Source organism: Flavobacterium sp. UBA6135 (assembly GCF_002428305.1).
GTDB lineage: Bacteria > Bacteroidota > Bacteroidia > Flavobacteriales > Flavobacteriaceae > Flavobacterium.
Map to the genome: position 1 here is coordinate 1 of NZ_DIVJ01000049.1, position 57,671 is coordinate 57,671.

A 57,671-nucleotide genomic window follows, 5' to 3' on the forward strand; every position below is an offset into this window, starting at 1 on the left:
CTCTAAAAGTAACTGTTGCTGAACCTGTAGCTCCACAATCATCACTTAAACCATCAAAGTTAGAACTCCAATTTACAACACCACAATTATCAGTAGCTGTTGCTCCCCCATTAGAACTTAACCATGCCGCTAATGCTGCTTGATTTCCATCACCATCACATTCAACAGTTTGATTGGAAGCTGATGTCCCAATGGTAGGGTTCTCTGTATCTGCTACTTGAATTTCTCTACTACATGAAGAAGTACATCCCGTTTGATTAGTTAAGGTTAAACTTAAAACAAACGAACCTCCACAATCACCTGTAGTAACTGTTACATTTTGAGATGAAGTACTTCCTACAATAGAAGCATCACCTGAAATTGACCAAGAATAGCTACCGTTTTCCGGTGCTGAAAAAGTTACTTCCGTATTCGGACAAACAGAATCGCTACCAAAAATTTCACAAGTTGGCACTATTCCTAAAGGACCTAAAGCGATATCTTCTAATGCTGCTGTTAAAGAAGTTGAATTTCTTGTTTCAACCAAGAAAGTACCTAAACAAGCATCTAATTCTGTGTTTAATAAGGCCAAATCAATTTTTCCCTCAAAGAAGGTTCTTGCAGGATACGGATCTCCAATGGATCCTCCTTTAGGACGATAGTTCCAAGAAGCAGGTGAAGGTACCGAAGCATTATTTACAACAGCAGCTAAACCTGCGGTTGGAACTGGGGTTGGAGTAGTGTTTAAAGCACCATTCTGCCATAAATAAGCATTTATAGTTGCTACTGAACCTCCGTTTGAAAATTCACTAATTAATAAAATATCACCGTTTTGATGAACTCCGTTAAATCCTCCTCCGTTGATTCCGCTTTTGCTTACGGGACTTTGCAGAATCCAGATTCCAAGAGCTGCTGTACCATTATTGGCAAATCGATCCGCAAAAAAATACAATACTGTACCGTCCAGATAAAAACCAATATTTGAAATGTTGTTTTTATCATTGGCACCACCTTTGGTCCAAACCCATTGGTTGATTTGCTGAATGTCCTTTGAACCACCAGTCCAGATATCATCTGTTCTGTCTGTTGGGTCACTAATTTTTCCTGCTATATTTGCAGGATTACTTAAAACTGCAGGCCAATCATTTGGATTACCATCTAAGGTAATTGTTTGTCCTGAAACAAAAAAAGTTGACATAAAAACCAAAGCCAGCATTAAATAATTTGCTTTGCTTTTCAGATTTTCAATTTTGTCAAAATTTTTGTTTAAAATTCTTTGGATACCGTTGGCAAAATTATTTTGCCAACAAAAAGTATCACTTTCTTTTTTTGATGTACTTTTTTTCATATTACGTTATTTGGTTAAACATTATCTAACTCGATTATAAGTAGATGGGTTAATAAAAGCATGCACATATTGCATAACTTTCAGCAAACAAAGTAAAGTCACCAATCCAAAAAAAATTTACAAATTAGTTGAACTAGTAAAAAAAGTCGTTGAAAAACACTGCCGATTCATTTAATCGTTAAAAAAAGCAGTTTAACGAGTGACATTTAAACGTATTATTATTAAAAAAGCAGTTTTTTATTCATTTAAATGAATATTTTATTGCAAATTAATTAAATTCAACCCGTTGGGTGTAATTATTTAATTCAAGATTATTTTGTTTTTTTACCACGAATTCTCGAATTATAAATTAATCAAACGCAATAATTTGTTCATCTTCGATGAAAATTCGAAATAAATCGAATAATTATTATAAAAAATTAGTGAATTAGTGGCAAATTTATTTCCAAAATTTAATTACACCCAACGGGTTAAATTCAGGTATTCTTTAATAAATCTGAAATTATCGTATATAAGACCTCTTTATCCAAAGGTTTTGAAATGTATTTATTCATTCCTATCTCAGAAACCTTTACTTTTGTGCTTTCCATCACATCTGCGGTTACTGCAACTATTGGAATGTCTTTTTTAGATTCACCGGCTGCTCCGGCTCTAATTGCTATTGTTGCTTCATAACCATCCATAACAGGCATTTGTAAATCCATTAAGATGATATCAAAATGACCTTCCTGCAACGCCACCAAACATTCCTCCCCGTTATTGGTAAAAACAACTTCAGTGTTTTGCCATTTTTTTAGAATCATTTTTAATACCATTTGATTCATGGCATTATCCTCAGCAACCAAAATTCGTTTTCCATTCAAATCATAGGTTTCCGGTTGTTGTACAACATCTTTTGATTCTGCAAGTGGTATAACTTCAAAATGCAATATCACTTTGCTCACCGTGCCCTCATTTACTTTACTTTGAATAGCTATAGAACCTTGGTGTAAATCAGCTAGATGTTTCACAATAAACAACCCCAATCCCAAACCACCATATTTTCGCTTGTCAGTGATATTTTCTTGTGAAAAAGAATCATAAACTGCCAACAACTTTTTAGCATCAATCCCAACTCCACTATCTGCAACGGATATCTCCAAAGCAATTTGGTTGCCTTTCACCGCTTTGCAGGAAACGGTCAACGTAATAAATCCTTCAGCCGTAAACTTAAAAGCATTACTCAATAAATTATAGATAATTTGCGTCAAACGAAACTTATCACCCAACAATTGAGCCGGCAAATCCGTAGCTAAAAGTGCTTCTAACTTTAAATCCTGATCTTTTGCTCTATTGTGCATAGTACCAATCATATGCTCCAAAAGGGGTCGCAACAAAAACGGCTCTTTATCCAACTGTAACTCCCCTTTTTCTATCTTCGAAAAATCCAAAATATCGTTTACTGAGCTCAAAAGATTATAGGAAGAGTCTTTGATCATCATGGCATTTTTCTGCACAATAGGTTCTGTGGTTTCTTTCATCAAAATTTTAGACAAATTCAAAATAGCATTCAAAGGAGTTCGCAATTCATGACTGATGTTGGAAAGAAAATAGGTCTTCATATCATTCATTTCTTCTGCTTTTTGAAGGGCTATGCCTTGCATTTCCTCCCGTTCATCACGTAATTTTCTTATTAAGTTTGCCATGGATAACGATAAGAAAACAACCTCCAAACCGGTGCCCAATTTCGAACCGTTTTCCGTCCAAAAAGTAACCGGCAACACACTGAAATTTTTTAATATAAAAACCACAAATCCAGCAATTAAAAAGAAAATACCTATAGCAAAAAAATAATCAACTTTTCGGGTCTTTACATAAATTACTACTACAGACGAAATAATTAACAACAGCAATAGCAACCCAAACAAGTTAGCCAGCGGATAAGAATAAGCCAAAGCACCAGGATGAACAAACAACGAAATCAATAACAAGAAGTCCAAAACATAAACCACATAAAATGCACTATTCAAAAAGGAACTATATTCTTTTACTTTCAAAAAAACCTGAGCATACCTCCCTAAAAAGAAATTGGCGATACAAGCAGAAAGAATTACCGCATTTAATGACAGCCAGCCCGAACTTGGGGTTATAAATTGAAAAAACAATCCATCTAATGAAAATTGTAGCAAGCCAATAAAAACAACATACAAACTGTAGTATAAAAAACTGCGTTGTCCAAGAGCAAAAAAGAAAAACAAGTAAATAATAGCCGCAATACCTAAAATCCCATAAAAAACGCCAAAAACCAATTGCTCAAACATACTGGTTTCCATCAAGTTCTCATAAGACCGCAACACCAATCCGGCATTAATTGCCTCGCCATCACTCTTCAAATGAAGGTAATATTGGTTAGTTGTATTAGGTGCAATCGCCACTTTAAAAATGGTTTTCCTGTTTTTAAAATCGCGTTGCGAAAAAGGAATAGCATCACCGCTTACTTGTTTGGTTATAACACCGTTTGCATCGATAGTATACAATTCAGCTACATCAACAATAGGCCGACACGCCTCTAAAAAATAGATTTTAGTAGTAGTTAATTCATTGCGTATCGAAAAACGCAACCAATAATGGTCAGAAGTAAATCCTAAATCAGTTGTGCTGTTGGGCAAGGTTGCAAACCAATTGGCATCCAGTTGCAATACAGCATCAAGTGAAATCGATTCAGCACCCAATCGGGCAAGTGTAGCATAAGGATGCAGCGACACTTGTTCAAAAGTGCTCTCCGGTTTAATTATAAATTGACTTCTAACAGAACTACTTAATAAAATAAAAAGTAGCAGTACACAGTGATGGAATTTACAAAACGTAGCGGTATAATTTGGTTTCAAAAAGAGGTAAATTTGTGGTATTAGTCTGTTAAAAATAAAGAAATCAATCGAATAAATTCAACACCATTACTTTTTTTAACAATTGTTCTATTTTAACTTGGAAGAAATAGCAATTGGTTTTGCCCATAAATCAACAAATCCTTGAAAAATTTAGATAAGGATAAGTAGCAAAAAAAAACAGCCTCTGGCAGATTTCATATATGCTGGTAGCATTCTGAAAGATTATGTACAGACAGATTATGTACGGACAGGTCGCGACCTGTCCACTCCCATCAACACCAAAAAAACCCTATTTATTTGATTTTTAGTATCTTGTATTAATTTTAAGAAAATTTTTATGCTAAAAAGAACACTATTAATCGAAAACAAAGCCTCACTTTCCACTAAAAACCTACAACTCGTAATCAAAACAGAAACAAGGGAAACTACCGTGCCTGTTGAAGATATCGGGTTTTTAGTAATTGACAATGTCGAAACATACATTAGCATTCCGGCAATGAATCTGATGATTGAAAACAATACAGCCATTATAATCTGCAACACCAATCACCTTCCTAATGGAATGTTCCTTAACCTCAACAGCCATCACATCCAACAAGAAATATTTCGCAACCAAATAGAAGCAAGCTTGCCATTAAAAAAACAACTTTGGCAACAAACAATAAATGAAAAAATTAAAAACCAAGGAATACTACTGCAGAAGATTACCAAAAAAAAGAACCACTTTGATTACCTCGCTTCAAAAGTTCAAAGTGGTGACACCACAAACATGGAGGGCGTTGCAGCCAGTCAATATTGGAAAACTTTTTTTGACCCAAACGACACCGAACTAGTGAACCAAATTAACTTCAAACGAGAACGTTTTGGAGACTACCCTAACAACTTTTTAAATTATGGCTATGCCATTCTTAGAGCGGCAACTGCCAGAGCATTATCTGGTAGTGGATTACTCAATACTCTTGGCATACATCACAAAAGCAAATACAATGCTTTTGCTTTGGCAGATGACATTATGGAACCCTTTCGTCCTATAGTAGATGAAAAGGTATATGAGTTAATGAACAACTACAAAGAGCAAGAACTAAACACACAGCTCAAATCTGAAATGCTGCAAATTCTAACGCGAACGGTCTATTTTAAAGAAGAGAAAAGTCCGCTGATGGTAGCATTACAAAAAACAGCAAGTTCGTTGCAACAATGCTATTCAGGAGATAGAAAAAAAATAAAATATCCAAAATTATGGAGCTAAACGGATACAGAATTATGTGGCTATTTGTATTTTTCGACTTACCAACAGAAACTAAGAAAGACCGACGAAATGCGTCAGGCTTTAGAAAGAACCTCTTAAAGGATGGTTTCAGTATGATGCAATATTCCGTATATGTGCGTCACTGTGCAAGTAGCGAAAGTGCAGACGTACATGAAAAACGAATAAACAAACTATTGCCACCTTTAGGTAAAGTAAGTGTTTTAAGAATAACCGACAAACAATTCGGAAATATTCTCAACTTCTGGGGAAAATGTGAAGTGCCTAAAGAACCGCAACCCACACAATTAGAGTTGTTTTAAACCTTTTTAAAAAAAACATCATCATCCCATCTCTCGGGATTGTTAGAAATATAATTGAATATATTCAAATAAGAAAATTCATTTCTAATGATATGATCATGAAAAGAGCGATGCCATTCAAATTCCTGAAAGCCTGCTTCATGAATTAATTTAGAAGTAGTTGTTTTCAAAGCCCCCATTAAACTCGACAACGATTTAATTTTGATCTCTTTATCTTTTACTTTTTGGCTATCTATTTCAAGAATAAGATGAAAATGATTAGGCATAATCACATAATTATGAATGTCAACATATGCATACTGACTCATCAACCAATTGATTCTTTCTTCTACCAATAAACCAAATTGATTTAATTCAACAACATGATTAATTTCGAAATCTTGATTTTGGGAATCTTGATTTTGGGAATCCTGTACGGACAGGTCGCGACCTGTCCCTACGCGTACTGTCCCAACGCGTCCTGTACCAACAATGATAACACGCCCCAAACAACACACATTATCTTTCACACAATTTGTAACGAAATACAAATTATTACTGGAATAATCGAATCCTTTCATTCGATTTCTTTTGCGATTTTTCATGGCTTGTACTATTTTATTGGCTTATATTATTTCAAAAATAAAGATAATAACACAACAAACAAAATATTTATAAAAATCCAAACAACAAGTTTTGTACGGACAGGTCGTGTACGGATAGGTCGTGTACGGATAGGTCGTGTACGGACAGGTCGTGTACGGACAGGTCGTGTACGGACAGGTCGTGTACGGACAGGTCGCGACCTGTCCTATTCAAATTCCATCACCCCATGAGGGACAGGTCGCGACCTGTCCCCACCCCTACAAACAAAAAAATGCCTCAATCACAGCTTATCATTCTGTAAAAGAGGCATTTTTTATCACGATATAACACTATATTCTCTTGAGTAGTAGAAGGTAACAGGCCAACTAATATCGTGTTTTCTAATCTNNATCTTTAATCAAACCACAACTGTTGAGTTGGGTACTTGTCAAGGTAGAAAAATATCGTGTTTTCTAATCTTTAATCAAACCACAACACCCGTTAGGTAGTGATAAAAGTATTTCCAATATCGTGTTTTCTAATCTTTAATCAAACCACAACAGCTCATTAGGCGACGCAATAGGTAATGCTAATATCGTGTTTTCTAATCTTTAATCAAACCACAACAGCAAACGCTAATTGATTTTTATATTAAGGAATATCGTGTTTTCTAATCTTTAATCAAACCACAACCGCCTGTTGTATTTACAGCTTCTTACCGTGAATATCGTGTTTTCTAATCTTTAATCAAACCACAACAAGCTTGGACATTCCTTAATCCGTTCGAACAATATCGTGTTTTCTAATCTTTAATCAAACCACAACGTAAAGTAATCCAGTCCCCACCTTGAAAATAATATCGTGTTTTCTAATCTTTAATCAAACCACAACACTTGTCCGATAGCAATAAAGTTGAATAGGAATATCGTGTTTTCTAATCTTTAATCAAACCACAACTGTAAATTGCTGGGCTTGTGACTCTGTCAAAATATCGTGTTTTCTAATCTTTAATCAAACCACAACTGAACTGCCTTTGCTTTATTTTCCGCAATAAATATCGTGTTTTCTAATCTTTAATCAAACCACAACGAACGTAAGGAGCAAATGGAAGCAACTTTAAATATCGTGTTTTCTAATCTTTAATCAAACCACAACATCATATTAAATTATAATTACTAAGATATAAATATCGTGTTTTCTAATCTTTAATCAAACCACAACCCCTTCTAATCTTTCAAATTTAATCAATTCAATATCGTGTTTTCTAATCTTTAATCAAACCACAACAAACTCCTTTCTGTTTGTAATAATTAATTTAATATCGTGTTTTCTAATCTTTAATCAAACCACAACGCATCAGGGAGTCGCAACCTAACTCAAACAAATATCGTGTTTTCTAATCTTTAATCAAACCACAACTGTTCTTTATAACTTTGAAGGATTAGCGAAAATATCGTGTTTTCTAATCTTTAATCAAACCACAACTTGTTGTAGAAGTTTTAATGAAATTCAAGAAATATCGTGTTTTCTAATCTTTAATCAAACCACAACCCGTTAACAACTCGGAATTGATTATGAAAAATATCGTGTTTTCTAATCTTTAATCAAACCACAACAAACTGTTTAACGTTAGTAATATTTTCCGAAATATCGTGTTTTCTAATCTTTAATCAAACCACAACTACAAGCCTTAGCGAGTGGCGATGCAATTGAATATCGTGTTTTCTAATCTTTAATCAAACCACAACACCCAACAAGAGGCAGGATTTACAACGTCTAATATCGTGTTTTCTAATCTTTAATCAAACCACAACGGGAGATTCCAGCTTTCATACATGATTGGAAATATCGTGTTTTCTAATCTTTAATCAAACCACAACGGAGCCAACACTTCTTATACAGAGGCGAAAATATCGTGTTTTCTAATCTTTAATCAAACCACAACCTTGATTCTGATTGTGAGTTGTTTCTTTTCAATATCGTGTTTTCTAATCTTTAATCAAACCACAACGTCAACACAGATCAAAGTATTAGAACACGGAACATCGTGTTTTCTAATCTTTAATCAAACCACAACTCAACTGCCTTTGCTTTATTTTCCGCAATAAATATCGTGTTTTCTAATCTTTAATCAAACCACAACTATCCGGATATGCTTTTGATTACGACATGAAATATCGTGTTTTCTAATCTTTAATCAAACCACAACTACTTTTATAACCTGAAAGTTCAAGAGCCAAATATCGTGTTTTCTAATCTTTAATCAAACCACAACTGCGGAATAACATACTCTGATTTATGTACTAATATCGTGTTTTCTAATCTTTAATCAAACCACAACATCATATCCATTTCCTTTTTGATTTTCAGAAATATCGTGTTTTCTAATCTTTAATCAAACCACAACGTTTCTTCAACTTGCTTTTGCGACACCTCAATATCGTGTTTTCTAATCTTTAATCAAACCACAACTCAAGTTCAACTATCTGATAACGAACCCCAATATCGTGTTTTCTAATCTTTAATCAAACCACAACTGAAATAAGTTAGCAATGAAATTGACTGCAAATATCGTGTTTTCTAATCTTTAATCAAACCACAACTGCGTACCACGAGCATTATAATTACCAATAATATCGTGTTTTCTAATCTTTAATCAAACCACAACTGGTTTCAGAGCGTTCCATACCGGTGTTATAATATCGTGTTTTCTAATCTTTAATCAAACCACAACTAAACACCCTCCAAACAAATGAGAGGCAAAATATCGTGTTTTCTAATCTTTAATCAAACCACAACAACGGAGTGAAACTTTACAAAACCATATTGAATATCGTGTTTTCTAATCTTTAATCAAACCACAACTTGTTTCAGAGCGTTCCATACCGGTGTTACAATAACGTGTTTTCTAATCTTTAATCAAACCACAACGTTGCTCTGGCATTGAAACATTTGGAAACCAATATCGTGTTTTCTAATCTTTAATCAAACCACAACCGATAACAATGTTTGGCCCGAAATAGCAAGAATATCGTGTTTTCTAATCTTTAATCAAACCACAACTGCTCAGCAACAATATTTGTCACGAATTTCAATATCGTGTTTTCTAATCTTTAATCAAACCACAACTATCAAAAAGATACACCTCTCCGGTAACAAACATCGTGTTTTCTAATCTTTAATCAAACCACAACACAGGTGGTTTGGCTAATGAGAATGGGGGTGAATATCGTGTTTTCTAATCTTTAATCAAACCACAACGCATCACGAGTTACAACATTTTCTTCACGAAATATCGTGTTTTCTAATCTTTAATCAAACCACAACAAATCTACATCGATACATTCTAAAAAGTCAAATATCGTGTTTTCTAATCTTTAATCAAACCACAACCTCTGTGTTGACAAAAGTACGCAAAAATCTAATATCGTGTTTTCTAATCTTTAATCAAACCACAACGGGAATGGAGCAACAAAAAAGGGTTAGTGAAATATCGTGTTTTCTAATCTTTAATCAAACCACAACAGCAAGGAAAGCCATTGTGAAGTCTTGCTTAATATCGTGTTTTCTAATCTTTAATCAAACCACAACACGTAATGTCTTAGAATCTTGGTATAATTCAATATCGTGTTTTCTAATCTTTAATCAAACCACAACGGACTTGCAAAGATGGTCCGCAACAAATTAAATATCGTGTTTTCTAATCTTTAATCAAACCACAACTGGGTCCTTGTTATATGCATCAATAACCAAAATATCGTGTTTTCTAATCTTTAATCAAACCACAACCGTTCGGGCGGTATTTTGAAAACGAATTTGAATATCGTGTTTTCTAATCTTTAATCAAACCACAACATAGCAACCGCTTTGAATTGCGTTTCTGAAAATATCGTGTTTTCTAATCTTTAATCAAACCACAACAAATCAATGGTAGTTTCAAGATCCGCAATAAATATCGTGTTTTCTAATCTTTAATCAAACCACAACCCACTGACGATTCAGAATCTCTAGTCACGGAATATCGTGTTTTCTAATCTTTAATCAAACCACAACAGCAAGGAAAGCCATTGTGAAGTCTTGCTTAATATCGTGTTTTCTAATCTTTAATCAAACCACAACACGTTTACCATTGCGGCTGCACCACCTTGAATATCGTGTTTTCTAATCTTTAATCAAACCACAACAGATGTAGCCAGTTTACGCATCAATTTAATAATATCGTGTTTTCTAATCTTTAATCAAACCACAACCCGTTGTTTGAAGATAAAAACCCTACAAAAATATCGTGTTTTCTAATCTTTAATCAAACCACAACCTGGCTTTGGTGAATACTTCTTTCATTTAAATATCGTGTTTTCTAATCTTTAATCAAACCACAACGGTTCTCCTGGTTTGGGTTTTAGTGTCTTGAATATCGTGTTTTCTAATCTTTAATCAAACCACAACGATATTCCACTGTATCTGAAGTTCCATCGCAATATCGTGTTTTCTAATCTTTAATCAAACCACAACTCCATTCAACAAAGTCAAACCTTCAGAAAAAATATCGTGTTTTCTAATCTTTAATCAAACCACAACGAACCGTGACATCTCAAAAATCATGGATGGAATATCGTGTTTTCTAATCTTTAATCAAACCACAACAACATTTTGAACGACCGATTGAGCATTTAAAATATCGTGTTTTCTAATCTTTAATCAAACCACAACATTGTTGGTCTAATGAAAACATATGATTTAAATATCGTGTTTTCTAATCTTTAATCAAACCACAACTCGTTGCCTTTGTACTCTATCTCAATATAGAATATCGTGTTTTCTAATCTTTAATCAAACCACAACACTACAACGTTACAAAGCTACTAATTACTAAATATCGTGTTTTCTAATCTTTAATCAAACCACAACTACAAGCGATGAAAAAATAAACATCACTTTAATATCGTGTTTTCTAATCTTTAATCAAACCACAACGGAGAGGAGTTTGTTTTTTTCCTTATACAAAATATCGTGTTTTCTAATCTTTAATCAAACCACAACTAAAGTAGCCGTATGATATGCCCATCACTTAATATCGTGTTTTCTAATCTTTAATCAAACCACAACGTCTGATTGGCAAACATTAAAATCAAAATTAATATCGTGTTTTCTAATCTTTAATCAAACCACAACTAATATAGCATCTATTAAATCAGTAGGTTCAATATCGTGTTTTCTAATCTTTAATCAAACCACAACACTGTATTGTCAATATTAATTTATTGGAAAATATCGTGTTTTCTAATCTTTAATCAAACCACAACATAACTTTGGTTTAAAAAGCCTCAGCGAACAATATCGTGTTTTCTAATCTTTAATCAAACCACAACGGACAATCAATTCAAGTAGGGAAAGAGGTAAATATCGTGTTTTCTAATCTTTAATCAAACCACAACCTTTTTACGGTGCATTGAAAGCTGCTGCATAATATCGTGTTTTCTAATCTTTAATCAAACCACAACTAAAAGTGCTGTTAAACGCATTTTTGGTTAAATATCGTGTTTTCTAATCTTTAATCAAACCACAACGTTCGTGTCTTACCTCTGTCATTGATTTGGAATATCGTGTTTTCTAATCTTTAATCAAACCACAACTTAGGTGCAGTGCTTCTCACAAACTTGATAAATATCGTGTTTTCTAATCTTTAATCAAACCACAACTGAGGTAACCATTTTTGGAACTATTTCATAAATATCGTGTTTTCTAATCTTTAATCAAACCACAACTATAATTTTGCAGATGATTTAGCAAGTACAAATATCGTGTTTTCTAATCTTTAATCAAACCACAACTGTTGCTCTGGCATTGAAACATTGGGAAACAATATCGTGTTTTCTAATCTTTAATCAAACCACAACGAAACAAAGCTACTCATGTGAAGTTGTAAAATATCGTGTTTTCTAATCTTTAATCAAACCACAACTGTCTGTTGAGAAAGACTCCACTCTCTTGAATATCGTGTTTTCTAATCTTTAATCAAACCACAACAGAATTATGGATGTTTGTTCCTTGCGATGAAATATCGTGTTTTCTAATCTTTAATCAAACCACAACTTCTTGATATTTTTTAATATCTACTTTTTTAATATCGTGTTTTCTAATCTTTAATCAAACCACAACAAAAGCATCTCTCTATCGGTTAGTTTTTCAATATCGTGTTTTCTAATCTTTAATCAAACCACAACACATCAACTGTTACTTCTTGTCCTACTTTGAATATCGTGTTTTCTAATCTTTAATCAAACCACAACGGTGTGAGCTATCGCCGAAACTCCGTTGTGGTTTGGTTGCTTAAGATTATAAAAATCTTATGTCAAAGAACTTTAATTAAGTTAAACTTTTTGAATTTTTCCTGAAACTGAAATTTTTACTTTAATTGGATTTAACTCAATCCATTTTTTAAAACTTTGAATCGAAATTTCTTGGCTTTTATTATCTAATGATGATGCTATACCTAATCTAAAATTAAACTCAAATGATTTTTCTTTTTTTGAAGTTTTTTGTACTCTGTATAAATGATGATTTATCAAATTAAAATCAATTAATTCCCAGTTTATTTCATCCTCATTCAATCCTATTATGAACATATCATTTGTATGTAATGAAGTAATTATTTCTTTTCCATTAATTGGCAATTGATAAATTGATTGTCCTGTACGTTTTCGTTCTACAACTGTCCAAAAAGTAACCACATCTTCTTTTAAGTTTCCATGTTCATCTTTATATATTAATACATGATGATTATTTCTAGGATTTACCCATTGATTTACATTAGCTTTTAATTGTTCTGCTCTTCCAACACTTTCTTTTACTCTTACTTTTAAAACGGGAATAGGTTGACCATTTTTATTTGGTAAAAATAGTTGTGGTTGCTTAATTCCTTTTTCATCAACAATGAAAAAAGTATTGGCTGGAACTTTATCTTTTACAAAACCACCCAATTCATTAACTCGTTTTAAAATTAACTGTTTAATAGTTTCATCAACAACTTTTTCAATTTGTTTAGCTGTTTCTAAACTATCTATAGATTTTCTAACATGATATGCCTCTTCTCCATTAAACGTCCGTTTTCCAAATACGGTTTCTTTATGCAATTGTCCCCTAGCGGCGACTCCAACATTTTTATATTTGATGCCATTTTTCTCTGTAATGTGGGTTCTAACAGTAATGTCATTAGAAACTTTCTTGTGAGAAATTAAAATTTTCTCTACAGCTTTTTCAGCATCAAATCGGAAGGTCTCCCATGGTAATGGAAAATTTTTCAATTCAGAATTTCTATTATATCGATTCCATTTTGCTAATTCTTGAACATAGGATACTTTTGTACAAGCCATAACTAAAGCGTCAACTGCGTGGTGTCTATGATCATCTCTGGTTTTCTCATTTTCATCGCTCAATATATTATTCATTCCCCATTTTTGTCTCAAATTAGAAGTAGCTTGCCCAGGAGAAACAATGACGTTTTTACAAATTCTTGATAAATAATTTTTTGCTTCTTTACTAATATATCTAGTATCGTTTAATTGTCGAGACGAAAAATCATCATCAAATTTAACCTGAACAAAACGTTTGAATTTTTGATAAGCATTCGGATATTCTTTTGTGTCAGAAAACAACTTTAAAGCTCTTTCTTTAATTGCTGACCAATTAGTTTCATCACTTCCATAAAATTCAAATGGCGTTAGATTCCCTTTTTTTCTATTTTCGTCAGCATAACATAGTGTTTTATTACTGAAACTGTCATTTAGTGAACGACTCCAAGGATGAATGTGTTCTATTTGAACTTCCCCAGAAAACAATTGAGTAACAGAAATTGGTTTACCGGTATAAGGACATGTTTTTTTACATTCTTCCCATAACTTATAAAGCAAAATATTGTCATGAGTAATGCGAATGTTATTTTCAACTAACCGATCTTTTACTCTGTCATTTTCTCTTTCTAATCTTTTTTGTTCTCTTCGAATTTTATTACGTTGTGATTTAGATATTTTTAAATCTCTTGCCATTTCAACTTTTATTTCATCAAGTTTTCCATGTTCATCAATTAATTCGTTAACCAACTTTCGTAATTCAAACAGAGCAGTAATAACAATTGGATTTCTAATAGCTTGGATTTCTTTATCAGCTTCTTTACCTACAGGTAGTTTATCTAGCAACTCAACCGCATCAATAGTCGCAGAGTGATGATAAAGTTTTCGCAGTTGGTTATCTGAAATAGAATAGTCGTTTCTTAAAATACCTTTAATAACATCAATAAAACCTCCTTTAATTTTTGAACGAACAATTCCCTCAACATTATCAATCAAATAATTTCTCTTTTCCTCAGATAATTTTTCCCATTCTGAACCAAAAACATTTTTAATTCCACCCAAAACTACAGAAACATCATAAGTAAAACCTAGTTTTAAAAAAGGTAGAATATTTGAAATTGCTTTTCTGCTCAAACTGGAATAACCATCTTTCACATTAAACTTTGAAACATCACTTGCCTGTGCTTCGTTAAAATTCCAATGCTTAATTGCATAATCTTTCAAATTAGATTTACTATCAAAAAAATATAAAACATGCCAAATATCTTCTTGTTCTTTTTCCGAAAAATCAAACCATGCTTTACCAAAAAACTTCTTATTAGATAAATTAGATATTGTATGTGTGCCAACTATCTTATCATCATCTTTATAATTAAATTTAAATTCAGCACTTTCCTTTCCAATAACTTTTCTGATTCTTTTAAAATCTGGCTTTTCGTTAGCACACATAAATTCAACAATCTTTTCCTTTTCTTCTTGAGTAATTTTTTTTCCGTTATACTCAAGGGTGTTTACCCATTGCCAAATTCTAAACATTTCAAAAGGAATGGCACTAATTGGACATTTAGTTTTGGTTGGTTCAAAAGAACAATTACCTACTAAATGTTTTTGAGAACGCAAAGGTCGTTGATGAAACAAAATACCATCTTCCTTATAACCATCTAACTTTCTCCCTCCTAATAGTGTTTTTAAATCATCATTAAGAGAACTATGAAATTGCGATTGTTTATTCCAAATCAATTCAAATTCATCAACATACATTTTTCGGATTGTATATCTATTTCGGATACGTTCCAAACCACCTTCAAAAGGCTGGTTCTCTTTAGGATAAATTTCAAACAAATAAGAACCCAAAGATTTGTCTTGTATACTTTCTTGTGTTTCTGTAATCCCTATTTTACCCTCTTTTGGGTTTCCTTTAAAAATAGCTCCATCATCGCTTCCTCCTTTTCTGCTATTACTCAAAAAACCCCTTCGTTGAATTAAGTGATACAATATTCTACCTATTTCTTCTAATGTCAATTTTTCACTTAATGCTTTGTGTCGTAATTCATAAGGATTAAGAGAAAACCAATTTGACAACTTTTCAGATGGAAATTGTTTAGATTTTTTCCAATCTTCAAAATCAATAGTAACCATTGGACACATATTGTGTTCTGAAAGAGCTTTTAGTAATACTTTCTTTCTCAATCTTCTTCTAAAAAATTGCCTCCTAACTCCCCTTGCACCTGTCCTACTGGCATTTTTAGAAACTTCTCCATCTCCATCTCCTAAATTTTCAACACCCATGGGAAATATTCTACTTCCGACGCCTAAAATTCTATTTTGATTATCATCAATCAATGCCCACCCAATACTATTTGTCCCCAAATCTAATCCTAAAATTTTACTCATAACTGTGTCGTTTTTATTCAATCCCTAAAAATAAGAAAAAAAATTAGTAGTAATTTACGGAAATCCGTAATCCAATTAAAAAAGTTTTTTTATATATTTGCATCAGATAATTTTATTCTAATCTTTAATCTTATCACAATAAGGCTATATGCCGTAGATGAAAATCTTTAGTCCTGCTTCGGTGGGACTTTTTTTTTGTGCCTACGGACAGGTCACGTAAGGACAGGTCGCGACCTGTCCCTACAAAAAAAACTCCCCATAAATGAGGAGTTTTAAAAAAACGCAAACAAAAGATTAAACCACTTCAAGCAACGTCAACGAGTTAAACGTTTCGTCATTTAAAGCATAAAACACACCATTTATTTCCTGCGAAAACTCAACCAACAAGAAATAAAAGTCATAGCCACTTCCTGTCGGAACACCAGTCGGTGTTATAACAGGGCTACTGGTGGTCATATCAATCGGAAGCGTCACTTCAGGGCTATATGTGATTGTATAATCCCCGTTCAACAAATCCAAATTCATAAATCCCACCTTAAACGTAACCCTAGAAGCATAGTTTGGAAAAGTCAACATATCCATCGGAACCAAATCAGTAATAGTAACAGTTCCCGTCACAGTATCCAATTCATAAGGTGCCTGCATAATAGCTTTCAATGGAGTAAAACTATTAAAATCAAAATTCTTCAAGAAAGCTTTGCCTTCTATTGTTGACAAACCATCGTTAACATTTCGCTGACCTCTGGCAGAAACAGTGTCCGAATTTTTAACCTTAGCCAACACATGCATCAAGCGTCGTGTTAGCGAACCGTCTTTTGCCTTTTTTATCAAAACAGAATTAGCATTGCGTAGCATTTTTCCCGATGCAGCAACATTTGCAAACTCTGAACCATTCTCCCGGGTTCTTGCAAATGAGGGGTCATTCAAAACTCGCTGTCTCGAAACGCCTCCTTTGTTTCTGATAAAATAAGATTCTCCTCTTTTGTAAAAAGTAACGTCATCTAACGTTCCTTCAACCTTAAATAAGCCTTTTTGCTTAGCCATAATTAAAAAAATTTATTGATTAATAATGGAACAAAGCTATGATAGTCAATACAATACAAAAAATACACCTTGCCATTAAATACCATATTTGCCGATTTTGCCAAAAAAATTTGTTTTTTCCAATATTATTTTTAATTTAGCACTCCCTTTCTTACACAAAGGGTGTGCTTTCCAAAAACAATCCCCCTTTTTTTCTATTCTCTTTTATCTTAAAACAGCCAATTTTAAGGTAGTTATTTTGGCTATATAAACCAAAAAAAGCTTCAATTTGATTGTTTGATCACCTTTGCAATTAGCGGTTATTGAGTAGCACTAATGTATCAGCCAAGTACTAGCAAAGTATCAACAAAGTATCAGCCAAGTATAGATAAAGTATGAGAATAGTATTGAAGGAATAAAAACAAATAACTGATGAAATAAATAAAAAATGACAAAAAAGTTACAATCCCCAAATAATTAACTTTAAATATCCTGAACCAATGGAAAGAACAACCATTTTTCCAAAAGACATAAGTATAATTCTTGGTCGAAGCGAACGCTATGGAAGAGACTTAATCCAAAAAATCAAAAAATTTTCAAACAAATCAGAACATCAATACGTCACTATTGTAGAATTTTGTGTCTATTGTGGTTTAGATAGTGAAGAAATTAAAAGAATGATAAACAAAAGAAGATAAACAGTAGTTAACTACAAGCTGAAAAAATTGGTGAATTATACCCTATTCCAAACAAAGTACATTAATTAATATCAAACCAAACCTCAAAAATAAAAGAACCCTAATAATCTCAGTCAATATAAAAAATTGTACTAAGAAATACTAGGGTTTCATTTTATAAACTACCAAACAAATTGGCAACTTAAAACAAGCTAAACACCTACTTCAAATTCGCCAAACTTTGTTCAATCATCGCTATTTTAGCCAAAGCATCCGCTTCTTTTTGACGTTCATTGGCCACCACTTTCTCGGGAGCCGAACTCATGAATTTCTCATTTAACAACTTTCCTTGAACCGACTTCAAAAAGCCTTGCGTGTACTTCAATTCGTCACTCAATTTAGCAATTTCCTCTTCCACATTAAAAGCTCCCGTAATCGGAATAAAATATTCATTCGATTTTACGCGGAATGTCAACGCTCCTTCCACCGTTTCGTTAACATAAGTAATCGAAGTGCTGTTCACCAACTTTGCCACAATACTATCCAAAGCAGCCGTTGCTTTTTCATTATTGATCACCTTCAATTCAATCGCATCCTTAAAAGGAATGTTTTTATCTTTTCGAATAGTTCGTATTCCGGCAATAACCTCCATGGCAAAATCAAAATCCGTAATCAACGTATCGTTAAACGGCTTTTGTGCAGGCCACTGCGAAACAATAAGAGCTTCTTCTTTTGTTCTAGGTGTGATATATTGCCAAATCTCTTCCGTTAAAAACGGCATAAACGGATGTAATAATTTCATGTTGTTTTCCAACATTTCAATGGCCTTATCAAACGTAGCTTTGTCAATCGGCTGTTGGTAACCAGGCTTAATGATTTCCAATAACCACGAACAAAAATCGTCCCAAACCAATTTGTAAATTGCCATTAAAGCATCCGACAATCGGTATTTTTCAAAATTGTCTTCAATCTCCAACAACACTTTTTGAAACTTTGCCTCATACCATGCAATCGCCACTTTGGAGCTATCAGGCTGTGGTAAATCAGCTACTTCCCATCCTTTAATCAAACGAAAGGCATTCCATATTTTATTAGCAAACGCTTTTCCGTTGCTACACAATTCTTCATCAAACATAATGTCGTTTCCGGCAGAAGCACTCAAAAGCAAACCTACACGAACTCCATCGGCACCAAACTTCTCAATTAAATCCAAAGGATCCGGGGAGTTACCCAATTGTTTCGACATTTTTCTGCGTTGCTTATCGCGAACCAATCCGGTCAAATAAACATTCGTAAACGGTTTTTCGCCCGTATATTCATAACCGGCAATAATCATTCGAGCCACCCAGAAAAATAAAATATCCGGTCCGGTAACCAAATCATTGGTAGGATAATAATACTTAAAATCTTTGTTCTCAGGCTCTAAAATACCTCCAAAAACAGCCATTGGCCATAACCACGACGAAAACCAAGTATCCAATGCATCAGCATCTTGTTTTAAATCGGTCAAAGTCAAATCAGGTTTGTTCGCTTTCACTTTTGCTAAGGCTAATGCTTCTTCTTTGGTAGTTGCAACCACAAAATCTTCTTTTCCATCGCCATAATAATAAGCCGGAATTTGTTGTCCCCACCACAACTGACGGGAAATATTCCAATCGCGTATGTTCTCCAACCAATGACGATAGGTATTATTAAATCGGTTCGGATACAATTTCACATCTTCGGTTTCCAACACGGCTTTTATAGCAGGTTTCACCAAATCTTCCATTTTTAAGAACCACTGGTCAGACAATCTAGGCTCAATAACCGCTTTTGTGCGTTCTGAAGTTCCTACTTTATTGATGTGGTTTTCAATTTTTACAAGGTGTTGCAATTGCTCCAGTTCGACTACAATTTCCTCACGAACCACAAAACGGTCTTTGCCTTCATAATGCAAACCAAAACTGTTCAAAGTGGCATTCTCATTAAAAATATCGATGATTTCCAATTGGTGTTTGTTACCCAATTCCTTATCATTCACATCATGAGCCGGAGTTACTTTCAAACAACCGGTTCCAAATTCCATATCCACATACTCATCAAAAATGATAGGGATCACACGATTACATATCGGAACTAGGGCTTTCTTACCTTTCAAATGCGTAAATCGTTCGTCATTCGGGTTGATACAAATTGCCGTATCGCCCAAAATAGTTTCGGGCCGTGTTGTAGCAATCACCACCGATTCGGTACTGTTTTCTATCCCATAGCGGATATAATACAATTTCCCTTGACGCTCTTCAAAAATTACTTCTTCGTCAGACAAGGTCGTCTTTGCTTCCGGATCCCAATTCACCATGCGATACCCGCGATAAATCAAACCTTTGTTATACAAGTCAACAAACGAATGAATTACAGAAGCCGACATATCATCGTCCATCGTAAATTTGGTGCGTTCCCAGTCACAGGAAGCCCCTAACTTTTTAAGTTGTTCCAAGATGATGCCGCCATGTTTATCCGTCCATTCCCAAGCGTGTTTCAAAAAATCCTCTCGGGTCAAATCTTCTTTATTGATGCCTTCTGCTTTTAATTTGGCTACCACTTTTGCTTCTGTAGCAATAGAAGCATGGTCAGTTCCCGGTACCCAACAGGCATTTAAGCCTTTCAAACGGGCTTTTCGAATCAACACATCCTGTATCGTATTGTTCAACATATGGCCCATGTGAAGCATCCCTGTTACGTTTGGCGGTGGGATTACAATAGTGTACGGTTCACGATGATCAGGCTCCGAATGAAAATAATTATTTTGCATCCAGTAAGCATACCATTTTTCTTCGGCTTCTTTGGCTTTAAATTGAGCAGGAATAGACATAATCAAATTTTATATTATAGTTTCTTTACTAAAGAAACATTGATTTTACTTGGTTTAAAAAAAAACAAAAAACATCAAAACTAAGTTTGGATTGGTTTTTGCATAAGTTGCAAAAGTAAGGATTTCGGTAGAGTTTCAAAAAAGAAATGCTATTTGAATTTTTAATAAAAAAATAAAGTAATTTTACACTACCCAAAAATCGAAATTATGAAAAAAGTACTACTATTATGTCTGGTTTTTATAAGTTTAACAGCAATAAGCCAAACCGGACCCAAAATTGAGTTTAAAGCGGAAAACAATACCATTGACTATGGCAAAGTTTACAAAGGAGTGGATTCCGGAATTCGTGTTTTTGAATTCACCAACACTGGCGATGCTCCGTTGATAATCAATAACGTGCAATCTACTTGTGGTTGTACCGTTCCGTCAAGACCAAAAGAACCTATTTTACCCGGAAAAACAGGCCAAATTGAAGTAAAATACAACATGGCTGTAGGTCCTATCCGTAAAAGCATTACGGTGGAAAGCAATGCAGTAAACTACGATGGTGGAAAGATTCATTTGAAAATCAAAGGCGATGTTCTGGAGAAGAAACAAGTTAATGTCTTAGAGCAGAAAAAAACGGGACCGATGCAGTAGAATTTAGATTTTAAAAATTCAAAATAAAATTAATCCACAGCAGCACCTCAAATGCTAATGTGGATTTTTTTATAAAATTTTCTTCATTACAAATTCTGTTTTTATAATCTGCCCTTTACGTTCCACTTCAAATTTCAGTAACTTCCCTTCCCTTGATTTCAATAAAGCATTGATATTCTGCAAAGAAAACATATAAGCAGGCTTTTTATTAATCGACACCAATATATCATCTTTTTGCAAACCCGCTAAAGCAGCAGGAGAATTTACACGCACATTCGCAATTCTATAAACCGATATAAGCTTAAATTCCAAAGCCATAGAAGCTGCTCTTGGAGTAGATGTATCACTCGAATGAAAGGATATTTTTGAAGAGTTATTTTCAACTGGCTTTTGAATCCATTGCTTTCCTACATGATGAATCTCAAGACCACTCATATTAAAACTAAATACATCTCCATAATTGCTATTCTTTTTTAAGTACAGCATAGAAGAGCCATAATCAAAAACCAAATTAAACCTCCTCCATATTTCAGCCCCAATCGACCCAACCCTTTCAGGAACTAACTTTACATTCTTAATTGAAATAGAATCAGGAAAAGCAACAATTGGATTTTCTAAAACAAAATCAGCAAGAGCCAATTTCGATATTCTTGTCCTTTTACCAAAGATATCACCACTAAAACCCCTACCCAAAAAATCTTCAAAATTGGGTTCTTGTAAACGAATCGCATAATTCTCAAACAACCACAATGCATCACTATTACCAACATCCACCAACAATTTTGCTGAGAGGGTTGAATCAGACAAAACTAGAGATGCTTGCAAATAAGGCTTTCGTTCTTCGATCGAAATGGGAAAAGCTTTGTAGTTCTTATCAATAATCTTTTTAAATTTCTCATTATTTTTATGAACATAAAGCACATTTCTATCATAATCAATTTCTATTAAAAAATCTTTAAAAAAATGATATCCTAAAACACCATTAACCGGAATTCCAACCATAGAAGAAAAGTTAACATCTTCTTCGAGTACAATCAAAACTTCATGATTTGTATCAATAAATTTATCAGAAATTTTTAATGTATTTCCTTTAGAACGTAATGCAGTAATAGCATTCTCCTTTCCTAAACCTTTTAACATTGTTTTTTCAACATTAAAAAATTTAACCTGATCTGTTTCTTCTAAACTAAACAAAATGGTTTGTGTCACACCTGTATCCAACAAAAAAGTCAAAGGTTTATCATTTACTACTACTTCAATAAATAATAGATTATTGACTTGCTTAAAAGGAATCTTTAATTTATTAGTATTAGATTTTAAACGGAATTCATTTTGCCCGACAATTAAAAATGACGATAAAATCGAGATAAACAAAAATATTTTTTTTAGCATAACTTATAATTTATTAAATATAACCCGTTGGGTGTAATTAATACAAATATGATTTTTTTTTAAACAGGGTCAAGATAACCACTTGGACATCTATAAATACATAGAAATAAACCAATTCTTAGCCATTCATAGCTATGATCTACACAATAGGCGAGAATCTAACTAAACTATATCTATGTGGTTTAAAAAACTAGAAAATTGAATTACATGCAACGGGTTAAATATACTAAATATTCAAAATATAAAAGAATGCATTGGGTGTTTATCAAAAAAATTGCAACTTTGCATACTTAAAATAAAAATCATGCCATCAATATCATCAAAAGGAAAAGCAATGCCGGAATCACCAATCCGAAAATTGGTTCCTTATTCTGAAATAGCAAAAAAGAAAGGTGTAAAAGTCTACCATTTAAACATTGGTCAACCCGACATTAAAACACCGGAAGTAGCCATGAATGCTATCAAAAATCTGGATTTTAAAGTATTGGAGTACAGCCATTCTGCAGGATTTGAAAGCTACAGAAAAAAGTTATCGGCTTATTATACCAACCACAGTTTGCCTATTGCAACCGAAGACATCATCATCACTACCGGTGGTTCTGAAGCCTTGTTGTTTGCTATGGGAAGCACGATGGATGCCGGTGATGAAATTATTATCCCCGAACCTTTTTATGCCAACTACAATGGTTTTTCAACTGCTTCGGGTGTAAAAGTGGTGCCGGTAATTTCAACCATTGAAGAAGGTTTTGCCTTACCTCCTATTGCTGACTTCGAAAAATTAATTACACCAAAAACTAAAGCAATCCTAATTTGTAATCCGGGTAATCCAACGGGTTATTTATATACCAAAGAAGAAATCATGCAATTGGCCGAATTGGTTAAAAAACACGATTTGTTTTTAATTGCTGACGAAGTATACAGAGAGTTTACCTATGATGGTGATGAACATTATTCAGTTATGAACATTCCCGGTTTAGAGCAACATGCCGTTATGATTGATTCCGTTTCAAAACGATACAGCATGTGTGGAGCACGTATTGGTTGCATTGTTTCCAAAAACAAAGAGCTGATGAGCACAGCCATGAAGTTTGCTCAAGCCCGATTGAGCCCGCCAACCTTTGCTCAAATTGCTAGCGAAGCCGCATTAGATACCCCACAAAGTTATTTTGACGAAGTAATTTCAGAATACAAAGAGCGTAGAGACACCCTAATCACAGAATTAAACCAAATTGATGGCGTGATGGTAGCCAAGCCAAAAGGAGCCTTTTATTGCATCGCTAAATTACCCGTAAAAAACGCCGATGATTTTGCACAATGGTTATTAGAAAGCTATGATTTTAATGGCGAAACAGTAATGGTTGCCCCTGCCGCCGGATTCTATTCCACACCCGATGTAGGTTTGGATGAAGTGAGAATTGCTTACGTACTAAAGAAAGAAGATTTAATTAAATCGGTACGCATTTTAAAAGAAGCATTGAAAGTTTATCCGAATTAAATAAAGAACTTTTATAAATAAAAACTACTGAGAAATGAACATGCCCCAAAAAGTTAGACACTTTTTGGGGCATGTTCATTAAGCGTGGATTTTCTATTCTTACTTTTCAAAATCTTTCAACGTTTGAATGATGATGGAGACACAATCTAATAATTGTTCTTCGGTCATGACTAAAGGCGGTGCAAAACGAATTATATTGCCATGTGTTGGTTTGGCCAACAAGCCATTTTCTGCTAATTTCATACAAATATCCCAAGCGGTTGAACTGTCTTCAGAATCATTGATAACAATCGCATTTAATAAACCTTTTCCTCTTACCAAAGAAACAATTGAACTTGATTGTATGTAGTCATTTAATTTCGCTCTAAAAAGTTTACCCAACCTTCTGGCATTTTGAGCTAATTTTTCATCAGCAACCACTTCTAAAGCTGCCGTTGCAACAGCCGCCGCAAGTGGATTTCCACCAAAAGTGGACCCATGTTGTCCTGGTTTTATGACATTCATAATTGCATCATTGGCTAAAACAGCCGAAACGGGATATACACCACCAGAAACTGCTTTTCCTAAAATTAGAATATCTGGAGTAGCATATGTGTCTTGTCTTTCACATTGAGCTTCGCAACTACAATCACCACAAACCGCCAATAAGGAACCTGTTCTCGCTATTCCGGTTTGAATTTCATCGGCGATAAACAATACATTGTGTTGGTTACACAACTCTTTTATTTGCATCAAATAATCGTTTGAAGGAACATAAACACCGGCTTCACCTTGAATTGGTTCTACCAATATTCCGGCGATATTTTTAGAAGATTCTAAAAGAGTTTTAAAAGCTGCTACGTCATCGTAAGCGATTTTAACAAATCCTGCTGTGTAAGGTCCAAAATTCTTTCGGGCATTTTCATCATTTGAAAATGAAATAATTGTGGTTGTTCTACCGTGAAAATTATTTTCACAAACCACAATAATGGCTTCATGTTCCGGAATTCCTTTCTTTTCATAAGCCCATTTTCTACAGATTTTGATGGCTGTTTCTACAGCTTCAGCTCCTGTGTTCATGGGTAACACTTTATCGAATCCGAATAATTCGGTTATAAATTGCTCATATTTTCCTAACTTATCATTATAAAATGCTCTCGAAGTAAGTGTTAAGGTTTGGGCTTGATTTACCAATGCATTTATAATTTTTGGATGACAATGCCCCTGATTTACGGCAGAATATGCCGACAGAAAGTCATAATACTTTTTCCCTTCAACATCCCAAACAAAAACACCTTCGCCTCTATTTAAAACAACGGGTAACGGATGATAATTGTGAGCACCATATTGGTTTTCAAGTGAAATTAACTCGTTTGAACTGATTTTTTCTACTACTGACATACTATAGAATTTTGAATACAAATTTTATCAATTCCTTCTTTTTGGAGAGAAATCATCCTTTTATTGTGCAAAAATAACGAAATATCTTTGAAAACGTTTGCGTATGAAGTTAAAATAAAAATGACAAACATCAGTTCAAAACGCAATAAAACAACTTAAATTTGATAAAAATTTGAAGGTATGTCCGATTCCAGAAATTACTCCATCAAACAACTCTCTAAAATTCAATTAAAAGTTGCCCGTCAAAGCAGAACCATACTTTTCCTTCTTTCTGCATTGGTTGCCATTATTTTAACATTCACATTACGCGATGGTGATTTTACTAAAACGCAAGACTATGTTTTGTTTTTATTGTTTTTTGCTATCGGATTATGGATTACTGAAGCCATTCCTCCGTTTGCAGTTGGAATCTTGATTGTTGGTTTTCTTGTTTTTACCATGGGGCAAGAAAGCACCATGGATGCTAAACGCTATGTTCAAACATGGTCAGACGGTGTGATTTGGCTTTTTCTCGGCGGATTTTTTCTGGCTGAGGGAATGAAGAAGACAAAATTAGACACCTTACTTTTAAAAATAGCCGCTCCAAAATTTGGTTCTAAAGCAAAATTTATTGTTTTAGGTTTAATGCTAACAACGGCTACCATTTCAATGTTGATGAGTAACACTGCCACAACAGCCATGATGATTGCAACTGTGACTCCCCTATTTTTAGAGTTTGGGAAAACTTCAAAAATAACTAAGGTTTTGCTTCTCGGAATTCCATCTGCAGCAGCAATTGGAGGTATGGGAACCATTATCGGATCCGCTCCAAACGCAATAGCAGTGGGTGCTTTAGAAGGGATTGGAATCAAAATAACTTTTATTGAATGGATGATCGTTGGAATTCCTGTTGCGTTTCTCTTGGTTTTTATGTTTTGGAGAGTTTTAATTTCAAAATATGAAATTGGAAATGAAACGTTATCTCTGGATTTTTTGCAAATAAATACAGAAGAACCAAATAAAGAATTTGAAGAAGAAGATAAAATCAGAAAGCGAATTGTTTTAGTAGTTTTAGCAACAACATTAGTATTATGGTTGACATCACAATGGACAAAAATTCCGGTTGCGGCAGTTTCAGGTATTCCTATTGTAGCCTTAACTATGTTAGGAATTATCGATGCTGATGATGTGCGATCATTACCTTGGGACACTTTAATGCTGGTTGCAGGAGGTTTGGCTCTTGGTTTAGCCATTCAAGAACAAGGTTTGGCCGACTTTTTCATTTCAAAAATTAGTTCCGTTGAATTGAATTTTTATATCTTATTATTGCTCTTTGCTTTGACAACGGTTATCTTGTCAAATTTTATGAGTAATACGGCTGCAACTACAATTTTGATCCCGGTTGCCATCTCTTTGATGAGTATTACAGAAGGGTTTAATCCTATTGTACTTCCTTTTGTTATTGGTTTGAGTGCGTCTTGTGCATTGCTTTTACCGGTTTCTACTCCACCAAACGCTATTGCTTACAGCACCGGAATGATTGAACAAAAAGAATTCAGAATTGGCGGTATTCTCATAGGCATCGCCGGCCCGATAGTAATTATTCTATGGACACTTTTAACCACAACATTCTTTTAATACTACAAATTTATCTGAGAATGCTTTTTATTGTTTTTAAGATAAAATTAATGGTATAAAACTATAATAATCTTGAGCAATACTTTATTTTTGCCACATGGCAAGAAAAAAAACTGACAAGATTATTTTTGAAAACGTTACCGTTTTAGATGCCGGAGCTAAAGGTGTTTCTGTTGCAAAAGCAGATGATGGAAAAATAATTTTCATTCCGAATGTCGTTCCCGGTGATGTAGTAGATGTGCAAACTTTTAAAAAGCGAAAAGCATATTATGAAGGAAAAGCCATTCGTTTTCATAACCTTTCCTCGCATCGGGTGGAACCTGTTTGCGAACATTTTGGAGTTTGTGGCGGTTGCAAATGGCAAAACATGAAATACAGCCAGCAATTGTTTTATAAAAACAATGAAGTTTTTAACAATCTTAAACGTATTGGCAAAATTGAACTTCCTGATTTTGAATCCATTTTAGGTTCTGATAAACAATTTTTCTATAGAAATAAAATGGAATTTTCGTTTTCTGACAGTCGTTGGTTAACCGAATCAGAAATTCAAAATGACGATGCTATCTCCAATCGAAACGCATTGGGCTTTCATATTCCTAAAATGTGGGATAAAATTTTAGACATCACAAAATGTCATCTCCAAGAAGATCCATCCAATTCGATTAGAAATGAAATTAAGGAGTTTGCTACCAAGCATGAAATTCCGTTTTTCAATGCAAGAAATCATGATGGTTTGTTGCGAACGTTGATGATTCGAACGGCTTCAACAGGAGAGTTGATGGTTTTACTTCAATTTTATAAGGAAGATAAAACAAAACGAGAGTTGCTTTTGAATTTTATAGCTGAACGTTTTCCGCAAATTACTTCTTTATTGTATGTAATTAATGGCAAAGCTAATGACACTTTATATGATCAAAATATCAAGTTGTTCAAAGGCCGCGACTATATATTGGAATCAATGGAAGGCTTGCAGTTTTCGATTAATGCAAAATCATTTTATCAGACCAATTCAGAACAAGCTTACAAATTATATAAAATCACGAGAGATTTTGCCGGATTAACCGGAAGTGAACTGGTGTATGATTTATATACCGGAACCGGAACAATTGCCCAGTTTGTCTCTAAAAAAGCAAAAAAAGTAATTGGTGTTGAAGCCGTTCCTGAAGCAATTATCGATGCCAAAGAAAATGCAAAACGCAACAATATTACCAATTGCGAGTTTTTTGTTGGTGATATGAAAGAAGTTTTTAATGCTGAATTTATTGCCACTCATGGCAAACCCGATGTAATCATCACCGATCCGCCACGAGATGGAATGCACGCTGCTGTTGTTGAACAAATTATGAAAATTGCTCCTGAAAAGATAGTTTATGTAAGTTGTAATTCTGCCACACAAGCCCGAGATTTAGCCTTGATGGATTCTTTATATAAAGTGACACGTGTTCGTCCGGTTGATATGTTTCCACAAACGCATCATGTTGAAAATGTTGTACTTTTAGAAAAAAAATAAATGAATTATTCTTTTAAACTGTTTTTAATTGTAGGTCTTACAACGCTTTTTTCAGCTTGTGAAAAAGATGATATTTGTGCCCCGGGAACTCCTACTACTCCTCGATTAATCATTGAATTTTACAACAATGAAAATCCGGCTATTTTGAGAAATGTAACAGATTTGCGAGTTAAAAATCCGAGTCAAGATAATTTTATGAGTTTTACGAATACCAGTAAAATTGAGATTCCGTTAAAAACATTTGAAGATGTAACGATTTTAGAATTTACTTTAAATGCAAATGCAACAGATGTTAGCAACAATACTGACTTAGTTGAAATTAATTATACAAGACAAGCCATTTATGTTTCGCGAGCCTGTGGTTTTAAAACCCATTTTGAATTAAATCCGCTAATAGGATTTAAAATTGAAGATGTATCAGACACCAATCTTTGGATTAAGAACAAAAACATACTAAAAACCAATATCGATTCCGAAAATGAAGTTCATATCAAATTATTTTTTTAGTATACTTTTACTTTTTATATCGGTAACCCTTTTTGCTCAAGAGACAAAAATTGATTCCCTTCCGGTGAAAAGTGATCGATACGGTCTTCGTGTTGGTGCTGATGTATATCGACTAACGAGAGCTTTTTATGATGATAATTATAAAGGACTGGAACTGGTTGGTGATTTCAGATTTTCAAAAAAAATATATTTAGCTGCCGAGCTCGGAAATGAAAATTACACCAAACAAGATGATCGTTTAAATTTTACCACAAAAGGCAGCTATTTAAAAGCCGGTGCTGATTATAACGTTTATGAAAACTGGCTAGACATGGAAAATTTGATTTATATCGGTTTTCGTGTGGGTGTTAGTACTTTCAGTCAAACTTTAAATTCGTATACAGTTTACACGCCACATCCCTATTTTGGCGAATCGCCAACAGTTCAATCAGGTGAGGAATTTAAAGGTTTAAATGCTCAATGGGGTGAATTTGTAATGGGAATTAAAGCAGAATTATTTTCAAATCTATATGCCGGTTTTAGTGTTCGATTTAATCGATTGTTTAACAATACCAAACCCTCGGGTTTTGATAATTTATACATTCCGGGATTCAATAGAACCTATGATGGTAATTTTGGTGTAGGCTTTAACTACACAATTTCTTATTTCATTCCTATTTATAAAGTAAAAAAGGTAGCTGAAAAAGAATCTAAATAATTACTTTAATTCTTTTACTCCTTTTATAAACAACCACTTCATATACAATTTCACTCCTTCATTTGTTTTAATGGCTTGAAATTTAGGTGCTAAAAGTAATGTTAGCATAAAAGCTCCGATAGAAACCCAAATAGTTTCCATTCCTGTTATATATCCAATTAAAATTCTAAAAGGAATAAAAAAAACTATGAAGGCCAATAATTGGTAAAAAAAAGCTTTTGTATGTAAGTTCATCAGGTAAAATTTAATTCAAAAATACAAATTTAATTAGGATTACTTAAAATCTATTTTGAAATTGCTTTTAAGATTAAAACTTTATTTTACATTTACGATTAAATATTTTTTTTGATTTTAAATGCCTTACAAATGCTTTATATAAGTTTAAATAGCCAATCCTCCAAAGTTACTTTTCAAAAAGCGGTAACCTTAGGATTAGCTCCTGACAAGGGATTGTATTTTCCTGAAGAAATTCCAACTTTACCAACAGATTTCTTTAATTCGATTGAAAATTTTTCAAATACTGAAATTGCTTTTACTGTAATCAAACCTTATATCAATAACGAAATTCCTGATGATGAATTAAAAAAAATTGTTACCGATACGCTTTGCTTTGATTTTCCTTTAGTTGAAGTTGGAAAAAACTGTTATTCGCTTGAATTATTTCATGGTCCAACCATGGCATTCAAAGATGTTGGTGCTCGTTTTATGGCTCGATGTTTGGCTTATTTTAATAAAATAGAAAGTAATTCAAAAAACACTATTTTGGTTGCAACTTCCGGAGATACTGGCGGAGCTGTGGCAAGTGGTTTTCTTGATGTTTCAGGTGTTGATGTGGTTATTCTTTATCCTACGGGAAAAGTAAGTAAGGTTCAGGAAAAACAACTCACCACTTTAGGAAAAAATATTACCGCATTAGAGGTTGATGGCGTTTTTGACGATTGTCAAGATATGGTTAAAAAAGCATTTTTAGATGACGATTTTAAACATCTCAACCTAACTTCGGCAAACTCAATTAATATTGCACGATGGCTACCTCAAATGTTTTATTATTTTTTTGCCTACAAAGCTTTAAAAAATAAAAGCGAGAAATTATACTTTTCTGTCCCGAGTGGCAACTTCGGAAATATTTGTTCGGGTATGCTTGCCAAAAAAATGGGGCTACCTATTGACGGATTTATTGCCGCTACAAATAGCAACGACACAGTTCCGAGATATATGATTGACGCAAATTATAATCCTAAGGCTTCAATCGCTACAATATCTAACGCAATGGATGTTGGGAATCCAAGTAATTTTGTTAGAATTATAAAGATTTATCAAAATAATTTTTCTGAATTACAATCCGATTTACAAGCGATAAGTTTTTCTGATACCGAAACAAAAGAAGCAATGAAATTCATCTATAAACAACATAATTACATTACAGAACCACATGGTGCAATAGGATATTTAGGCATTCAAAATAAATTAAAACAAAATGACAATTCCATTGGTGTTTTTTTAGAAACTGCCCATCCCATTAAGTTTTTGGAAACGGTTAAACCAACATTAAATTGTAGTTTAGAAATTCCTGAAGCCATCAAAAAAATACTTGCTAAAGAAAAAAAGAGTATCAAAATTGAAAGTTACAAACAATTGAAATCGTATTTATTATCTAATTAGCTTTAAGTTTTAATAAAACTTACTGAAAACAAACTTATGCAGGAATTTTTTTTATATTTGAGTGATGAGAAGAAAGCCTAATATAATAACTTTTTTATTTATACTTATATCCCTTTTCTTAGCTATTTTATGGCATAAGGCATTATTATATAATACACCAGATGTAAATAAAGAGTTTGTTATTTATCATTTTCTAAAAGACATACTATTTATCTTTTTTACTGGTTTTTTACTTCGTTTTGTCATTGTGAGTAATGACGTTAAAAACGAAAAAATCATGAAGCAGCTTCAAAAAAATAATCAAGAGATAAGTGATTCTATTGAACGCTATAATATTGTAGCCAAAGCAACAAGTGACACCATTTGGGATTGGAAAATACAAGAAGATGAATTTGTATGGAATAAAGGTATTCAAGGTGTTTACGGGTACAAAAGTGAAGAAGTTGGAACAACTTCAAATTGGTGGTTTGACCGAATTCACCCGGAAGACAGTTTGAAAATGTCTGTTAAACTTTATTCTTTTTTAGAACAAAAAACAGAACGATGGCAAGATGAATACCGATTTAGATGTGCGGATGGAACTTATAGATATGTTTTTGACAGGGGATTTTTAGTAAAAGATGAAACAGGCAAAGCTATTAGAATGATTGGAGCCATTCAGGATATCACTAAACAAAAAGAAGAAGAACAACGCTTGAAGCTCCTTGAAACAGTAATTACACAAACCAAAGATGCTGTTGTAATTACTGACACGGATATCACTGATAATGAATTGCCAAAAATCATTTTCGTGAACCCGGCATTTACCAAAATGACTGGTTATAAATCTAAAGAAGTTATTGGAAAATCACCTTCCATGTTTATTGGACCAAAATCAGATTTAAAAGAATTAGATAGGTTATTACAATCGTTAAAATCTGTAAATGAATGTTTTGTTGAAACAATAAGTTACAAAAAAAGCAAGGAAGAATATTGGATTAACTTTTCTATGATTCCAATTTATAACAAAGATGGAGAACACACTCATTGGATTTCAATTCAAAGAGACATAACTGAAGAAAAAAAACAAGAAAAAGAAAAAGAACAATTAATTAGAGAATTAACTCAAAACAATAAAGATTTAAAACAATTCTCTTATATTACATCACATAATTTCAGAGCACCACTTTCTAATTTAACCGGATTATTGAATTTATTGGAAGATATCCCAATTGAGAACGAAGAATTAAAAGAAATTTTAAACGGATTCAATAAATCAACAAAACTTTTAAACGACACCATAGAAGATTTAGTAAAAGTTGTAATCATTAAAGATAATCCTTCAATTCAAAAAGAAGAGGTAATAGTAAATGAGGTTTTTGAAAATGTTTTTTTTCAATTAAACAATCAAATCAATCTTCATAAACCTACTTTAAAAATTGAAATTGATAAAAGTGTCGTTTTACAAATTAACAAAGCTTATTTGGAAAGTATCATTCTCAATTTAGTGTCTAATGCTATTAAATATCGTTCGACAGAACGAAAATTAAAAATTTCAGTGAGAGTTTTTGAAATAGACTCCAAAGTCCATTTAGAAATCGCCGATAACGGAATTGGAATTGATCTTGTCAAAAATGAAGATAAGATATTTGGACTTTACCAACGATTTCATAATTATCCGGACAGCAAAGGACTTGGATTATATTTAGTAAAATCTCAAGTAGAAGCTATGGGAGGAACTATCTCTGTGAATAGTGCAGTTAATGAAGGAACTACATTTAATATAATTTTTTAAAATCTAAAACCATGCTAGAAACAGTTTTATGTGTAGATGATGACCCAATAACACTGATGCTATGTAAAAAGGTTATTGTAAAAGCTAATTTTGGCAAAGAGATAATTTTTGCTCAAAATGGTCAAGAAGCTTTAGATTTATTTGAAAAATTAAAAGAGGATAATCTAAAGGGTACTACTCAAGTGCCACAATTGGTTTTTTTGGACCTCAACATGCCTGTAATGAATGGTTGGGATTTTATTGAAAAATTTTCTCTTGATTCTAATTCAGCTTTCAAAAATACTAAGATTATAATTTTATCATCAACTATAGACCCGGCCGATTTTAATCGTGCTAAACAATATAACATTGTTTCTCACTTTCTATCAAAACCAATTACAGTAGAAATGCTTGAAAAATTAAAAGAAACATATTCATAAAAAAAAGCTTCGCAAATGCGAAGCTTTTTTTATTTTAAAAATCTATACCTACTATAACTTAGCTACGTGCTTTGTTAATTTTGATTTTAAGTTTGAAGCTTTATTATCGTGAATGATATTTTTCTTAGCCAATTTATCAATCATGGAGATAACAGCTGTTAATTTTGCAGTTGCCTCAGATTTATCACTAGACATTCTCAAAGCTTTGATTGCGTTACGAGTTGTTTTGTGTTGGTATCTGTTTAATACTCTTTTCTTTTCGTTGCTTCTTATTCTTTTTAAAGCTGACTTATGATTTGCCATTTTTTTAATTTTAGATGTAATAATTTATAAATACTAGTTAAAAAAGAAAAACCTCCCACAACTGCTTTAACAATCACTTTGGTTTTAACTAATAAAATAAAAATCGAGACACCAATTTTTATTTTATAAAACTAATTTACAACTAATTTGTAGTCCGTAGGGGAATCGAACCCCTGTTACCAGGATGAAAACCTGGCGTCCTAACCCCTAGACGAACGGACCCTTGATTCCTCTAGTTTAAGCTTTTCAATCTGTACTTTGAACTTGTAGCCCGTGGGGGAATCGAACCCCCCTTACCAGGATGAAAACCTGGCGTCCTAACCGATAGACGAACGGGCCAACTGCTAATTGCGAGTGCAAAAATACAACTATTTTTTATACTCGCAATAGTTACAAAATATTTTTTTACTTTTTTTTAATATGCTTTAGCAAATAACACTCTTCCAACTGAAGGTCTTCCACTAAACATACAGCTTCCCGCCTCTTCCTTTCTGTCCAAAGGAATACAACGAATTGTTGCTTTTGTTAGTTCTTTGATTTTTTCTTCCGTTTCTGATGTGCCATCCCAATGAGCGGAAAAAAAGCCTCCCTTAGTGTCTAGCAAAGACTTAAACTCCTCAAAACTATTTACTTCAGTGATGTGACTGTTTCTATATTCGAAAGCCCTATCAAACAAACTCTTTTGAATTGTTTCTAATAAATTTTCTATATATTTTTCAATACCATCACTTGAAACTACTTCTTTTGTCAATGTATCTCTTCGTGCTACCTCAAAAGTTCCATTTTCTAAATCTTTTGGTCCAACAGCAATTCGGATTGGTACTCCTTTTAATTCGTATTCATTGAACTTATATCCGGGCTTGTGTGTTGTTCTGTTATCAAATTTTACTGAAATTTTTAATTTTCGTAATGCTGCAACCAATTTTTCTACCTCAACTGTAATTGCTTCCAACTGTTCATCAGATTTATAAATAGGCACTACAACCACTTGAATTGGAGCCAAATTTGGCGGCAATACTAATCCATTATCATCGGAATGAGTCATTACTAAGGCTCCCATTAATCGTGTTGAAACGCCCCAAGATGTTCCCCAAACATAATCTAAAGTACCTTCAGAACTTGCAAATTTAACATCAAATGCTTTTGCGAAATTCTGACCTAAAAAGTGTGAAGTTCCGGCTTGTAATGCTTTTCCATCTTGCATTAGTGCCTCAATACAGTAAGTTTCAACAGCACCTGCGAAACGTTCTGATTCTGTTTTAACTCCCTTAACAACAGGCATTGCCATAAAGTTTTCCGCAAATTCAGCATAAACATTCATCATTTTTACTGATTCTTCAATGGCTTCTGCTTTTGTTGCATGTGCAGTATGCCCTTCTTGCCATAAAAACTCTGCTGTTCTTAAAAACAATCGGGTTCTCATTTCCCATCGAACAACGTTTGCCCATTGGTTGATTAGTAATGGTAAATCTCTGTAGGATTGAATCCAATTTTTATAAGTACTCCATATAATGGCTTCACTGGTTGGCCTTACGATTAATTCTTCTTCAAGTTTAGCATTGGGATCAACCATTAATTTTCCTTTATTATCCGGATCATTTTTTAATCTGTAATGAGTCACAATTGCACATTCTTTTGCGAATCCTTCTGCATTCTTCTCCTCAGCTTCAAACATACTTTTTGGAACAAACAAAGGAAAGTAGGCATTTGAATGTCCGGTTTCTTTGAACATCCTATCTAATTCAGCTTGCATTTTTTCCCATATTGCATAACCATACGGCTTAATAACCATACATCCTCTAACTCCTGAGTTCTCTGCTAAATCAGCTTTAACTACTAGTTCATTGTACCATTTTGAATAATCCTCGTTTCTCTGGGTAAGATTTTTGCTCATTTTGTGTGATTTGGCATAACTATTGTTGAATATTTTAACATAAATATTCAGCAAAACTAACTAATTTTGTTTTGAACAACAATAAAAATTTCGTGCTATGAAAAGTATTATGTTACACCCCAGATTTCTTGTAGGGTTTTCTTCATTGGGAATCTTAAGTTTACTACTAAGTTCATGTGGTTCCTATCAAAACAGTTCCTACTATGAAAATGATGGTATATATAGTTCTAGTAGAAATGACAATAGAACTGTTAATCGAAATTCAACTAATGGAAGCATCTACAGTGATTATTTCAAATCAAAGCAATTACAATTACAAGATGAGGTATTTGTAGACGTAGATTCTTATACAACTGTTGGTGATTCAACAGTAACTGTTGAGAGTTATTCGAATAATGCGGCTTGGGGTTCAAATCCATCAACTGTAACCATAAATTATTACGACACCGGATGGGGTTGGAATTCATGGTATGGTCCAGGTTGGGGATGGGGCTGGAATGCAGGATGGGGAATGGGTCTTGGATGGGGATGGAACTCATGGTATGGCCCAGGATGGGGATGGAATGCAGGTTGGGGATGGGGTCTCGGTTGGGGATGGAATTCATGGTATGGTCCAGGATGGGGCTGGAACTCATGGGGTCACCCAGGTTATGTTGGCTATTATGGCAATAACTATGCTTACAATCGAAGTAGAAGAGGCTCAAGTGCCTATTATAGTGGCAACAATAGAGGTGTTTCAGCCAATAGAAATGCGAGTACCTACGGAAGAAGAACAGTTGGAGCTAGTGACCGCTCAACAACAGTTCCTAGAAGTAGTACATTCTCTAATCGAGTTAATCAAAACAGAAATGATAGAGGTTCCTATACTCCATCTAGAAATAGAACTGATATGAATACTCCCAGAACTACTACTCAACCAAGAACAAACAATACAAGTCAACCAAGATATAGCCCAAGCCCTGCAAGCTCAGGAGGTCGCGGCGGGTCATTTGGTGGTGGATCTGGCGGCGGCGGTAGATCTGGCGGTGGTGGCGGAAGAGGTGGAAGAGGTTAATAACTTAGAAAAAAAATAAATGAAAAAGATATTTTACTTAGCATTTTTTGGAATTGTAAGTCTTTCCGTTAATGCACAAGAAATCCAGGATGCAATTAGGTATTCGCAACAAAATTTAACCGGGACGGCTCGTTTTAGAGCAATGGGAGGAGCTTTTGGTGCATTAGGGGGTGATTTGTCAGCCATAACAATAAACCCTGCCAGTTCTGCTGTTTTTACTTATAATCAAATTGGTGTTACTTTAAGTAATTTTAATATAAAAAATAAATCAAACTATTTTGGATCATCTGCAACAGAGCGAGAAAACACGTTTGATATTAACCAATTAGGTGCCGTTTTTGTTTTCGAGGACTTCAACTCAAATCAAAACTGGAAAAAAATTAGCGTCGGTTTAAATTATGACAACACCAATAGTTTCAATAATGCCCTGTTTTCAGCAGGTGTAAATCCAACTAATTCTGTTGATCAATACTTTTTAAGTTATGCCAATGGCATTCCATTAAATGCGATAACCAATAATCCGTACAGTTTTTTAAATTTTGCTGAACAACAAGCCTACATGGGATTTGAAGGTTATATTTTTGACCCATTAACTAATGATCCTTCAAATAATCAATATGTTTCAAACGTTCCAGCAGGTGGCAACTATTATCAAGAAAATTTTGTTACATCAAGAGGTATTAATGGAAAACTGAGCTTTAATGCTGCTGCTCAATACAAAGACAATGTTTATGTTGGTCTTAATTTAAACGCTCATTTTATTGATTATACTCAGAATTCACGATTCTTTGAATCCAACACAAATGATAGTCAAAATGGTGTGCAACGTCTTCGGTTTGAAAATAGTTTGTATACCTATGGTAATGGATTCTCATTCCAATTAGGTACAATTGTGAAAGTTACTGATGAACTTAGAGCAGGTTTTACTTTTGAATCACCAACTTGGTTTTATCTGAACGACGAAACTTCGCAGTTTCTTGTAGCTGAAAATAGAACAGACGGTCAAAGTTTTACTGATGTTGTTGACCCTCAAATAATTAATATATTTCCGGCTTATCGATTACAAACTCCCGGAAAAATTACAGGTAGTTTGGCTTATGTTTTCTTAAAAAGAGGAATCATTAGTTTTGATTATAGCCTAAAAGATTACAGCAATATGAAATTTAGACCTACTGATGATTTATATTTTAGCGATTTAAACCGAGAAATGGCTTCAATTTTAACTATGAGTAATGAATTTAGAGTTGGTGCAGAATATAAAATCAAGCAATTGAGTTTAAGAGGAGGATATCGTTTTGAAGAAAGTCCTTTTAAAAATTCTGAAACATTAGGTAATCTCAGTAGCTTTTCAACAGGACTTGGTTATAACTTCGGAACCATAAAAGCTGATTTAGCTTACGCAAATACAAAACAAAATAGAATGCAAGGTTTTTTTAGTCAAGGATTAACTGATGCTGCAGCTATTAATTCTGTTAACAATACAATTACATTGTCGTTATTATTTGAATTGTAATAAAATCATTAAAAAAAATCTAAAACCACCCTCAAGCGGTGGTTTTTTACTTATTGTAAAAATAAATGAATTTAAATAAGTAATTTTGCACCCGCAATTAACAAGGGTATTTATAAAATGAGAACAAAATCTACTAAGAAAAATAAAATAAATGTCATCACTTTAGGATGTTCAAAAAATGTTTACGACAGTGAAGTTTTGATGGGACAACTTAAAGCAAGTGGAAAAGATGTTGTTCATGAACAAGAGGGAAATATCATTGTTATCAACACTTGTGGTTTTATTGATAATGCCAAAGAAGAATCTGTCAATACCATTTTAGAGTATGTTGATAAAAAAGAACAAGGAATTGTTGATAAAGTTTTCGTTACCGGATGTTTATCCGAAAGATACAAACCGGATTTAGAGAAAGAAATTCCGAATGTAGATTCTTATTTTGGAACTTCTGATTTACCACTTTTATTAAAGGCTTTAGGTGCTGATTATAAACATGAATTATTAGGCGAACGATTAACTACAACTCCCAAAAACTATGCTTATTTAAAAATAGCAGAGGGCTGTGATCGTCCGTGTAGTTTTTGTGCGATCCCTTTGATGAGAGGGAAACACGTTTCGCAACCTATTGAAAAATTAGTTAATGAAGCTGAGAAATTAGCTAAAAATGGTGTTAAGGAATTAATTCTAATTGCACAAGATTTAACCTACTATGGTTTGGATTTATACAAAAAAAGAAACCTTGCAGAGCTTCTTGAAAATTTAGCAAAAGTTGAAGGTATTGAATGGATTCGTTTACATTATGCCTTCCCTACAGGTTTTCCTATGGATGTTTTGGAGTTGATGAAACGCGAACCAAAAATTTGTAACTACATTGATATCCCATTACAACATATTTCTGATTCGATTTTAAAATCTATGCGAAGAGGGACAACACAAGAAAAAACAACTTCGCTTTTAAAGGAATTCAGAAAAGCGGTGCCGGGAATTACAATCAGAACCACGTTAATAGTTGGTTATCCCGGAGAAACTGAAGAAGATTTCCAAATTTTGAAAGATTGGGTGCAAGAAATGCGATTTGAACGTTTAGGCTGTTTTGCTTATTCACACGAAGAAAACACGCATGCCTATTTGTTGGAAGATAATGTACCGGCAGAAGTAAAACAACAACGTGCCGCTGAGATAATGGAAATTCAATCACAAATTTCTTGGGATTTAAATCAAGAAAAAATTGGAAAAACATTCAAATGCATCATTGACAGAAAAGAAGGCATACACTTTGTTGGTAGAACAGAATTTGACAGCCCTGATGTTGATAATGAAGTGCTGATTGACGCTTCAAAATTTTATGTAAAAGTGGGTGATTTTACAACAGTAAAAATAATTGATGCTACTGAGTTTGATTTATATGGTGAACCTAATAATAAATTAATATGAAACAACTTATTTTAACACTATTTCTAATTGGTTATATTTTTCCTGTTATTGCTCAGATGAATAGAGGAACAAACGGTAGTGGGGGCTTAAATGATATGTCCAGATATAGTAAAAGAGATACTCAAAATGAAAAAAAAGATCCAGTAGTAGAAACAATGAAATACTTAAAAGAAGAACTTTCCCTTGATAATTTTCAAGAAGCTGCCATTAAAAGCTATCTTTTAGAAAATATTTTGGAAAGTGAAAAAGTGATTGCTACTTCATTAAATCAGGAAGAAAAAAAGTTGAAGTTTGAAGAACTCAAAAATAAGTTTGATTTAAACACCAAAAGCATTTTAAACCCCGATCAAATTGAAATATATAATATAATATCTCAATACAGTAAGAAAAATGAAAAAGCGAAAATGAAAAAGAAGAAAAAAAATAACTAAACTACTATAGGCTTTAACTCCATAGATTTGATTGGCAGACTAAAAGCTGATTACTTTTTAATGATGAAGTTTCCATAATAATTATTGTCATTTAGATTTCTATGGTACTTTAAATGTTCATTCCCTATTTCATCTGTAATATTTCCTTTGCTCCAACATCCTAAACCAATCTCCCAAAAATGACGACCCAAATATCTTTTTTTCAATTTTAAAATTTTAATTTGTATTTTCCTTGACGAAAGTTCTTTCATCAACATTACTATTGAACTAATATCTTGTGAAGTTTGATACTCGATATGCATATGAATATTGTATTTTGAAACAACTCCTTTCAAAATTTGAATATCTTCCGCTTCACAAATCTGTATTAGAAAGTCCTGCACCTAAATTTTTATATCACCTTACAAAACAGCATAACGATACTTAGTAACACATACTATATGAATCGTGAGACGTGAAACTGAATGACCATTTGTTCTTTGAAAATTCATCAAACATATGTAACAATTTGTAAACTGAACGCAAAATAAACAAAAGTGCATATTTTTAACTATTTTTAAGACCAATAAAAATTAAAATAATTTCTGGTCTGTATAAAAAATATAAAAATAATTTGGGTTTTATATTTTTGGATTTTATAGTGGAATATTTCCATGTTTACGTTTAGGTAATTCTATTTCTTTATTTTCTAACATACTAAAAGCTTTTATCAATTTTCTTCTCGTTTCATTTGGAAGGATTACCTCATCAATAAAACCTCTTTGAGCTGCTAAAAACGGTGTTGCAAATTTTTCGGCATACTCAGTTTCTTTTTCAATCAATTTTGCCACTGGGTCTTGTGCTTCAGCTATTTCTTTTTTGAATATAATCTCGCTGGCTCCTTTGGCTCCCATAACAGCAATTTCTGCAGTTGGCCAAGCAAAATTCATATCGGCACCAATGTGTTTTGAATTCATTACATCATAAGCACCACCATAGGCTTTTCTGGTAATAACAGTTACTCTTGGCACCGTTGCTTCGCTTAAAGCATATAACAATTTAGCACCGTGAACTATGATTCCGTTCCACTCTTGGTCTGTTCCGGGTAAAAAACCTGGAACATCAACCAAAACGAGCAAAGGAATATTAAAACAATCGCAAAAACGTGTAAATCGAGCGGCTTTTATTGAACTCTTAACATCCAAAACACCTGCTAAATAAAGCGGTTGATTGGCTACAATTCCGATACTTCTTCCTCCTAAACGGGCAAATCCTACTAAAATATTTTCTGCATAATTTTTATGTATTTCAAAAAAAGAGTCCTCATCAATAATTCCTTGAATCACTTCATGCATATCATACGGTTTGTTTGGATTATCCGGAATAACGGTCATGAGTTGCTCTCGAATTTCATCATTTAAAACATAAGGAATTTTAGGAGCTTTTTCCTTATTACTTTGAGGCAAATAACTCAGTAGTTTTTTGACATCTTCCAAACATGCCACATCATTTTCCGACGTTGTGTGAGCCACTCCGGATTTACTGGAATGCGTACTTGCTCCTCCTAATTCTTCAGAAGTAACGGTTTCATTAGTTACTGTTTTCACTACATTGGGTCCTGTGACAAACATATAACTTGTGTTTTCTACCATCATCGTAAAATCTGTCATAGCAGGCGAATAAACCGCACCACCGGCACAAGGTCCCATGATGGCAGAAATCTGCGGAATGATTCCACTGGATTTTACATTTCGATAAAAAATATCAGCATAACCGCCAAGCGAACGAACTCCTTCCTGAATTCTCGCACCGCCAGAGTCATTCAATCCAATCATTGGTGCTCCGGTTTTGAGAGCCATGTCCATCACTTTACAAATTTTTTCAGCATGTGTTTCAGATAAAGCTCCACCAAAAACAGTAAAATCTTGTGCAAATACAAAAACCAACCTGCCATTAACCGTTCCGTATCCTGTAATTACACCATCGCCATAGTACTGTTCTTTTTCCATCCCAAAATCAGTAGTTCTATGGGTGACCAAAGCATCGATTTCTTCAAATGAACCTTCATCCATTAAATAATTGACTCTTTCTCTTGCAGTTAATTTTTTCTTGGCGTGTTGCGTTTCAATACGTTTTTTTCCACCACCTAATTTTGCTTCTGCTAATTTATCTTGTACTGCTTTTATCTTATTTTCCATGCTTATTGAATTGGTAATCGAACAATTTTTTGATCTTCAAGGTATTGCTTTAATGCAACCATAGCTGCTATCTCGGCTTCTTCACTTTCATTGGATTTGATTATTTCTGCGTTAAAATATTTTTTCACAAAATGCGTATCAAAATTTCCCGATTGAAAAGCTTCGTGTTCACAAACAAACCTTCCAAACGGCAAGGTGGTTTGCACTCCTTTGACTTTATAATTTTTAATTGCATGAATCATGAGTTGAATAGCCTCACTCCTATTTTTGCCATAGGTAATTAACTTGGCCAACATCGGATCATAATAAATTGGTACATCCATACCTTGTTCAAAACCGTTATCTACACGAATCCCTTCTCCTTCGGGCAATTGGTAAATTTCCAGAGTACCAACACTTGGAAGAAAATCATTCAACGGATCTTCGGCATAAACTCGGAGTTCTAATGCATGTCCGCTATTTTGTAATTCTTCTTGTTTAACCCCTAATTTTTCACCTTGAGCAACTAAAATTTGCATTTCCACCAAATCCAAACCAGTTATTAATTCCGTTACCGGGTGTTCCACTTGCAAACGTGTATTCATTTCAAGAAAATAGAAATTATGGTTTTCATCTAATAAAAATTCAACCGTTCCAGCTCCAAGATAGTCACATGATTTGGCCACTAAAACGGCAGCCTCGCCCATTTTTTTTCGCAATTCCGGTGTTAGAACTGATGAAGGTGCTTCTTCTACCACTTTTTGATGACGACGTTGAATACTACATTCTCTTTCAAATAAATATAAAATAGTTCCGTGAGCATCTGCCATCACTTGAATTTCAATATGTCTCGGTGAAGCAACATATTTTTCTATAAAAACAGAACCGTCACCAAAAGCTGAAGTTGCTTCACTAATTGCTCGATTCATCTGTGATTCAAACTCGGTTTCATTTTCAACTACCCGCATTCCTTTTCCGCCACCACCGGCAGAAGCTTTGATTAAGATTGGAAAACCAATTTGACTGGCAATCTCTTTTGCTTTTGCCACATCAGTTATAGCTTGGTCATATCCGGGAACCATAGGAATATCATAAGCTTTCACTGCTTCTTTGGCCGCTAACTTGCTTCCCATGATGTGAATAGCTTTTGATTTTGGCCCGATAAAAATGATGTTATTTTTCTCTGCTTCTTCCGCAAAAGCAGCATTCTCACTTAAAAATCCGTAACCCGGATGAATAGCATCCGCACCCAACGATTTTGCAACTTCAATGATTTTGTTTCCTAATAAATAGGATTGATTCGAAGGAGATTCACCAATCCAAACTGCTTCATCAGCAAATTTTACATGAGGTGCATCTCGGTCAATTGTAGAAAAAACGGCAACGGTTTTAATACCCATTTTTTTTGCCGTTTTCATTACTCTAATGGCAATTTCGCCCCTATTAGCAACTACTATTTTTGTTATTTTTTTCATTTAATCAGAATTTATCTAGTATTTCAACCCTAAATCTTGTCTTACTACTTAATACTATTATCTTATTACTTTTACTCAAACTCAACCAACAATTGTCCTTTATCAACAGTATCTCCTTTTTTGACAGCTATCGATTTAATGATTCCGTCTCTTGGGGAAGAAAAACTATTTTCCATTTTCATTGCTTCTAAAATCAATAAATTGTCATTTTCTTTCACTTCTTGACCAACTGAAACATTGATTTCTAAAATCAAACCTGGCATTGGAGCTTTAATTTCATTAACAAGTTTGGTGGTTTGTGATGCAAATCCCATGGCAGCAATTAACTGATCTAGTTCATTTTCAATAACAATTTCATATTCATTTTCATTGACTAAAATGGTATATCTTTTTTTCAAAAAATCAGTTTTGACAACACTAGCATGAAATGATTTGTGATTCTTCAACAAATGAAATGAATTGAAAGTTGAAACGCTATCTAAATTTTTGATAGCATCATGAGTTAATTCGAATTCTAAATTTGAATTGACCTTTACCTTGTACTTAGTATTCATAGGAGAAATTTGATAAGTGTAAAATTATGAAAAAGAAAACGTTTTCGTAAAGTAATCCCGCTATAAATTTGGTAATTTAATATAGTTCAGTTTTTAAAAAATTATGACTTTGTTTTATGACAAATATCATCTGAAAACACAAAAAACTTTGGTAAATTAGTACTTGAAAATAATTCTTAACTAATTAAATATTTTAAGACATGATTAGTAAACATCCAATCCTCCAAGAATTTCCGGAACATTTAGAAAAAATTAAAGATTTATATCATCACAATGAAGAATTTCAGGTTCTCTTATCTTCTTATACCAGTTTAGATGAAGAAATATTTGAAATTGAAAAAGGTGAAATTCCTGCCACCGATGATGTGCTTACTCACAAGAGAAAAGATCGCGTTTTTCTTAAAGACGAAATCTATTCTTATCTAACAAAAAATTAAATGAAAAACAGTTGGAAGTTGCTACTTTCAACTGTTTTTTTATAGTTTTAAAAGTAACTTTGAATGTAAATTTCGCAAAGATTTTGAATACCAAAAAAGTTCAAAATCATCAAAATGTGTCTCATAATCAGATTTAATCTGAGAAAATGTTATGGATTGTAAATTAAAAACGGATAATTTTTGAAGCAATTCCACAAACCAAATAGCTTTTTCTTTTTCCAATGAAATTTCAACTGTTTCTATTTTGGAATGAAAAGTCAATTTCATCATTTCCCATGACTGCCCTTTTTTAGATTTGGTATAAAATTCAGTCGATGGCTTACCTCCTATCCAAACGATTTTTGCTGTTGGTTTGGTAGTGAAAAGTTCTTCTTTTTCCAAACAAGAAATGATATAATCCGGAGCAATTTTTGTTTTTGGAATTTTAAAATCAAACCAATCTTGCAACTCATACTCAAAACAAATGCCGTGCATGTAATTAAAGAGTGATTTCTTTAAACCAAAACTGAATTTGTCATGATTGATTCCGGTTTTGTCTGTAAACTGAATATCGTTATTGGCAAAAGTAATGTCATTTTGTTGCGGAATTACGCCAAATTCTTCGGGAAACATTCCAACGGGACTGTGAGCCGTCATCGCAAATTGATGCCAAAAACCGGATTGTAAAATGCCTAATTCAAATAATTGCCGCACCATTTCGAGGCTATCAACCGTTTCTTGAATGGTTTGCGTAGGATAGCCATACATCAAATAAGCATGTACCATAATACCGGATTCGGTAAAATTTCTTGTTACTTGAGCCACTTGTTCCACAGTAACACCTTTTTTGATGAGTTCTAATAATCTATCGGATGCCACTTCCAATCCGCCGGAAACAGCTATACAACCGGAAGCTTTTAATAGCTTACATAAATCAGCTGAAAAACTTTTTTCAAAGCGGATATTTGTCCACCAACTTACCGTTAATTTTCGTCGCAATATTTCCAATGCCACTTCACGCATCAAAGCCGGTGGAGCCGCTTCATCCACAAAATGAAATCCATTTTCGCCGGTTTGAGCAATGAGTTCTTCCATTCTGTCTACCAAAGTTTTGGCAGCGATGGGTTCATATAATTTGATATAATCAAGTGAAATATCGCAGAACGTACATTTTCCCCAATAGCAACCGTGAGCCATTGTGAGTTTATTCCAACGGCCATCGCTCCATAAACTGTGCATTGGATTTGCAATTTCGATGACGGAAATATAGTTATCCAATTGCAAATCGGAATAATCGGGTGTGCCGACTTCCGATTGTTTGTAGTCGTTTTGGGTGGAATTGTTTTTGTAAACGACTTCATTGTTTTCGAGAAGGAAAGTTCTCTTGTATTGGTTGGAAGATGGAAGATGGAGGCTGGAAGCCAAAAGCTCTATCGGCAATTCCCCATCATCCAATGTAATAAAATCGAAAAATTCGAAGACGCGTTTATCTTTTAAATCTCTTAATTCGGTATTGGGAAATCCACCTCCCATTGCCGTTTTTATGTGTGGAAAATTAGTTTTTATAAATTGAGCACATCGAAAAGCACTGTATAAATTCCCCGGAAACGGAACCGAAAAACATACTAATTTAGGTTGAATCTCAGTAACTTTTTTATTTAAAATAGAAAGCGTAATTTCATCAATATACGTTGGTTTTTGATTCAATTGATGGTATAATTCATCGAAAGAATTGGCACTTCGTCCTAACCGTTCGGCATATCGACTGAAGCCGAAATTTTCATCAACACACGCCACGATATAATCGGATAAATCTTCGAGGTATAACGTAGCTAAATGTTTGGCTTTGTCTTGCATTCCCATTGTTCCGAAGGCATATTCCATATCATCCAACTGATCAAAACGAGAGGCTTCAGGTAGAAAATTTCCGGAGCAAATTTGACGAGCTAGAGTTGGATTTTTCCCTTGAAGAAAAGCAATGACAGCATCAATTGTTTGAATGTAATCGTTTTGTAAAGCATAAATCCTTTCACAATTCTCATCAACTTGAAACTTGAAACTTGAAACTTGAAACACTTTTTCTAATCCTCTTTTTGAAAATAGTTCTAAAATCACTTCGATACCCAAATCCATCTGAAACGAGGAAATGTTTTTGGTATTTAAAAAACCTTTCAAATAAGCTGTGGCCGGATACGGCGTATTCAGTTGGGTGAAAGGTGGCGTGATGAGTAGGAGGTTTTTCAAAAAAAATGTTTTTACAAAAGTAAGTTGAAAATTTTAATTTATCATTTCCTAACCATTTGTTAAACAACTTTTGACTACTTTTATTTTCGTTATTTTTACGAAAACTTTAAAACTATGCCAACCGACTGTATCAGCTATCAAGAATCCGGATATTTTTCATCGTTAATCAACGATTATCTGAATGAAAAACCGGAGTTGAAAGCCTTATATCATCGTTTTCCGAACCTGGAAAATTTTAAGTTACAGTTAGAAGAGAAAGGAAGAAATTTCAATGGCAATGACAATTTCAAGAGAGAAATCTTGGTTTCTGTTTTGGAAAAACAATATGATTCGATAGTCACTTCTGAAACAACATCAAACAACATAAAACTTTTAAACAATTCAAACACGTTTACGGTTACAACAGGACATCAGTTGAATTTGTTCACGGGTCCGTTGTATTTTTTGTATAAAATTGTTTCGACAATAAATTTGTGTAAGAAATTAAAAAATGAATTTCCTGAACACGATTTTGTTCCAATTTATTGGATGGCAACGGAAGATCACGATTTTGAAGAAATCAATTATTTCTCCTTGCATGGAAAAAAAATAAGTTGGAATAAAAATAGTTCAGGTCCTGTTGGTCGTTTGTCTACAGAAGGTTTAGAAAACGTTTTTGATGTTTTTGAGTTAGAAATCGGTCATGGTGACAATGCAAAATTCTTGAAAGAACTTTTCAAAAAAGCATATATAGAACATGCTACTTTAGCCGATGCCACCAGATATTTGGCCAACGAATTATTTAAGAACCAAGGTTTAGTTGTTATAGATGCCGATGATACTGATTTGAAAAAATCGTTTATTCCTTTTATTAAAAACGAATTGTTGCAGCAAACCGCATTTGCAAAAGTAAATGAAACGACTCCCTTGCTAGAATCGTATTCGGTTCAAGTGAATCCGAGAGAAATTAATTTGTTCTATATTGAAGATAATTTGCGGGAACGAATTGTTTTTGAAAACGGAAAATATAGCGTACTCAACACAAAACTGACATTTTCGGAACAGGAGATTTTGAAAGAAGTTGAAAATCATCCGGAAAAATTTAGTCCGAATGTGTTATTGCGACCGTTATATCAGGAAGTTATTTTGCCGAATTTGTGTTACATTGGCGGCGGAGGCGAATTGGCGTATTGGTTGGAATTGAAATCGTTTTTTGAAAGTCAAGAAGTCACTTTTCCAATTTTATTACTTCGTAATTCGGTTTTGTTAGCCACCGAAAAACAAGCTTCAAAAGCAGATAAATTGCAATTGACTTGGCGGGATTTATTTTTGAATCAACAAGAATTATTAAATCAGAAAACGAAATTACTGTCTGATTTTACAATTGATTTTTCTGCTCAAAAAGAAGCATTGAAAAAGCAGTTTGAAGAGCTTCATAAAATGGCGGAGGCAACTGACAAATCCTTTTTAGGAGCTGTAAAAGCTCAAGAATCTAAACAAATTAAAGGATTAGAAAATTTAGAAAAACGCTTGTTGAAAGCCGAAAAAAGAGTTCATCAAGAACAATTAAACCGCATCATTTCGTTGCAAAATGAATTATTTCCAAATCAAAGTTTACAAGAAAGAAAAGTAAATTTTTCTGAGTTTTATGTGGAGTTTGGGGTAGAATTAATTGAAAAATTATTGAAAGAATTAAAACCTTTGGAAAAGGAATTTAAGGTGGTGGTTTTGTAGAAAAAAAACTTGAAACCTGAAACTTGAAACTTCAAACAAAAACCCTAACTTTGCACCCGAATTAAAACAAGCAAATTACAATGGCAACAAATAGAACTTTTACAATGATTAAGCCGGATGGCGTTGAAAACGGACACATCGGTGGGATTTTGAATATGATTACGGAAGGTGGTTTTCGTATCGTAGCAATGAAATTAACGCAATTAACTGTTGCTGATGCAAAGGCATTTTATGCTGTTCACGCTGAAAGACCTTTTTATGGCGAATTGGTAGAATTTATGACTCGCGGTCCTATCGTTGCTGCTATTTTAGAAAAAGAAAACGCTGTTGAAGACTTCAGAACTTTAATTGGTGCAACAAATCCGGCGAATGCTGCTGAAGGAACTATTCGTAAAAAATATGCTACTTCTATGGGCGAAAATGCGGTTCACGGTTCAGATTCTGATGAAAATGCAGCAATCGAAAGTGCTTTTCATTTTGCAGGAAGAGAGCAGTTTTAGTTGGCAGTGATCAGTTTTTAGTGGTCAGTACAATAGATAAAATCCCATTTCAATTTTGAAGTGGGTTTTTTTTATGAAGCTAAATTGCCAACTAAAAACTGAACACTGAACACTACCTCAAAACCAATTCCTTAACCACATCTTTCCTTAATTCGTCGTTGAGCATCGTGATGATTTTTTGTTTTCCATAACTAAGTTCTTCACGCAAAACAGCCGAAGTTAAGGTGACGTAAAGTGTAGTTCCTTTCAAGATAACTTCTTTAGTATACGTGTTTACGCCATTTCCCATGAGTTCTTTCCAAGCTTTTTCAACGTCGATTTTGTCCATACCGTATTGGAGTTTATTATTTTCAATAAACGCTTTGAGTACATCGGAAATCGGACTTTCGTTACTTAATCGCTTGGCCATTATTGGATAGAAATGGGTTTGAATCGTTTATAATGATAGTATAAATTTTGCTTGTTTTTGAGTACTAAAATACTATCGGATAACGATACGATTTCCTCGCTCCATTGGGCAAAATCAGTTTTATAATGAATTTGAAAAATACCGGAACTATCTTTAATTTGAATGGTTTCAAATTCATCATTTGTCAAAAACTTGCCATCAAATTGTGGTTTTACTTTTTTTCTGAAACCTTTTTCGTCATTCCATTCGATATAATCAACAGTTTCGTTTATTGAATACTCTTTTTCTTGACCATCAGGTAATTGTACTTTTTGAATTTCCCAATAACCATTTATTTTTGAAATAGCATCAGGAGCAACTTTTTCTTGACAAGAAATCAATACAATCAAAAAAAGAAGGGAATAAAAAAGTTGTTTCATCGTTTTAAAATAAAGTTTAAAATTACAATTATTTTGAAGGAATAAAAAGTAAATTTGATTAAACCTTTCTAAAAAGATTGAATCTAAGTTGACATAAAATCGTAAAGTTATGAAGCATTTTTTTCCACTTATTTTGTTATCGTTTTTACTTTTGAATTGTTCGTCTGACGCTGATTCTTCAGTAGACATTCCATCTGATACAATGTATTTTCCACCATTGTCAGGAAATATTTGGGAAACTAAACCCATGAATGAGCTAGGTTGGAATGAAAGTCAAGTACAACCTTTGTTGACTTTTCTAGAAGAAAAACACACTAAAGGTTTTATTGTTTTAGTAAATGGACGCATTGTGATGGAAAATTATTTCAACGGTCACACCGCAACTTCGCCATGGTATTGGGCAAGTGCCGGAAAAACATTAACTACAGCAACAGTTGGAATAGCTCAAAAAGAAGGCTTACTCGATAGTGATGATAAAGTTTCAGATTATTTGGGAACAGGTTGGACATCGGCACCTTTGGTTAAAGAAAATTTGATTACGAATCGGCATCTTTTAACGATGACATCTGGTTTAAATGAAACTTTGGGAGATGATGTTTCACCAGCAAATCTACAATATGTTGCAGATGCAGGCTCTCGTTGGGCTTATCATAATGTGTATGTAAAACTTCAAGATGTTGTTGCAGAAGCTTCAAATCAAACTTGGAACTCTTATTTCAATAATAAATTGCGAGATAAAATTGGCATGAGCGGCACTTGGATTCCATTAGGTGGACTGAGTGTTTATTGGAGTACAACCCGTAGTGTGGCTCGTTTTGGACTACTATCTTTGAACAAAGGGAAATGGGAAAATGAAGTAATAATTCCCGAAACTTATATGACAAATACCATTTCAACTTCTCAAAATTTAAACAAAGCCTATGGTTATATGTGGTGGTTAAATGGAAAAGAAAGTTATAGATTACCACAAACGCAATTTCAATTTTCCGGTTGTTTGATACCGAGTGCTCCGACTGACATGGTTAGTGGTTTGGGAAAAAATGACCAGAAAATTTATGTTATTCCAAGTAAAAAAATGGTAGTTATCCGTTTAGGAGAAGTTGCCGATGAAGAAAATTTTGCTTTGTCTGATTTTGATAATCAATTATGGCAAAAAATTAATGCGGTGATTAATTAACCTTTGTTTAAAATTTTATATTGATTGATTTGTCGCGATTGATTTGTTGTTCCTACTCCATTCGCTCCACGAACCAACATACAATTTTGGAATTTCAAATCCAGCATAATCCATCGCTAAAAGTGTATGACATGCTGTAACACCAGAACCACAATGTACTATAATTTTATTTGAATTTTTCTTTTCAAAGACATTATTATATTTTTCTTTCAGTAACTCAGGTGATAAGAAAAGGCCATTCTCATCTAAATTAGTTGAAAACGGAATATTGATTGCATTGGGAATGTGACCGGAAATTAAATCAATAGGTTCAAATCTACCATTATATCGAGTAGCTTCACGAACGTCAATAATCAAATAATCTTGATTGTTTGACGCTTTTTCAACTTCATCAATGGTAGCCAATGGTAGTTTCCAATTTTCAATTTTGTATTCCTTAGTTGGAATAGAAAATTCTTCTTTAGAATTTGTTGGATAATTATGTTGTTCAGCTTCTTGCAAACCACCATTAAGCACTTGAACTTTTTTGTGTCCGATAGATTTTAACATCCACCACATTCGAGCAGCAGCATTTGAACCGTTTTTATCATCGTAAAGTACAATATGCTTTTCAGGAGTAATTCCTAAACTTGAAAGTAGTTTAGAAAATTTTTCAATGGAAGGTAAAGGATGTCTTCCTCCAATTGACAAATCCTCCTTAATTTCCGCAAGTTGTGAATTCAAGTCCACAAAAATTGCCCCGTCTAAATGTTTCTTATTGTAATTGGATTTAGCATCTTTTCCGTTGCTTACATCAAGAATAACTAAATTATCACTATTGCCGAGTTCTTTTAATTCATAAACTTGTATAAGCGGAGTGACTGTATTAATCATTCTTTTTTTAAATACTTTTTGAGTTAATTCCCGTATTTATCTTGTAAAAAATAAACCAAATCATATTCATAATAACGAACAGCTATAATGAGTGCTACAGTAATAATTGTAATTATCCAAGAATACTTTTTGTAAATAACTGTATATGCCGTTAAAATCCCCATGATGATGAATGGAATGGCTAAAATAATATTAGGAATCATCCAAGCTCCTCTAACAATAGCTATAGATTTCAATAAAACAAAAAAGAAACTGTAGACGGAAACAATTTTGGTTAAGGACACCAAATACTTATTAAATACAACCGGTTCTTGATTTTCCATTAATTAAAAAAAGAGTCTACAAACTCATATTTGTTAAACACTTGAAGGTCTTCTATACCTTCACCTACACCAATATATTTTACAGGAATTTTAAATTGATCAGAAATTCCGATGACAACACCACCTTTTGCCGTTCCATCTAATTTGGTTACAGCTAAACAAGAAACTTCTGTGGCGGCAGTAAACTCCCTAGCTTGTTCGAATGCATTTTGACCAGTAGAACCATCCAAAACCAATAAAACATCGTGTGGAGCATCGCCAACCACTTTTTGCATCACACGTTTAACTTTAGTTAACTCATTCATTAAGTTAACTTTGTTGTGTAAACGTCCTGCTGTATCAATAATAACTACATCTGCATTTTGAGTAACCGCACTTTGTAAGGTATCAAATGCAACAGATGCAGGATCACTTCCCATTTGTTGTTTGACGATTGGAACACCTACTCTATCAGCCCAAATTTGCAATTGATCAATAGCAGCAGCTCTGAAAGTATCAGCAGCACCTAAAACCACCTTGTGACCTGCTTTTTTGAATTGATATGCTAATTTTCCAATTGTTGTAGTTTTACCAACTCCATTTACACCAACAACCATAATTACATAAGGTTTTTTGTTTACTGGAACTTCAAATTCGGTGGCTTCACCTGAATTTGTTTCTGACAACAAACCTGAGATTTCTTCGCGAAGAATTTTATTGAGCTCATCTGTTCCCAAATACTTATCTCTAGCGACACGTTCTTCAATACGATCAATTATTTTTAAGGTGGTTTTAACACCAACATCTGAAGAAATTAATACTTCTTCTAAATTATCCAAAACATCTTCGTCAACGGTTGACTTGCCCGCAACAGCTTTTGTTAATTTAGAAAAAAATGATGTTTTAGTTTGTTCTAATCCTTTATCTAAAGTTTCCTTTTTTTCGGAAGAAAATATTCGTTTGAAAAAACTCATATTCTTATTTTTAAGTATTTTATTCTGAGAGCAAATATAAAAATAAAAAAGCCACTTTCAAGGAAAGTAGCTTAGCTATATACTATCTATTTAAAATTATTTCTTTTTCAAGAAATTATCTACAAGTTCAGGAGCCATTACAGATTCAACAAAAGTATAAGCTCCGGTTTTTGGAGATTTTACCATTTTAATGGCTTTAGTTAATCTTTTTGACGCTGTTTGTAACGTTGCTACGGTTTTCTTTGCCATTTCTTATCTTATTTAATTTCTTTATGAACTGTTACTTTTTTCAAGATTGGATTAAATTTTTTAATCTCTAATCTGTCCGGAGTATTCTTTTTGTTTTTAGTAGTGATATAACGAGACGTCCCAGGAACTCCTGAAGTTTTGTGCTCTGTACACTCTAAAATTACTTGGATTCTATTACCTTTCTTTGCCATTTTTCTGTATATTTAATTGGGTTGGGATTATGAAATAAATCCGTTTGCTTTTGCATCTTTTAATACAGCAGCTAACCCTTTTTTGTTAATCGTTTTTATAGTAGACGCAGCCACTCTTAGCGTAATCCATCTGTCTTCTTCAGCAAGATAGAAACGTTTTTTAACTAAGTTTACAGAAAATTTTCTCTTAGTTTTGTTCATCGCGTGAGAAACATTGTTTCCTACCATCGCTCTTTTACCTGTAAGGTCACAAACTCTTGACATTATGCTTATCTTTTATCGTTATTCAAAATCAGGGTGCAAAGAAACAAAAAACTAATCTATTACACAAACAAATTTTAGTAGTTTTTTAAAATTTCTTTTAAAAGTAATTCAAGTCCTTTGTTTACTGCTCTGTCTATCACTTTTTGACGGGGCTGACCAAAATTAAATGCTTCCGAAAAAACACCATTAGGTGTAGCTATGGCAATACAAACCGTTCCCAAATCTGCCGGAGCTTCTCCTTTTGCTGGTCCTGCGTTACCGGTAGTTGCAATAGCAAAATCTGATTTCAAAACTTTCTTTACTCCAAGTGCCATTTCTTCTGCAACTTCTTTGCTAACAACGGAAAATGCTTCTATTGTAGCTTCATTTACTCCAAGCAAAGCTACTTTTGTATCTGTGGCATAGGTCACAACGCCTCCCCTGAAATAATCTGACGAACCCGAAATTGAAGTAATGGTTTCTGAAATCTTTCCTCCAGTACAGCTTTCTGCAGTTGCGAGCGTGAATCCTTTTTGAGTGAGTATTTTTCCTAAAACCACTTCTATACTTTCCTCCTCTTCAAATCCAACAATAATATCGCCTATTAATTCTTGTAGCTGTAACACTAACTCATTTGTAGTTTTTAGAAGAAGATTTTCATCCAATCCACGTGCTGTTAAGCGTAATCGAACTCTACCCGGACTCGGCAAATAGGCTAATTTTATAAAACTTGGTAAATTGTCTTCAAATGACTCAATGCGTTCTGCTACAATACTTTCGCCTTGTCCGTAAGTTAAAATCGTTTTATGCAAAACATAAGGACGTTTGAACTCTTTAACTATTTTTGGAATTAGGTGACTTGCAACAATTGCTTTCATTTCATAAGGAACTCCGGGTAATGACACAAAAACTGTTTTCCCTTTTTGCATCCACATTCCCGGTGCCGTTCCATAATCATTTTGTAAAACCACACATTTTGAAGGTACTAATGCTTGATCAAGATTGACTTGCGAAACTCTGAAATTTAATTTTTCAAATAAGGCAACAATGTGATTTTCTACTTGTTGGTTTTTAATCAATATATCTTCAAAATAATCACAAAAAGTAAGCTTAGTCAAATCATCTTTTGTTGGCCCCAAACCTCCGGTAATGATGACAAAATCAACTTGGTCTTGTACTTTAGAAAAAGTTTCTAAAATATGTGATTTTTCATCACTAATAGATACCATTTCGTGAACCTGAATTCCGATTTTATCTAATGATTTTGCAATGTATCCGGAATTGGTATCAGTGATTTGTCCAATAAGAATTTCGTCCCCAATTGTGATAATGGTTGCTTTCATTGTGTAAGTTTCTGAGATATTATTTGCTAAATTTAGCAACTATTCTAACCTAAACCATGCATTAGCTGGCAGATAAAAAGTAAAAAGCTCGGAACTAAAAAAATCGATTTTTATTTGACAAAAACACCGAACAGATATCTCAATTACTATAGAAATTGCAATGAATCTGACTGCCTTTTGCTTATAAAGGAATTCGTTTCTTATAAATCGAAATCTTTGTGAATTTCTTTAACAGCTTTGTCAATTTGATCTTCAATACTTTTGAAAACCTCTTTTATTTCTTTGCGTTTACCTTCTCTTTTGGTCCATTCCATCACCAAAAGATTCTCCTCGTAGGCCACGTTTAATCCTAATAAATCAAGAGTTGGTTTTATTTTATGAGCATAGCTATAAGCTAATTTATGGTCTTTATCTTCAATCCCTTTTTTGATAAATTTTAAATCCTCAGGGACTTCATTTACAAAAAGTGTGATGATTTGGTATACAAATTCAGGATCATTGTCTGAAAGTGCGTAAACTTTGGCCAAATTATAATGTAATGCCATTTTTTATTTTACTTGTATTCGAAATAATTTTTGTTCTTCAATGAATCCTTCTAGGATATCGTTTGCTTTTACTTTTGCAACACCTTGAGGTGTTCCGGTAAAAATAATGTCACCAATTTTGAGTGTAAAAAATTGTGAAACATAAGAAATAAGCTCATCTATTTTCCATAACATGTGGCTGGTATTACCTTTTTGCACAATATTACCGTTATTTCTCAGTTCAAAATTAATGTTTTCTGTGGAACTAAAATCTTTTTTCGATAAAAAGCTACCAATAACCGCTGAACCGTCAAAAGCTTTGGCTTTTTCCCAAGGCAATCCTTTTTCTTTTAATTTGGCTTGTAAATCACGTGCGGTGAAATCAATTCCTAAACCTATTTCATCATAATAATTTGAAGCAAACTTAGCATCGATGTATTTTCCAACTTTGTTAATTCTCACTAATATTTCAACTTCATGATGAATATCATCACTAAATTCAGGGATCACAAACGGATGCTGCTTTAATAAAACAGCACTATCTGGCTTTAAAAAAACCACTGGTTCATCAGGTCGCTCATTTTGTAATTCCTCAATGTGTTTGGTGTAATTTCTTCCGATGCAGATGATTTTCATTTTTTCTGAATTACTGAGACTTTTTTTTAACTTAGTTTATTGTTTAATTTTCTGAGTTTTATGGCTGTCAGTACTTTTTTGGTATACAATGGAAAATCTGCATTTTGTATCCACCCAAAATATCCCGGTTCCTCATCTAATACCTTTTCAACCAAAGCACCTTTGTGTTTTCCAAAAGAAAAAATTTCCTGTCCTTTATCATTAAATGTTATAAATCCAGCAAAATCGACTGATTTTTTTCGAGTAGTAAATTCAGAAAGCGATTTCATATCGTTTTCTAATTCAGGATAACGTTCTAATTGAGCTTTTAGGATTTCGTAAGTTGCCATAGTATCTGCTTCTGCAGAATGAGCATTCTCTAAGCTTTTTCCGCAATAAAATTTATATCCCGCACTCAAAGTACGTTCCTCCATTTTATGAAAAATAGTTTGAACATCAACAGACACTCTGTTTTTCATATCAAAATCTACTTCTGCTCTCAAAAGTTCTTCCGCCAATAATGGTATGTCAAATCTATCCGAATTGAAACCGGCTAAATCAGAATCTTTAATCATGGTATAAATCTGTCCGGAAAGCTCTTTAAAAGTGGGTTCATTTGCTACTTTTTCATCTGTAATACCATGGACTTGAGAGGCTAAATACGGAATTGGCATTTCAGGATTAACCAACCAAGTTTTACTTTCTTTGTTTCCGTTTGGATAAACTTTAAAAATGGAAATTTCTACAATTCTGTCTTTGGCTACGTCTACTCCGGTTGTTTCAAGGTCAAAAAAGCAAATTGGTCTGTTTAATTTAAGTTCCATTTTAAAATTTTAGAAGGACAAATATAAGTGTTTGAGTTTACCTTTGAACGATTGGTTTCTTTTTTTTAGGAGTTTTTTAAGTTTTTTAAAAGTAAAAACCCTTTCTACTTTTTAATCGTGAAAGGGTTTTA

Annotated in this window: 47 protein-coding genes, 2 tRNA genes, 1 pseudogene and 1 CRISPR repeat array; of the genes and pseudogenes, 20 read left to right on the forward strand and 30 right to left on the reverse strand. The window is 33.5% G+C overall.

Translation table 11 applies throughout. The features are described 5' to 3' along the window. On the reverse strand, positions 1 to 1,327 hold a 1,327-nt coding region (locus tag B3L86_RS12355; RefSeq protein WP_291119649.1), incomplete at its 3' end, for a chitinase N-terminal domain-containing protein. A 476-nt stretch (positions 1,328 to 1,803) separates the two neighbouring features. Beyond that, on the reverse strand, positions 1,804 to 4,194 hold the full coding sequence (locus B3L86_RS12360; protein WP_291119659.1) for a hybrid sensor histidine kinase/response regulator: 2,391 nt from the start codon (positions 4,192 to 4,194) through the stop codon (positions 1,804 to 1,806). A 337-nt stretch (positions 4,195 to 4,531) separates the two neighbouring features. Between B3L86_RS12360 and cas1 the strand changes: the two genes are divergently transcribed. Both cas1 and cas2 read left to right on the forward strand, forming a co-directional pair. Continuing rightward, the gene (gene cas1 / locus B3L86_RS12365; RefSeq protein ID WP_291119669.1) at positions 4,532 to 5,443 is read left to right on the forward strand and encodes a type II CRISPR-associated endonuclease Cas1; all 912 of its coding nucleotides are present in this window, start codon (positions 4,532 to 4,534) and stop codon (positions 5,441 to 5,443) included. Next, positions 5,434 to 5,763: a CRISPR-associated endonuclease Cas2 gene (gene cas2 / locus B3L86_RS12370; RefSeq protein ID WP_188362120.1), complete on the forward strand. Its 330-nt coding sequence runs from the start codon at positions 5,434 to 5,436 to the stop codon at positions 5,761 to 5,763. Before cas1 ends, cas2 begins: the two co-directional genes overlap by 10 nt. Here the strand turns inward: cas2 and B3L86_RS12375 are convergent. The 3 genes from B3L86_RS12375 to B3L86_RS12385 all read right to left on the reverse strand — a co-directional run bounded on the left by B3L86_RS12375 (position 5,760) and on the right by B3L86_RS12385 (position 17,114). Continuing rightward, complete coding sequence (locus B3L86_RS12375; protein ID WP_291119674.1) at positions 5,760 to 6,347, reverse strand: transposase; 588 nt, start codon at positions 6,345 to 6,347, stop codon at positions 5,760 to 5,762. The two genes, cas2 and B3L86_RS12375, sit on opposite strands and share 4 nt — an antisense overlap. Before the next feature lie 440 nt (positions 6,348 to 6,787). Further along, positions 6,788 to 12,617: a CRISPR direct-repeat array (repeat unit 36 nt; unit sequence AATATCGTGTTTTCTAATCTTTAATCAAACCACAAC). Positions 12,618 to 12,698: 81 nt separating this feature from the next. Next, complete coding sequence (gene cas9 / locus B3L86_RS12380) at positions 12,699 to 16,070, reverse strand: type II CRISPR RNA-guided endonuclease Cas9 (protein WP_291119677.1); 3,372 nt, start codon at positions 16,068 to 16,070, stop codon at positions 12,699 to 12,701. A gap of 294 nt (positions 16,071 to 16,364) precedes the next feature. Then, positions 16,365 to 17,114 carry a hypothetical protein gene (locus tag B3L86_RS12385; RefSeq protein ID WP_291119680.1) on the reverse strand — a complete coding sequence of 250 codons (750 nt, stop codon included), beginning with the start codon at positions 17,112 to 17,114 and terminating at the stop codon, positions 16,365 to 16,367. A 479-nt stretch (positions 17,115 to 17,593) separates the two neighbouring features. On the opposite strand from B3L86_RS12385, the gene B3L86_RS12390 reads away from it, so the two are divergent. Beyond that, on the forward strand, positions 17,594 to 17,791 hold the full coding sequence (locus B3L86_RS12390; protein ID WP_188362117.1) for a hypothetical protein: 198 nt from the start codon (positions 17,594 to 17,596) through the stop codon (positions 17,789 to 17,791). Between the two features lie 199 nt (positions 17,792 to 17,990). Here B3L86_RS12390 and B3L86_RS12395 read toward each other — a convergent pair whose 3' ends face one another. Beyond that, entirely contained in the window at positions 17,991 to 20,621 is a 2,631-nt protein-coding gene (locus B3L86_RS12395; protein WP_291119685.1) for a valine--tRNA ligase, read from the reverse strand. Positions 20,622 to 20,828: 207 nt separating this feature from the next. Between B3L86_RS12395 and B3L86_RS12400 the strand changes: the two genes are divergently transcribed. After that, positions 20,829 to 21,260 carry a DUF1573 domain-containing protein gene (locus B3L86_RS12400; RefSeq protein ID WP_291119688.1) on the forward strand — a complete coding sequence of 144 codons (432 nt, stop codon included), beginning with the start codon at positions 20,829 to 20,831 and terminating at the stop codon, positions 21,258 to 21,260. A 69-nt stretch (positions 21,261 to 21,329) separates the two neighbouring features. On the opposite strand, the gene B3L86_RS12405 is transcribed toward B3L86_RS12400, so the two are convergent. Beyond that, on the reverse strand, positions 21,330 to 22,652 hold the full coding sequence (locus B3L86_RS12405; protein ID WP_291119691.1) for a retropepsin-like aspartic protease: 1,323 nt from the start codon (positions 22,650 to 22,652) through the stop codon (positions 21,330 to 21,332). A gap of 304 nt (positions 22,653 to 22,956) precedes the next feature. Between B3L86_RS12405 and B3L86_RS12410 the strand changes: the two genes are divergently transcribed. Further along, on the forward strand, positions 22,957 to 24,147 hold the full coding sequence (locus B3L86_RS12410; protein WP_291119694.1) for a pyridoxal phosphate-dependent aminotransferase: 1,191 nt from the start codon (positions 22,957 to 22,959) through the stop codon (positions 24,145 to 24,147). A gap of 99 nt (positions 24,148 to 24,246) precedes the next feature. Here the strand turns inward: B3L86_RS12410 and rocD are convergent, their stop codons facing one another. Continuing rightward, on the reverse strand, positions 24,247 to 25,527 hold the full coding sequence (gene rocD, locus B3L86_RS12415; protein WP_291119697.1) for an ornithine--oxo-acid transaminase: 1,281 nt from the start codon (positions 25,525 to 25,527) through the stop codon (positions 24,247 to 24,249). Between the two features lie 180 nt (positions 25,528 to 25,707). Between rocD and B3L86_RS12420 the strand changes: the two genes are divergently transcribed. From B3L86_RS12420 to B3L86_RS12435, 4 genes are all read left to right on the forward strand, one after another. After that, entirely contained in the window at positions 25,708 to 27,144 is a 1,437-nt protein-coding gene (locus B3L86_RS12420; protein WP_291119700.1) for an SLC13 family permease, read from the forward strand. Positions 27,145 to 27,241: 97 nt separating this feature from the next. After that, positions 27,242 to 28,654, forward strand: coding sequence for a 23S rRNA (uracil(1939)-C(5))-methyltransferase RlmD (gene rlmD, locus B3L86_RS12425; RefSeq protein ID WP_291119703.1), 1,413 nt, complete (start codon positions 27,242 to 27,244; stop codon positions 28,652 to 28,654). After that, positions 28,655 to 29,161, forward strand: a complete 507-nt coding sequence (locus B3L86_RS12430) for a DUF6452 family protein (RefSeq protein WP_291119706.1) — start codon at positions 28,655 to 28,657, stop codon at positions 29,159 to 29,161. Further along, a complete protein-coding gene (locus B3L86_RS12435) occupies positions 29,133 to 29,858 on the forward strand; it encodes a DUF6048 family protein (protein ID WP_291119709.1) in 726 nt (241 codons plus the stop codon). The genes B3L86_RS12430 and B3L86_RS12435 overlap by 29 nt, the downstream gene beginning before the upstream one ends. Here B3L86_RS12435 and B3L86_RS12440 read toward each other — a convergent pair whose 3' ends face one another. Next, on the reverse strand, positions 29,859 to 30,092 hold the full coding sequence (locus B3L86_RS12440) for a hypothetical protein (RefSeq protein ID WP_188361846.1): 234 nt from the start codon (positions 30,090 to 30,092) through the stop codon (positions 29,859 to 29,861). A gap of 132 nt (positions 30,093 to 30,224) precedes the next feature. Here B3L86_RS12440 and thrC point away from each other — a divergent pair, with 132 nt between their 5' ends. The 3 genes from thrC to B3L86_RS12455 all read left to right on the forward strand — a co-directional run bounded on the left by thrC (position 30,225) and on the right by B3L86_RS12455 (position 33,713). After that, positions 30,225 to 31,520 (forward strand): threonine synthase, encoded by a 1,296-nt coding sequence (gene thrC / locus B3L86_RS12445; protein WP_291119713.1) that lies wholly within the window; start codon positions 30,225 to 30,227, stop codon positions 31,518 to 31,520. A gap of 277 nt (positions 31,521 to 31,797) precedes the next feature. Continuing rightward, positions 31,798 to 33,294 (forward strand): PAS domain-containing sensor histidine kinase, encoded by a 1,497-nt coding sequence (locus B3L86_RS12450; RefSeq protein ID WP_291119715.1) that lies wholly within the window; start codon positions 31,798 to 31,800, stop codon positions 33,292 to 33,294. Positions 33,295 to 33,305: 11 nt separating this feature from the next. Continuing rightward, positions 33,306 to 33,713: a response regulator gene (locus B3L86_RS12455; RefSeq protein WP_291119717.1), complete on the forward strand. Its 408-nt coding sequence runs from the start codon at positions 33,306 to 33,308 to the stop codon at positions 33,711 to 33,713. A 51-nt stretch (positions 33,714 to 33,764) separates the two neighbouring features. On the opposite strand, the gene rpsT is transcribed toward B3L86_RS12455, so the two are convergent. The 4 genes from rpsT to proS all read right to left on the reverse strand — a co-directional run bounded on the left by rpsT (position 33,765) and on the right by proS (position 35,910). After that, positions 33,765 to 34,016, reverse strand: a complete 252-nt coding sequence (gene rpsT / locus B3L86_RS12460) for a 30S ribosomal protein S20 (protein ID WP_188361850.1) — start codon at positions 34,014 to 34,016, stop codon at positions 33,765 to 33,767. A gap of 150 nt (positions 34,017 to 34,166) precedes the next feature. Beyond that, positions 34,167 to 34,238 (reverse strand) — tRNA-Glu (locus B3L86_RS12465). A gap of 45 nt (positions 34,239 to 34,283) precedes the next feature. After that, positions 34,284 to 34,355, reverse strand: a tRNA-Glu gene (locus B3L86_RS12470). A 76-nt stretch (positions 34,356 to 34,431) separates the two neighbouring features. Continuing rightward, positions 34,432 to 35,910, reverse strand: a complete 1,479-nt coding sequence (gene proS, locus B3L86_RS12475) for a proline--tRNA ligase (RefSeq protein ID WP_291119720.1) — start codon at positions 35,908 to 35,910, stop codon at positions 34,432 to 34,434. 97 nt (positions 35,911 to 36,007) lie between these two features. On the opposite strand from proS, the gene B3L86_RS12480 reads away from it, so the two are divergent. From B3L86_RS12480 to B3L86_RS12495, 4 genes are all read left to right on the forward strand, one after another. Next, positions 36,008 to 36,964 carry a hypothetical protein gene (locus B3L86_RS12480; protein WP_291119723.1) on the forward strand — a complete coding sequence of 319 codons (957 nt, stop codon included), beginning with the start codon at positions 36,008 to 36,010 and terminating at the stop codon, positions 36,962 to 36,964. A gap of 19 nt (positions 36,965 to 36,983) precedes the next feature. Continuing rightward, positions 36,984 to 38,477: an OmpP1/FadL family transporter gene (locus tag B3L86_RS12485; RefSeq protein ID WP_291119726.1), complete on the forward strand. Its 1,494-nt coding sequence runs from the start codon at positions 36,984 to 36,986 to the stop codon at positions 38,475 to 38,477. A gap of 117 nt (positions 38,478 to 38,594) precedes the next feature. Beyond that, positions 38,595 to 39,908: a 30S ribosomal protein S12 methylthiotransferase RimO gene (rimO, locus tag B3L86_RS12490; protein ID WP_291119729.1), complete on the forward strand. Its 1,314-nt coding sequence runs from the start codon at positions 38,595 to 38,597 to the stop codon at positions 39,906 to 39,908. Beyond that, entirely contained in the window at positions 39,905 to 40,339 is a 435-nt protein-coding gene (locus B3L86_RS12495) for a hypothetical protein (protein ID WP_291119731.1), read from the forward strand. The genes rimO and B3L86_RS12495 overlap by 4 nt, the downstream gene beginning before the upstream one ends. A 50-nt stretch (positions 40,340 to 40,389) precedes the next feature. Here B3L86_RS12495 and tnpA read toward each other — a convergent pair. The 4 genes and pseudogenes from tnpA to B3L86_RS12515 form a co-directional block, all read right to left on the reverse strand. Beyond that, positions 40,390 to 40,830: pseudogene (gene tnpA, locus B3L86_RS12500) on the reverse strand (IS200/IS605 family transposase). Positions 40,831 to 40,974: 144 nt separating this feature from the next. After that, entirely contained in the window at positions 40,975 to 42,516 is a 1,542-nt protein-coding gene (locus B3L86_RS12505; RefSeq protein ID WP_291119736.1) for an acyl-CoA carboxylase subunit beta, read from the reverse strand. Between the two features lie 2 nt (positions 42,517 to 42,518). Then, positions 42,519 to 43,961, reverse strand: coding sequence for an acetyl-CoA carboxylase biotin carboxylase subunit (locus B3L86_RS12510; protein WP_291119941.1), 1,443 nt, complete (start codon positions 43,959 to 43,961; stop codon positions 42,519 to 42,521). 80 nt (positions 43,962 to 44,041) lie between these two features. Beyond that, positions 44,042 to 44,524, reverse strand: coding sequence for a biotin/lipoyl-containing protein (locus B3L86_RS12515; RefSeq protein WP_291119739.1), 483 nt, complete (start codon positions 44,522 to 44,524; stop codon positions 44,042 to 44,044). Positions 44,525 to 44,724: 200 nt separating this feature from the next. Between B3L86_RS12515 and B3L86_RS12520 the strand changes: the two genes are divergently transcribed. Further along, entirely contained in the window at positions 44,725 to 44,961 is a 237-nt protein-coding gene (locus tag B3L86_RS12520) for a YdcH family protein (protein WP_291119742.1), read from the forward strand. A gap of 39 nt (positions 44,962 to 45,000) precedes the next feature. On the opposite strand, the gene B3L86_RS12525 is transcribed toward B3L86_RS12520, so the two are convergent. Then, the gene (locus B3L86_RS12525) at positions 45,001 to 47,184 is read right to left on the reverse strand and encodes a B12-binding domain-containing radical SAM protein (protein WP_291119745.1); all 2,184 of its coding nucleotides are present in this window, start codon (positions 47,182 to 47,184) and stop codon (positions 45,001 to 45,003) included. Positions 47,185 to 47,298: 114 nt separating this feature from the next. Here B3L86_RS12525 and bshC point away from each other — a divergent pair, with 114 nt between their 5' ends. Then, positions 47,299 to 48,897, forward strand: a complete 1,599-nt coding sequence (bshC, locus tag B3L86_RS12530; RefSeq protein ID WP_291119748.1) for a bacillithiol biosynthesis cysteine-adding enzyme BshC — start codon at positions 47,299 to 47,301, stop codon at positions 48,895 to 48,897. A gap of 80 nt (positions 48,898 to 48,977) precedes the next feature. Then, complete coding sequence (locus B3L86_RS12535) at positions 48,978 to 49,397, forward strand: nucleoside-diphosphate kinase (RefSeq protein ID WP_291119751.1); 420 nt, start codon at positions 48,978 to 48,980, stop codon at positions 49,395 to 49,397. 112 nt (positions 49,398 to 49,509) lie between these two features. Here the strand turns inward: B3L86_RS12535 and B3L86_RS12540 are convergent, their stop codons facing one another. Next, positions 49,510 to 49,806 (reverse strand): DUF721 domain-containing protein, encoded by a 297-nt coding sequence (locus tag B3L86_RS12540; protein WP_291119754.1) that lies wholly within the window; start codon positions 49,804 to 49,806, stop codon positions 49,510 to 49,512. Beyond that, complete coding sequence (locus B3L86_RS12545) at positions 49,806 to 50,225, reverse strand: lipocalin family protein (RefSeq protein ID WP_291119757.1); 420 nt, start codon at positions 50,223 to 50,225, stop codon at positions 49,806 to 49,808. The genes B3L86_RS12540 and B3L86_RS12545 overlap by 1 nt, the downstream gene beginning before the upstream one ends. 109 nt (positions 50,226 to 50,334) lie before the next feature. Here B3L86_RS12545 and B3L86_RS12550 point away from each other — a divergent pair, with 109 nt between their 5' ends. After that, positions 50,335 to 51,402 (forward strand): serine hydrolase domain-containing protein, encoded by a 1,068-nt coding sequence (locus tag B3L86_RS12550; RefSeq protein WP_291119760.1) that lies wholly within the window; start codon positions 50,335 to 50,337, stop codon positions 51,400 to 51,402. Positions 51,403 to 51,417: 15 nt separating this feature from the next. On the opposite strand, the gene B3L86_RS12555 is transcribed toward B3L86_RS12550, so the two are convergent. The 10 genes from B3L86_RS12555 to B3L86_RS12600 form a co-directional block, all read right to left on the reverse strand. Next, on the reverse strand, positions 51,418 to 52,275 hold the full coding sequence (locus B3L86_RS12555) for a sulfurtransferase (RefSeq protein ID WP_291119763.1): 858 nt from the start codon (positions 52,273 to 52,275) through the stop codon (positions 51,418 to 51,420). 23 nt (positions 52,276 to 52,298) lie between these two features. After that, positions 52,299 to 52,598 (reverse strand): hypothetical protein, encoded by a 300-nt coding sequence (locus B3L86_RS12560; RefSeq protein WP_291119766.1) that lies wholly within the window; start codon positions 52,596 to 52,598, stop codon positions 52,299 to 52,301. Continuing rightward, complete coding sequence (gene ftsY, locus B3L86_RS12565) at positions 52,598 to 53,551, reverse strand: signal recognition particle-docking protein FtsY (RefSeq protein ID WP_188361868.1); 954 nt, start codon at positions 53,549 to 53,551, stop codon at positions 52,598 to 52,600. The genes B3L86_RS12560 and ftsY overlap by 1 nt, the downstream gene beginning before the upstream one ends. A 96-nt stretch (positions 53,552 to 53,647) precedes the next feature. Further along, the gene (locus tag B3L86_RS12570; RefSeq protein ID WP_291119769.1) at positions 53,648 to 53,800 is read right to left on the reverse strand and encodes a DUF4295 domain-containing protein; all 153 of its coding nucleotides are present in this window, start codon (positions 53,798 to 53,800) and stop codon (positions 53,648 to 53,650) included. A gap of 8 nt (positions 53,801 to 53,808) precedes the next feature. Beyond that, positions 53,809 to 53,991, reverse strand: a complete 183-nt coding sequence (gene rpmG, locus B3L86_RS12575) for a 50S ribosomal protein L33 (protein WP_112087260.1) — start codon at positions 53,989 to 53,991, stop codon at positions 53,809 to 53,811. Between the two features lie 27 nt (positions 53,992 to 54,018). Continuing rightward, positions 54,019 to 54,255 carry a 50S ribosomal protein L28 gene (gene rpmB / locus B3L86_RS12580; protein ID WP_026711523.1) on the reverse strand — a complete coding sequence of 79 codons (237 nt, stop codon included), beginning with the start codon at positions 54,253 to 54,255 and terminating at the stop codon, positions 54,019 to 54,021. A 74-nt stretch (positions 54,256 to 54,329) separates the two neighbouring features. Beyond that, positions 54,330 to 55,577: a CinA family nicotinamide mononucleotide deamidase-related protein gene (locus B3L86_RS12585; protein ID WP_291119774.1), complete on the reverse strand. Its 1,248-nt coding sequence runs from the start codon at positions 55,575 to 55,577 to the stop codon at positions 54,330 to 54,332. Between the two features lie 200 nt (positions 55,578 to 55,777). Continuing rightward, positions 55,778 to 56,122 carry an Hpt domain-containing protein gene (locus B3L86_RS12590; RefSeq protein WP_188361871.1) on the reverse strand — a complete coding sequence of 115 codons (345 nt, stop codon included), beginning with the start codon at positions 56,120 to 56,122 and terminating at the stop codon, positions 55,778 to 55,780. A 3-nt stretch (positions 56,123 to 56,125) separates the two neighbouring features. Further along, positions 56,126 to 56,737, reverse strand: coding sequence for a fumarylacetoacetate hydrolase family protein (locus B3L86_RS12595; protein WP_291119779.1), 612 nt, complete (start codon positions 56,735 to 56,737; stop codon positions 56,126 to 56,128). Positions 56,738 to 56,763: 26 nt separating this feature from the next. Continuing rightward, a complete protein-coding gene (locus B3L86_RS12600; protein ID WP_291119782.1) occupies positions 56,764 to 57,540 on the reverse strand; it encodes a 3'-5' exonuclease in 777 nt (258 codons plus the stop codon). Positions 57,541 to 57,671 lie beyond the last annotated feature (131 nt).

Bases quoted from the DNA above. Each gene is read 5' to 3' on its own strand.
- cas1 (WP_291119669.1), top strand. From the start codon at position 4,532: ATGCTAAAAAGAACACTATTAATCGAAAACAAAGCCTCACTTTCCACT.
- cas2 (WP_188362120.1), top strand. From the start codon at position 5,434: ATGGAGCTAAACGGATACAGAATTATGTGGCTATTTGTATTTTTCGAC.
- B3L86_RS12375 (WP_291119674.1), bottom strand. From the start codon at position 6,347: ATGAAAAATCGCAAAAGAAATCGAATGAAAGGATTCGATTATTCCAGT.
- cas9 (WP_291119677.1), bottom strand. From the start codon at position 16,070: ATGAGTAAAATTTTAGGATTAGATTTGGGGACAAATAGTATTGGGTGG.
- B3L86_RS12385 (WP_291119680.1), bottom strand. From the start codon at position 17,114: ATGGCTAAGCAAAAAGGCTTATTTAAGGTTGAAGGAACGTTAGATGAC.
- B3L86_RS12390 (WP_188362117.1), top strand. From the start codon at position 17,594: ATGGAAAGAACAACCATTTTTCCAAAAGACATAAGTATAATTCTTGGT.
- B3L86_RS12395 (WP_291119685.1), bottom strand. From the start codon at position 20,621: ATGTCTATTCCTGCTCAATTTAAAGCCAAAGAAGCCGAAGAAAAATGG.
- B3L86_RS12400 (WP_291119688.1), top strand. From the start codon at position 20,829: ATGAAAAAAGTACTACTATTATGTCTGGTTTTTATAAGTTTAACAGCA.
- B3L86_RS12405 (WP_291119691.1), bottom strand. From the start codon at position 22,652: ATGCTAAAAAAAATATTTTTGTTTATCTCGATTTTATCGTCATTTTTA.
- B3L86_RS12410 (WP_291119694.1), top strand. From the start codon at position 22,957: ATGCCATCAATATCATCAAAAGGAAAAGCAATGCCGGAATCACCAATC.
- rocD (WP_291119697.1), bottom strand. From the start codon at position 25,527: ATGTCAGTAGTAGAAAAAATCAGTTCAAACGAGTTAATTTCACTTGAA.
- B3L86_RS12420 (WP_291119700.1), top strand. From the start codon at position 25,708: ATGTCCGATTCCAGAAATTACTCCATCAAACAACTCTCTAAAATTCAA.
- rlmD (WP_291119703.1), top strand. From the start codon at position 27,242: ATGGCAAGAAAAAAAACTGACAAGATTATTTTTGAAAACGTTACCGTT.
- B3L86_RS12430 (WP_291119706.1), top strand. From the start codon at position 28,655: ATGAATTATTCTTTTAAACTGTTTTTAATTGTAGGTCTTACAACGCTT.
- B3L86_RS12435 (WP_291119709.1), top strand. From the start codon at position 29,133: ATGAAGTTCATATCAAATTATTTTTTTAGTATACTTTTACTTTTTATA.
- B3L86_RS12440 (WP_188361846.1), bottom strand. From the start codon at position 30,092: ATGAACTTACATACAAAAGCTTTTTTTTACCAATTATTGGCCTTCATA.
- thrC (WP_291119713.1), top strand. From the start codon at position 30,225: ATGCTTTATATAAGTTTAAATAGCCAATCCTCCAAAGTTACTTTTCAA.
- B3L86_RS12450 (WP_291119715.1), top strand. From the start codon at position 31,798: ATGAAGCAGCTTCAAAAAAATAATCAAGAGATAAGTGATTCTATTGAA.
- B3L86_RS12455 (WP_291119717.1), top strand. From the start codon at position 33,306: ATGCTAGAAACAGTTTTATGTGTAGATGATGACCCAATAACACTGATG.
- rpsT (WP_188361850.1), bottom strand. From the start codon at position 34,016: ATGGCAAATCATAAGTCAGCTTTAAAAAGAATAAGAAGCAACGAAAAG.
- proS (WP_291119720.1), bottom strand. From the start codon at position 35,910: ATGAGCAAAAATCTTACCCAGAGAAACGAGGATTATTCAAAATGGTAC.
- B3L86_RS12480 (WP_291119723.1), top strand. From the start codon at position 36,008: ATGAAAAGTATTATGTTACACCCCAGATTTCTTGTAGGGTTTTCTTCA.
- B3L86_RS12485 (WP_291119726.1), top strand. From the start codon at position 36,984: ATGAAAAAGATATTTTACTTAGCATTTTTTGGAATTGTAAGTCTTTCC.
- rimO (WP_291119729.1), top strand. From the start codon at position 38,595: ATGAGAACAAAATCTACTAAGAAAAATAAAATAAATGTCATCACTTTA.
- B3L86_RS12495 (WP_291119731.1), top strand. From the start codon at position 39,905: ATGAAACAACTTATTTTAACACTATTTCTAATTGGTTATATTTTTCCT.
- B3L86_RS12505 (WP_291119736.1), bottom strand. From the start codon at position 42,516: ATGGAAAATAAGATAAAAGCAGTACAAGATAAATTAGCAGAAGCAAAA.
- B3L86_RS12515 (WP_291119739.1), bottom strand. From the start codon at position 44,524: ATGAATACTAAGTACAAGGTAAAGGTCAATTCAAATTTAGAATTCGAA.
- B3L86_RS12520 (WP_291119742.1), top strand. From the start codon at position 44,725: ATGATTAGTAAACATCCAATCCTCCAAGAATTTCCGGAACATTTAGAA.
- bshC (WP_291119748.1), top strand. From the start codon at position 47,299: ATGCCAACCGACTGTATCAGCTATCAAGAATCCGGATATTTTTCATCG.
- B3L86_RS12535 (WP_291119751.1), top strand. From the start codon at position 48,978: ATGGCAACAAATAGAACTTTTACAATGATTAAGCCGGATGGCGTTGAA.
- B3L86_RS12540 (WP_291119754.1), bottom strand. From the start codon at position 49,806: ATGGCCAAGCGATTAAGTAACGAAAGTCCGATTTCCGATGTACTCAAA.
- B3L86_RS12545 (WP_291119757.1), bottom strand. From the start codon at position 50,225: ATGAAACAACTTTTTTATTCCCTTCTTTTTTTGATTGTATTGATTTCT.
- B3L86_RS12550 (WP_291119760.1), top strand. From the start codon at position 50,335: ATGAAGCATTTTTTTCCACTTATTTTGTTATCGTTTTTACTTTTGAAT.
- B3L86_RS12555 (WP_291119763.1), bottom strand. From the start codon at position 52,275: ATGATTAATACAGTCACTCCGCTTATACAAGTTTATGAATTAAAAGAA.
- B3L86_RS12560 (WP_291119766.1), bottom strand. From the start codon at position 52,598: ATGGAAAATCAAGAACCGGTTGTATTTAATAAGTATTTGGTGTCCTTA.
- ftsY (WP_188361868.1), bottom strand. From the start codon at position 53,551: ATGAGTTTTTTCAAACGAATATTTTCTTCCGAAAAAAAGGAAACTTTA.
- B3L86_RS12570 (WP_291119769.1), bottom strand. From the start codon at position 53,800: ATGGCAAAGAAAACCGTAGCAACGTTACAAACAGCGTCAAAAAGATTA.
- rpmG (WP_112087260.1), bottom strand. From the start codon at position 53,991: ATGGCAAAGAAAGGTAATAGAATCCAAGTAATTTTAGAGTGTACAGAG.
- rpmB (WP_026711523.1), bottom strand. From the start codon at position 54,255: ATGTCAAGAGTTTGTGACCTTACAGGTAAAAGAGCGATGGTAGGAAAC.
- B3L86_RS12585 (WP_291119774.1), bottom strand. From the start codon at position 55,577: ATGAAAGCAACCATTATCACAATTGGGGACGAAATTCTTATTGGACAA.
- B3L86_RS12590 (WP_188361871.1), bottom strand. From the start codon at position 56,122: ATGGCATTACATTATAATTTGGCCAAAGTTTACGCACTTTCAGACAAT.
- B3L86_RS12595 (WP_291119779.1), bottom strand. From the start codon at position 56,737: ATGAAAATCATCTGCATCGGAAGAAATTACACCAAACACATTGAGGAA.
- B3L86_RS12600 (WP_291119782.1), bottom strand. From the start codon at position 57,540: ATGGAACTTAAATTAAACAGACCAATTTGCTTTTTTGACCTTGAAACA.